The sequence below is a fragment of the Proteus sp. LHD240705 genome (assembly GCF_047921555.1).
Lineage (GTDB): Bacteria > Pseudomonadota > Gammaproteobacteria > Enterobacterales > Enterobacteriaceae > Proteus.
In genome coordinates, this window is the sequence record NZ_JBLRMI010000012.1 from 1 (window position 1) to 57671 (window position 57671).

The window sequence follows — 57671 nt, forward strand, 5'->3', positions numbered from 1 at the left end:
AATTATGATAATTTTGTAAAAATAGTGAGTAGTACTATGAATACTTTATTAGAAATGGCAAAAGGTTTTTTACGATTTTAATTATATTTAGAGTATCATCATGGAAAGTAAAGTTATTTTAGGGATGAAAAGAGAGCTGATATTAAAATAAATATCAGCTCTTAAATTTATAGAAAATAAATTAGAATTTATATTCAATACCTAACCAGTAATTACGGCCGTCTTCCATATAGCCTTGTGTATACTCGTAAGACTTATCGAATAAGTTATTGACAGAGGCATTAGCAGAAACACCATAACCAAAGTCATAATCTAAACGTAGATCGGTTTTTGCATAGCCTGCGAGTTTGTCATCTTCATCAATACGGTTATATGTCCAACCTTGCGCTTCTTCCATAACAGTAAAGCGAACGTGTTCTACTGGAATAAACGTTATCCACATATAGGCTTTATGTTTTGGTAAGCCTTCAATATGTTCGATTTTTTTCGGGTCACTGTGAATATAGCTATAGTTTACACCAAGTTCTAACCAATCAGTGACGTTGCCTTTCGTGCCTAAATCAAGACCTACATAGTCGATGCGTCCACTATTTTGGTTTTGGAAAAATGCTTTGCCATCACGATAAACTGTGTGTGCCATAATTGCATCACTGACACGGTTGTAGTAAATGCTGGTTTGGTAACCCCATTTATCAGTAATGTGCCCTTCATAGGTTAAGTCGAACGATAATGCACGTTCTGGATCTAAATCTGGGTTAATAATCCCTTTTGAGCCATCTTTGGGTTTTTCAGTAGTGTAACGTTCTTTTTGCGTCGGGAAGCGACTACGATCAGATACGGAGAAGCGGACTGCATCATCATTGGCTAAAGAATATTTCGCCATCATTTCCCAGTTAAAAGCCGTTTGCTTGTTGTCATCAGCCCCTTTATCGGTATCAACACTATCACGCCAGTCATAGCTAATGGCACCCACTAAATCGAGATCATTGGTGACAACCCATTGGTATTCTGTGGCTAAAGACCATGTTCTGTCTTTATAACGCATCCAATTGCCACCTTTCTCTTTTTGAGCGCGGTGAACGTCATCTTTCCAATGTGCGGCAAAAGAGAGTAGGTCACTGTCTCGAGTATCAATACCTAATTGCAATGCAGCGCCTGTGCTGTAGTCGTCATAGTGGCTATAGTCAGGTGTGTCACCTTTTTTCGGATACATATAGAGGGTATTTTCGAATTTATCGTGATAAGCACGGCTTTGTAGATTAATACTGTCTGTGATTTGTGTTACGCCGCTATAGTAATAGCTCTCTTTGTTGTAATCCGGCCATGCCCAATATTTAAATTTACCTTTACCTAATGTTGACGGCGGGCTATTTTTTTCACCGTCTTGTTTTACATAAGTCAGGGTATATTCGTCAGAAGCGCGTGGCGTCCAACCCACTTTGATCATGCCACGTTTATCATCTGTTGCCGAATTATCACGGCGTCCATGTGTACCGGCTGCTTGATTATTTTCATCAGCGCCTGGAATTGGGGTAAAGCGTTGCTTTAATTGGCTACCACTGATTTGAATAAAACCTAAATCATTACGTGCGCCTAAACGTGCGCTCATGTTATGTGCATAATCGGCACCGCGTGCAAAACCTTGTGAGTAAGCAATACTCCCTTCTAAAGGTTTTTTCGGTGATGCGGTAGTGATATTGATAGCGCCACCCATTAAGTTAGGGCCTTGTAGTAATGAGGTATAGCCTTTGTTGACTTCAATACTTGCTAGATCATTGGTGGTAAAGCGGGCTAAGTCTAAGTTGCCATCATAAGGAACATACGTTGGAATACCATCAAAGAAGACTGGCACTTGGCGGCTATCAAAGCCTCGCACTTTAATGGTGTATTCATTGCGGTTGCCCGATTTTTGCATCACAACACCGGGTAATGTAGCAATAGCTTGTGCCGCATTGACTTTATTTTGTTCAAGCATCTGCTCTTGTGTTAACACATCTGGATTGGCTGCAATCGGGCTACTCCAAACGGTTAATAGATCAGGGGTTGATTGCCCATAAGTGGTGTCGGCGATTGCAATACTTGGTAATAGAGCAAAAGATAAACAGTAGCATAGAGGTTTTAATTTCATCATTCCAATCTCAATTTGTAATCTATATATAAATTTTTATATAACGAATTACGTAAAAATAAATGGATAAAATGAGTGCTGACAATATGTTAGCACTCGGTTTTGTTTATTATTGATTAAATATGTAAATACTTACTTATAAGTTATTATTTTTATTTAATCTTTTGGGTAAAGACGAACTTTAATATCTGTCGGTGGAGCATAATAAGGCGCAGACGTTACCATTAAATGGATACCTGTTTGTGCGTATTTTTCAATTGTGTTCAGGTTAATTCCGCCAGCTAACGAAAGATGGCATTGAGGCGCAACTTGAGGCGCTTCATATTGAAGCCGAGCAATATCTTCAACGGAGAATTTATCAAGCTGTAAAATATCTGGTTGGGCTTTTAACGCTTCTCTTGCTTGTTCAATATCATCAGCTTCTACCACGATACATTTTTCAGGTGCCGCTTGGCGTAACTGTTTAACATGCTGTGCCCAATTATCTGGCTCTGATAAAAATCGACGATGATTAGCAAAGAGTAAAATTGTTTCAGAACAACCTTGGCGATGAATAACACCACCGCCTGCAAGTATCGCTTGAGTTGCTAATAGTTTGGTATTCGGGATATTTTTACGTGTACACGCAATTTGCCCTTTAGGTTGATAGCGATGATAGATTTCTAGCATTCTTGCCATATAGTCACTAACACCACAACTCCACTCCAGCACATTTTGCACTACTTTCCAGCCTTGATGTAGCGCATCAGCTCGACCTTCCGCGGTGATTAAGCAATCACCTTTATCGGCAAAATCACCATCTTGTCGATGCGCTTTTACCTCTAACCCTAACTTTTCCAATAAACGGCAACCTAGCGTGATCCCACTAACACAACCCGCTTCACGGCGTGTAAATGTCATCGTACCTAATTGATCACTGATATTCAGGGCGCGACTTGTTAAATCACCATACTGAATATCTTCCATCAATAAATTATCAAGAAAGGCATCAGGGTAATAAATCATAGTGTTAACTCACTTTCTGGCACGATATCCCAAGAAACCATCGCCCAATCACGCGTAGGCGAAATCAGTGAAACGCCATTTTTAATGCTGTCATGATAGTAGTTCGTTAAATGTGTTATTTCATCTTCACTTAAAGGTCCTACGGAGAAGTTGATCCCCTCAATAAATTGCTCAAGGCTATTGAAATTGCTTTGACAATTACGGCTACGGATATAATCCACTTTAGGGTGAATGCCCATTTGGTTAAGCATATTTACAGCATAAATGTAGGTTGGTAGCGTAGGAACATCTCGACCCAGTAAGCGAATAATGCGTTGATCAACAAAAGTTGGGGATACGGTGTGTGTCGTATAAACACGTAATTTAGCTTGGCGATTAAGCTTTAATAGCGCGGCTTTTAAATCCATCACGAGCGTTGAGCGTGAAGCGACCGCAATATCACAACGAGGAAGTGCATCCCAGCTATCTTCCCATGAGCAAGTGATAAAGTCGGCGTGATTGATGCCTGCTTGTTCTGCTCTACGTTTAGCCACTGTGAGCATGCCTGTACTGTAATCAATACCAATGACTTTTTTGAATTTATCCGCAACATGAATGCTGATAGAGCCAGGGCCACAACCCACATCTAGTAAGGTTTCAGCACCCGTAAAATCCATCATTTCACGAAACTTGATTAAATAAGGATCGTTAGGATTGGCACAGGTTTCTGCCATTTTTTCAGCACGTTTATCCCAATGTTCTGGCTCTTTTTTGGTTCTTTCAGCCTGTACCATGTGGTTTTTATAAAGTTCAGCAAAATCCGTGGTTTCAATGGTGTTCATATTCTTGCCTATATTCATTGTTATTACCCGAGTAGGCGTGAAAATGCGCCTGAATATCTGTGGGTTTTACACCATAAAGGTGCGCTAAATTGTTGGGTGTTAGCAAAATTTCAGGACTATTTTGCAAAACAGGAGTATGAGGTGTCAGTAAAATGACTTCATCAGCCAATGAAGCGGCATGTTGTGGATGGTGTGTTGACATAAAAACACTGATCCCTAACGCTTTTAGTGCCTTAACTTGGGTAAGCAGCTTTATTTGATTACCAAAATCAAGGCTGGCCGCGGGTTCATCCATAATCAGTAATTTGGGCTGTTGTACTAAAGCACGAGCAATCAAGACCATCTGCTTTTCACCACCACTTAAGGTATCAAAAGTTCGGTGAGCAAGATGAGAAAGCGAGAGCATTTCTAATGTTTCCATTGCCATTGTTTTATCTTGAGAACTTGGCATTGAGAAAAAGGATAAATGTGCGCCTCGTCCCATCACAACCATATCGATAACATTGAAAGAAAAGGGGATATGCGTTGCTTGAGGAACATAAGCCACCACTTTGGCAAGTTCTGTTGGTGACCACTCACTTAGTTTTTTCCCCGCAACATTAATCTCACCTTCAATACAAGGTATTAGTCCTAACAACGTTCGCATCAGTGTGGTTTTTCCACAACCATTTGCGCCTAATAAGCAGATGATTTGCCCTTGTTCGATGTGGAATGAGAGATCTTTAATTAAGGTTTTGCCTTTATAGCCAATGGCGAGCTTTTTTGCATTAGCAATGATCATGCGTCTTTCCTTGTTCTAAGTAACAACATTAGGAAGAATGGCGCACCAATGGCGGAGGTTAAAATACCCAATGGAAGTTCGATATTGGCAATAGTGCGAGCTAATGTGTCAGTGATTAACAGCATAATGGCGCCCACAAGCAAAGAAACAGGCAGTTGTTGGCTAAAGTTAGCGCCCACTAACAATCTTGCAATATGAGGCACTATTAAGCCTAGCCAGCCAATAATGCCCGCAATAGAAACGGCACTTGCGGTTATCAATGTTGCTGACAAAATAAAAACTAGCCGCGTCACTTCGACATTTAAACCTAATGCTCTGGCTTCTTCATCAGATAAACTGAGGATATTCATACGCCAGCGCAGTAAAATCAGTGGAATAAAGCCAATCAACATTAAAGGGGCGACAGAAATTAAATCAGAAGCCGTAATGGTCGAAAGCCCCCCTAAAAGCCAAAAGGTAATTGAGGGCAATTGCGTATAAGGATCAGCGAGAATTTTCATTAATGAAATTGCTGAGCCACATAATGCACTAATCGCAATACCAACCAAGACAAGCGAAAGAACAGGATCGTGTTGTTTAGCAAGTCTTGCAATAAAATAGACTAAGGCAACCGTTGCCAAACCGCCTGCAAAGGCAAATAGCTGAATAGACAACATCGATTGCCCAAGGAAAATACCTAAAACCGCACCCACGCCCGCACCCGATGAAACGCCAAGAATATCAGGAGAAACCAAGGGGTTACGGAACATACCTTGATAAGCTGCTCCTGCAATAGCGAGTCCTCCACCAATTAAGATTGCCGCAAGAACACGGGGAAATCTGATTTGCCAAAAGACGGTTTCAGTTCTGCTGTATTCCACATTGCCTATTAATTTATTACTTACCAGTGTCCACAGTTCATTAGCAGTAAGTGAATACTTACCACTAGTGATTGCAATTAAAGCAACGATGGAAAATACCGCAAATAAAAGCGTGATACGTACTGATTGACTCATGAATACCCCAGCAATTGCTGACATTGTTCAGCACTTAATTGCGTGTGGTAAAAATGAGCAAAGTAATTTTGTAGATCTTGAGTGGTTTGTTTTTCTATTCGAACGTCAAAATGACTTTGTAAGCGACGCATCCCCATTAAACGGTTGATACCCGGAGGACCATCTAACCAACCAAATGGTAATCCTTTAAACAGTAACACTTTGTTGTTTTTAACGGCTTGAATGCTATTCCATACAGAACTTTGAGTGATTTGCTGATAGGCATTTTCATCTTGTGTGATGATAATTTCAGGGTTCCACATTAACAGTTGTTCAGGGGAAACATCAGTCAAACCAGTAAAATCAGGAACATCAACCACGTTTTCAAAACCTAAGGCTTCAATGGCTTCTGTGTGAATAGAGCCTCTTGCACCCGTTTGCAATCCTTTAGCACCCCGAGCAAGGTAAAAACGTGGACTCTCTTTTTGTTCAGATACAAAAAGCGCAGCATCACTAAGATATTGCTCTGCAATCTGCGCTAATGTTTCTGCTCTTTCAGCAACACCTAATAAAGCCCCTGTTTGACGTAACTGAGCTGGGCTATCTTTTAATGTGCCATCAATTAACACATAAGGTACACCCGTTTGATCAGAGACACGCTTCGCCAATGAACGGTAGGTTTCATCCACATTACCACTATCAATAATGATATCGGGTTCTAACGTCAGTAAAGCTTCTAAAGAGAGTGTACTTCCTCGCCCTGATAAACGTCCTAAACGGGGTAATTTGCGTAGTTCATCTGAAAATAAAGGACTTTTTTCTAAATTAAGTGAGGAAAAACCCAATAATTTTTCAGGCGCTAATGCGAGTAACAATTGATCAGTAGGAGGCCCCGCACTAATCACACGATGGATTGTGGTTGATGCAGGAATATGACCAAATTGTGCTGCAATACGCGAGGTTATTGCGGCTCTTACCGAATGTGGAAGTGCCGATAATGTCGCAATAGTTGCGAGGTAAGTTAGAAATTGTCGTCTGTGGATCGCCATAGGTTCACGCTGTTTATTGTTTTATATTGATATCGTTATTTCATTTATTATACAGCGAAGAATACTATCTTTCCTTTGGCTTAAGTCAAGGGATCATCAGTCAAAATCAAATCTAGGCACACATCTGAAAAACTTTATTCGAAATAGTGTATAACCTAGGGCTATAATCAGCATTCTTGGAAAATTAAAGCGCGTATTAATACGAGTGTTTTTGGATAGTTGCGATATAAAATGAAGAAAAAACGCCCCTCATTACAGGATGTAGCTTCGCGAGTTGGTGTTACCAAAATGACCGTGAGTCGTTTTTTGCGTAACCCCGAACAAGTCTCTGAAGCTTTACGAGAAAAAATTGCGCGTGAATTAGAGAGCCTTAATTATATTCCTAATCGCGCTCCTGATATTTTATCTAATTCGACCAGTCATGCGATTGGGGTATTACTACCTTCTTTAACTAACCAAGTTTTTGCCGAAGTTATTCGTGGCATTGAATCAGTGACCGATAAATACGGTTATCAAACTATGTTAGCGCACTATGGATATCGTGCTGAAAAAGAAGAAGAGCGCCTGCTTTCATTACTCTCTTATAATATCGATGGGCTTATTCTTGCTGAAAGAACGCACACACCAAAAACAATGAAAATGTTAGAAACCGCGGGTATTCCTGTGGTAGAGATCATGGATAGCGTTTCGCCTTGTTTTGATTCGGCGGTAGGATTAGATAACGTTGAAGCCTCACAACAGATGGTCAATGAGATGATCAAACGTGGATGCAAACGTGTTATCTACCTTGGCGCAAGACAGGATGAACGAACCTTAATGCGTTTAAACGGTTATGAAAAAGCAATGCAAAATGCGGGTTTACCTGTTGGTAATGTGATGACGCCAAAAAGCTCATCTTATTCATTAGGGGCTGAATTATTACATGCTGCACGTAAGCAATATCCTGATTTAGACGGACTTTATTGCACCAATGACGATATTGCGATTGGTGCTGTTTTTGAGTGTCAACGTTTAGGTATTTCCGTGCCAGAGGATATTGCAATATCGGGTTTCCACGGACATGATGTTGGACAAGTGATGACGCCTCGTCTGGCGAGTATCTTTACCCCTCGTGATGAAATGGGGCAACAAGCAGCTGATTTATTGCTTAAACGAATGAAAGGTAAAATTGCGCGAGGCCAAGTGATTGATGTTGGTTTCCGCATTATTACTGGTGAAAGTATTTAAATATTTAACTTATTGATATTGAAATGAATTAATAATTTTACTAACCCTATTGTTATATGATTAACAGTAGGGTTTTTTATTGAGATACCTTCTCTCTTTCAACGTTATTACTCCCCTATTTTGCGGCGAATAAAAGGAAGCTGATCAGATGTTTTGTTGTCAGTTTGTAGATCATCTTACTTTCATTTGAGAGTCGCTTCACATTTTCGCTCCTTAGTTGATCTTCGTTGTTGTATTCACCTTACCACTTCGGATATGTTACCCGTAACAGTTACGGGTAACATTACAAAAAAGACTTAATATCTGCCTTAAAGGAGCATTCTATGAACGATACCCAATCCCTACACCATGTTTTTATCTTAATGGGGGTATCAGGCAGCGGTAAATCTGCGGTCGCAAGTGGTGTGGCACAACGTACAGGTGCGGCATTTTTAGACGGTGATTTCCTGCACCCTCGCTCAAATATTACTAAAATGGCATCAGGGCACGCTTTAAATGATGAAGATCGTAAGCCTTGGTTACAAGCATTAAATGATGCAGCATTTGCGATGCAAAGAACCAATGAAGTTTCGTTAATTGTTTGTTCTGCATTGAAAAAACAGTATCGCGATATGTTAAGAGAGGGCAATCAATGTCTACACTTTTTATATTTAAAAGGTGACTATGAGCTAATTGAAAGCCGCTTAAAAGCACGTAAAGGGCACTTCTTTAAACCTCAAATGTTAGTGACTCAATTTGAAACCCTAGAAGAGCCAACAAAAGCTGAAAATGATGTATATGAAATTGATATTTCAGTGCCACTTGATGACGTGATTGAAAGTGCAATTAAGACAATAAATTCAGTCACTCAAAAGACTTTTGAAGGGGAAACGGTATGAGTACATTAACACTGGTGCTAACCGCAGTTGGCTCGGTTTTATTATTGCTCTTTTTTGTGATGTACGCGCGTTTACACGCTTTTATAGCGTTAATGATTGTCGCTATTGGTGCCGGTATTTTCTCTGGTATGCCTTTAGAGAAGATCACACAAACCATGCAAAACGGGATGGGGGGGACGTTAGGTTTCCTCTCAATCGTCGTCGCGCTAGGGGCAATGTTTGGTAAGGTGCTACATGAAACAGGGGCATTAGATCAAATTGCAGTGCGATTATTAAAATACTTTGGTGAGAAACGGGCTAACTACGCATTAGGTATTGCAGGTTTAATCTGTGCTTTACCTCTGTTTTTTGATGTTGCCGTTGTCTTGTTAATTGGTGTTGTATTTGCTGTTGCTCGTCGTACTGGTGGCAATGTGGTGAAAATGGCCATCCCTCTCTTTGCGGGTGTCGCAGGTGCAGCCGCCTTCTTATTGCCAGGGCCAACACCAATGCTGTTAGCTGACCAAATGAATGCTGATTTTGGTTGGATGATTTTAATTGGTTTATGTGCGGCTATTCCTGGGATGTTATTAGCAGGTCCTATTTTCGGTAACTTTATTAGCCGTTACGTCACATTAGAATTACCAAAAGATTTGTCAGAACCGAGTTTAGGTCAAAACAAAATGCCTTCTTTTGGTTTTAGTCTTGCACTTGTGTTATTACCGCTAGTTTTAGTGGGCTTTAAAACCATTGGTGCGCGTTTCGTTGAGAAAGAGACTGAGCTATACAATATTCTTGAGTTTGTAGGTCATCCTTTTATCGCTATTCTTGTTGCTTGTTTAGTGGCTATTTACGGCTTAGCTATTCGCCGTGGTATGAGCAAAGAAAAAGTGATGGAGATTTGCTCCGCAGCAATTCAACCTGCTGGGATCATTTTATTGGTCACTGGTGCGGGTGGTGTCTTTAAACAAGTGTTAGTTGATTCTGGCGTTGGTCCTGCATTAGGTAATGCGTTAATTGGCGCGGGTATGCCAATTGCAATTGCGTGCTTTATTCTTGCAGGTGCTGTGCGTGTGATCCAAGGTTCTGCGACCGTTGCATGTTTAACCGCTGTTGGCTTAGTTTTACCGGTTATCAATGAGCTGGGCTACAGTGGCGCTCAAATGGCGGCATTATCAATCTGTATTGCGGGTGGCTCTATTATTCTTAGCCACGTTAATGATTCGGGTTTCTGGTTATTCGGTAAATTTACTGGAGCAACAGAAGCGCAAACATTAAAAACATGGTCATTGATGGAAACTATTCTCGGCACAACAGGTGCTGTCGTAGGTATGATTTTCTTCGCTTTTTTATAAAATTGAATCTTTATTTTCTTGTAATTAGCGCGTCTTTTGACGCGCTTTTTTTCATTGCTATAAATGACTATGAAATGTGACAGAAAATATCCCGTTTCTCATTAATCTATAGGTTTATTTATTAAGTGGGCAAACTAGGGCTGTTATTTTATGGTTGACTATAATTCGCTTTTTATTAAACACACGGATTGTAATATCCACACCATCACGCTAATTCGAGATTCGATTTTAGCATCAAGTAATAAATTACAAGATAAGCTCAATTTACTTGATGAAATGGAACATCTCTTTAGCAAGATGTTGGATAATTCGCAGTCATTGACTCAATTTCTAAATGAAGTGGATACGCATTTTACACATAGCCGAGAAGAGATAGAAGATTTCTCAAGTTGGTTGAAAAAAATTAAAGATAGCGCCAGCAATATTGATAGGCTTTCCAGTCAGGCGAATATTTTATCCATTAACTCAGCAATTGAGGCCGGACATATTGGGCGTGAAGGGGCGGGATTTGCAGTCTTAGCTCAAGAGATGAAAAAGTTGTCATTAGAGATCCAAAAACAAGCTTCTTCTATTGCTAGCATTAATAATAATTTAGGTGCTCGCTTTATTTCCGTTAAAGAAACCACAGAAAAAAACCAACAGCAAGTTCAACAAGTTAAAACACTGGTTGAAGAAGGGCATCAAAATTTAACGTCATTGTCAGAACAAGCCAATGAGCTTAAACATATTTTTACCTTTCTTTCGATGCAGCAATTTTTTAATACGGTCAAACTCGACCATGTTTTATGGAAAGAGGCGATTTATATTCACTTATTAAATAATGATGATGAACACTGTGTTAATCAGCATACAGAGTGCCGTTTAGGGAAATGGTATTATCAAGGTGATGGTAAAAAATTTGCAAAAACTGACGCCTTTCGTCGCTTAGAAGAACCCCATAAATTAGTGCATGAATGTGGTCGTTTAGCATTAAAGGCCAATATAGAAGATAATCAAGAAGCGGTTGCACACTATATAGAGAAAATGGAACAAGCCAGCGTTGATGTTATTAAATATGTCGATGTTTTATTAAATTCAGATAATTACTAACCTGATGAATAAAATGAGAAAAATAAAAAGGAGCGAAAGCTCCTTTTTATTTGTTAAACAGAGTGGGTCAGCCTTTGTTTATTAAGGTATTCAATTGGCTATAAAGTGTATTGGCACTGCTTTCATAACCTTCACGAGAAAGATGAACACCATCAGGTCTTGCCAAATCATACAGCGCCCATGCTTTTATCGAACATTCGCCACCCATATAATCACGCCAATCCCAAAAGAGCGTCTTCTCTTGTTGAGCCACTTCTTTTTGAATTCTGATAATATCGCTTAGCCATTGAGGCTGTTGTGAGCGACAATCAAGTGCTTCTTTATTTTTGATTGAGTCAGAAGGCCCAATTAATAAAATGGCGCTATTAGGAGCTTGCTGTCGAATTTGGCGAATTTTATCCGTAAGCTGTTGGCGATAGGTGTTCAAATCGAAAGTGTCATTAAACGCTTCATTTGTGCCATACGCTAAAATCACCATATCAGGGTTTAATTGACCAAGTGTTTCAGTCCATTGTGTTCCCCATTTATCCATCATATTGATAGTGGCACCATTAATGCCTAATGAGGATAACATTACGCCAGGCTGTTGATTAGTGATCAACCAACCGCCTAATTTAACTGGTTGATTTTTGCTGATGGTAATACTAACAGGGAATGTCATGGCTGTTGGGTTTGAAAACTGCCATTTACCTTGCGTTTGCGATAATGAAAGCACTTTATTTGTTGACGATTGTACATTCATTTGTGCTGTTGTTGGGGCTTTATAGAGCGCTTGCAATTGATAACGTTGCTGAGTGACTGGATTTTCAGATAACTGTAATTTTGCCCATTTCGCTTGAGGCTCACTAATAAAGCCACCTAATGGAAAATCAGGATCGCTATCTTTTCTGCTCGAAAGCAGTGTCCACGCTTTTTTATCACTCTGATATTGTACGTTTGCAATACGTTGACCCGCGATATTAGTCGGGGGAATAAAACCAATGCCGCCATTGCCATAGTCTGCTTGAAAACGCTCACGCAACTTACCACTGAAAAAGTCAGCCGCAGTATGGGAATCACCTAACTGAACGATATGCACAGTTTGGCGGCCTTGTTGTAATTTCTTAACAAAACCCGCAAAGTGAGGATCGTGATAGTTGTAAAGTTGTCTTGAACCATCAGCAGGTAATACTGTGGGTGTCGGCAACTTCACCGTTTTTTCAGTGTCTTGGTTACAAGCGACTAAGAGTGAAACCAAGGCCAGTATGATTGAACTACTGACTAAGGTTTTACGCTTAAGGACGTGCGTTAGTTGTTTCATTTACAATGACCGTGTTTTTATCTTTTACATCATCAACTGCATTATCTTCTTTCGTTTCTTCTTGAAGATGAATACGTGAGAATACGTGTTGAGCAATAATTTGCTGACCTTTTAAGCTAAAATGAATGCCATCACCGGCTCTTAACTTAACACGACTACTACCATCACCCATATAATCAGAATAAATATCTTTCTCATATTTAAACATATCATTGACGGAAAGGTAAATTTCGCCCATTTTCTCTGCTTCTTCACGGTAAAGTTTATCAAGATATGCCATCCCTTCGGACAACTTCTGCTTGCGCATATTGGGTGGTCCAACCCAAATAACCGTGACATTATTCTGTCTGGCATTTTCTATAATGCTTGCAATTCGCGCTCGGTAGGCTGATTCCCATGCTTCGCTTGCAAATTTTAAGTAGCGTCCTCCACCATCTGGAGGCATATCCCAAGGATCGTTAGGGCCTAAAAAGACCACTAATAATTTAATGGAGTCGTCACTGGCTAATCGCGTTGCAATCGTTTGAGGCCAATTGAAAAAGCGAGGATAAGCCAGCCCTGTACTTTGCTTACTTAAATCAATACTACTGATGTTGTAGTCCGTTTGAAGTTGGCGTTTAAGTAAAGGAGCAACACCCTGCATCATTGAGTCGCCTGCAAATAAGACTTTATCTTTAGGTGATAAAATAATTTCTGTTTTTTGTACGATAGGTTTTAAGGCTTCTAAGGCCGCATCAGACACATCCGTGACCGAATGGTAAGGTAATCCTCCCATTGCTTGCTTACGTTGCAGTAATTGCGGGAAGCGTTGCGTCAATTGAGATGCAGGTCGTGTATAACCATTAAAGAAATGCAATCCCACCGCAAAGCCTTCTGGAAGTTGCTCCGATGTTGAGATTTGTTCTATTGGCTTTGCCTGATTATCAGGATGATTAACCTGTAGATAATCTCCATAGCTTTCTACCGCAACAAATACGCCATCACGCAGTTGTCCTCCCACTTGCCAAGCATAATAGTGAGAAAGCCCAGACCAAGGCGCAGGACGATGATATTGCTGTTGCCAAAAGCGCTCTAGTGATGTTTGGTTTAGCCAAATCAGCAAGAGGGTACTAAATAGCACCATTAAAGCGACTTTTGCTGTCTTTTTTAAGTTTGAGCAGAAATCAAAAGCTGGCATAAATAAATCCTGGCACCCCATCTGGAGACAACATAAAAATAATCGTGAGGATCAACGCAAGTGGTAGAGGATAAACATACCACGGCACTCTTTTCTCAAGACGAGCCACAATATCCCTTAAGGTGACAAAGCAAGGGTAAAGTAAGAAAAGTCCCCAGAACATAAAGAGCGTTAAGCCTTCAGCTTGTAATGAAGCCCAAGCACCTACACTAAAGAGTTGTTGTATCAGAACAAGAGCATCTCCGATTGTTTGGCTGCGGAAAAAGATCCACGCAAAACAAACAAAGTGGAACGTGATAATCCATGACAACAACATATTTAACGAAGATAGCGCAGTGGGTGGCGCATTTTTCCTCACAGGAAACAGGCGGTGTTTAATATTTAATAACACCACGCCAATTCCATGAATTGCGCCCCAAATAATAAAGGTCATTGCTGCGCCATGCCACAATCCTGAAATGACCATTGCTGCAAAGGCATTAAAGTTCTGTCTGATAACGCCTTTACGATTGCCCCCTAAAGGAATATAGACGTAATCGCGAATAAAGGTAGATAGACTGATATGCCAACGACGCCAGAAATCAGCGAGGTTGATTGCTAAATACGGCGCATTAAAGTTACGAGGCACGACAAAGCCGAGTAATAAAGCAATACCTGTCACTAGATTGGTATAACCCGAGAAGTTGAAATAGATATGCCATGCGTAGGCATAGATAGCCGTTAAGACTTGCCCACTTTGCGCTAAATCGGGGGCATTAAAAACAGGATCAACATAGTTTGTTGAGAACCAACCACTTAACCAAAAGAGTTTTGCGATAGCTAAAACAATCAGCATGATCGCCCCTTTATAATCAATGATTTTTCGTGTTGGTGCCTGAATTTGAGGGAGAAATTCTTTGGCGCGATTAATTGGCCCGGCCACAATGCTTGGGAAAAAGCATAAATAAAGAACGACATCTAAAAAAGGCGCTTTGGGGATCTCTTTTCGACAAACGGAAACCACATAACTGACTGAGTGAAAAATATAGAAAGAAAGTCCTAATGGTGCCAGTAATTCAATAAGAGGAAGCTCAATACTGAGTCCCCATTGCTGGAATGCCTGTGTCAGTGATTCTTGGAAAAACGAGTAGTATTTAAAGGCAGTAAAATAAACAGCAACCAATAATCCCAATAGCCAATAGATGACTTTAGAAGAAGTGTACTTAGTTAATATATTTGCCAGTAAATAAATAAAGAGTGTATAGCTTAATAAGATAATCGCAGGACGATAATCCGCATAAAAGAGAAAAGCGTAACTGACTGTAATCAGTAGAATATTTTGGATCTTAATCTGCTTTTGAAAGAGCCAGTATAGAATAAAAAAGCTAACAAAGGCTCCGAGAAACTCGAATGAAAAAAAATTCATAAATGGCTCTAAGGGTGTGATTTAAAAGTCATACCAAACGTATTACCACATATATTATGAATTCTAAGCCGGCTTTCAATCAAAAGATTGTCTTGTGATAAATAAAAGCCACTTTTCTCTAGAAAGAAAAGTGGCTTTTTACACTATGAAAGCCTGCTAAGGCCTAACTTTCTTGTTTCGACTGCAACTGAACTTGGGTGATCAGTTTTTTATTTGAGTCGAACATTTCGGTCAGATAATCGTTATAACTTGAGCCCATTTCTGAGTAACCTTTCAAGTCAGTGATTAACTGGCGAGAGTCGAGTTGCTGTTGCGTCATTCTTTGCTGTGCTCTTGAGGAGCGCAATGAATTGTAGGCGCGGTGCGTATTGAGATTACGCATATAAGCAATCACAGAGCCTTCAATATCAGGGTAGGCTGCATAGCCTTTGGTTTTCCCTGGTACATTATTGCAAGACTGACTCCCACATCGCATACCGAATAAGTTATTGTTTTGCTGTGCCAACTTCGATGTGCCCCAACCTGATTCTGTAGCGGCTTGCGTTGCGACAAAGTGTGTCGGAATAATGTCAACGCGAGTCAATAACGAATCCCAATTTACTTTTTTGGGGCTGGTACATGTAACGCCATAGTATTGACAGATCTCACGCAGTTTTTTTAACTCTGCGCTGCCCCAGTGCTGGGCTTTACGTTGAGCGAGTAACCACTCACGATCTCTCAAAATCTTATTATTAACATTGTCAATAATAGGAACTATGACATTTAAAAACGCTTTCTTACGCTGCGTTCCCGATGGGTATTTTTTCAAATCTGGCAACGGTGTTGACGTGCTTTTGAAAGAATACGCCTGCAGCATTTGGGAACTGCCGGTACTGGTTGAAGCAAAGCTTACACCAGTAAAGAGTAGTGAAATCAAGAAAGCGAAGACGGCACTTGTCCTCATCAATTGAGAGGGCATTGCTTCTCCTCGTTTAACTGGATAAAAATCGAACGAATACTAACAAATTACTTTTTTCATAGCTACAAAATATCGCCTCACATTAGGATAACTACGAGTGGTTTGTTAAATAAATGTATAAGGTTTACTGGAAAGCCTCGTTTTATAATCGATTTTTTCCTTTAACAAAAAGTGCTTTTTTTGCGAAAACTTTAATTTATCTTATATAAAAAGGTGTGACTTAACCAAAATTTAGCAAAATTAAGGGTTTTTAATGTGTCAATTTTGTTTGTTATTTAGTCAATTTTTGTTGTTTTTGGTCTAGTTTTATTATCAATTTCGCGTGCTTTTTCTGTTAAATCAGTAAAATCCGCTTCACGCCAATAGGTTTTTGGGCGAGGTAAATCTTCCATTTGATTTGTTGGCCAAAGCTGAAATTCTGCTAATTGTTCTAGAATGTAACCGGAATAAGCACTAGGTAATGTGAGGTAATGAGGCGACGCCATTTCCTCAAAAGGTAAGACCGGATAGCGTTTATCAGAAATGTGATAATCACGCATTAAAACTAAAAATTTATCAGGTACACGTTGCTGACTATCCCACCATTGCCCATCAATCACATCAAACCATTGCTGAGTTAATTGACGAGGTTGAGCCTCTAATTGATAAAGCGCAGAAGGAATAATACCTTGCATCGATTGATTATATTGCTCAAGGCTGGTGGCGTGACCATTAAGGATCAAGGTGAGCGAAAGGCGAGCGCCAATCAAGTTAGAGTAGAGATCTTCGGGTGAAAATGCGGATATTCCTTCTGGAAATCCGGGCACCGAACGTAAACCATACCACTGTGCAATCTCATGCCATATTGCAAGGCGATAACCTAATCGAGCAGCAAGATAGGCACTTAAGGTATAACGCTGTGCTTCATTTTTAGGTGGTGTAAAGGCGTTAAAGTGTATTTTACGTTGTGCCAACTCATTACTTAGCGTTAACGTCCACTCTTGCCCTAATTTTGGATAGATATGACTAAAGAGATAATAAGTATAATCTGCGGTGTCACGAATATGGGCAATATCAAGAAACCCACCCTTATGAGAGTAAATTAAACCCGATTTTTCGCTGCCAATCCCTAATACTGCCGCGGTGCCGAGCCAAAAACTGTCGTTATAGCGATGATTGCCCAATGCAGAGGCTTCAACAACATTATCAATACGATAAAACGGGATAGGAATTTCGAGCGCTTTGACTTTTAAGTCATAGCCAAAAGCACAGCAAGGTCTTAATCCATTAGGCGCGGTAAGAGGAGGTGGTGTTTGCCAAGCTTGTGACGCTTCTTCATGAGTGACACTTTCAAGATTGGCATGAATGGGATTAACAGGTGTGACTTGAGTGCAACCTGCAATAAATAAGAAGAAGGCAATGGTGTTAATAAAAAGAAAACGCTTGAACATCAAAATGCTTCACCTACTTGAAAATAGAATCCTGTACTTTCTTTACCTATACCAAAATCGAGACGCACATTCATGCGTGGCTTAAATTCAAATCGATAACCCACACCAACACTAGGTAGCCAATGACCTTGACCTAAATCACGGGCTTGATCGCTTAACGTACCACCACCAATCCAAAGTGCGATGCCATGGCGCCAATTGAGTTTTTGGCGGTATTCTAATTGCGTAGAAAAGACGTGATTATCTTGATATCGCCCTTCGTAATAACCGCGCATCTGGTGCCCATTACTTAACTTAGAAAGTTGGCTCCAAGGTACATCGCCTGATGTGAAGCGGGCATAATTATCAAAAGCTAAAACCGAACTGTCACTTAAAGGATAATAGTAGTTATATTGCATCTGTGTCGCATTAAAGCGGTTATTACTGCCTGTATCAGGAGAATAGTGAGTATAACTAATATCAAATGCCTGCCCTTGACTCGCATTAGGTAAAAAATCACGGCTGTCGTAAGTAAAGCGGAGACTTAACCCAGAGCTTGTGGAGCGCAAAGGTAAATTGTGTTTATCCATATACGCTTTGAAGGGAGCGTCTGGGGCTGCGGCTTGTAAATTTGAATAGTCCCATCCTAATCCGATATAGGTGTTTTGGGCGATTTGACGCAATAAAGTCGGTGTTAAGTGCAATTCTTGAGAGCGGTATTCACCAAAATGATCTTTTACACGGCCTTCATGATAACCCTCTCCCCAATAATTGGTTGGCACATTGTTTAACGAGCCAGTGAGATAAAAGCGCCAAGTATCATCCGCGAGATAAGTGTAGTTGCTAAAGGTCATCCCAAAAGCACCCGTTGATGAACCAAAGCCACTTAAAGAGAGTGACGAGATTTTGCTATCAGGGCGACTATCTGCTTGATAAAGACCAACAAGCGCAATACCTACACCAAACTCTAATTCTGGTGTATAGAAAGGTCCAGGCAAAACTCCCCAATCAATGGTTTTACTGCGGTCGAAACTATTTTCTCCTCCTAAGCCAACTAACCATTGGTCTATTTGTTGTCTATCTGGGAAGAGTTGTGCTTGTGCTGTGTGTGAAATAAAGAGGCTGGCAAATGCCAGCCCCAAAATAAAAGGGTATTTAACCATTAAAAACGGAACTCACCAGAAACAAAGAAGCTATTACGATTATTAAAGCCAAATTCGGTTATCACGTTAAAATTACGCGTTAATTCTAAACGGGCACCTAAAGTTTGGCTCCATTTATGGGCAAGATGCTGTTCAACATCGAATTTCATGCCAGGATCATCTAATGCTTGGATTAAGCCTGCAAATGCTGGTGGAAGGTTTAACTTATTAATATCCCCTTTAAAACGTTGGGTAATATCTTTTTGGTATTTCCTTGTCCAGCAATGAACGGTGAAAAGACAAATTCATAACCCACGCGAGGTGAAATCACTAATGCTTTAATATCACCATCTAAGATATCAAGGTTAGTTTTGGTGTAGTTTAAATCGAAAGTAGCGAAATATTGGTTATATCCTCCCGCCAAAGTAAAACCACCACCATAAGTATCACCTTTAAAATCAAGATCAAAAGGCATACCTTCTATAAACGGTAAAGGAAAACCAGCAAAACTACCTCCATTCAGGATTGTTTTTGATGTACCTTTAGTTCGACCATATAAGCCATAAATGTTCATAAAAGGGAATACCCAGCTATCGAGTTTTAGCATATGGGTTTCACTTTTTTCACGCGTATGACCCGCATCTATTTTTAACGCGTCTGCTGTTTCTGGATTTTTAGGCATGATAAAACCAATTTTATCTACGATGATATCTTGGCGTAGATTCATATAGCTGTAGCTGGCACCAAAAGGCTCTGGTAAATCATAACCACGGGCGCGGGCTTCATCGCCCCAAATAGGTAAAACGCGAGATTGGCTTGCTGGGGTGCGAGTATCTAACGAACCTTCGCTATTTAAGGCAGTACCGCCGGATTGGCTCACACTTAAAGAGAGCAGGGGGCGATCGCTATCAGCATAAGAAAAGCCAGTAGCAAGAAGAGAGGCAGTTAACACCACCTTATTTAAATTGGAAAAGTTCATACATAACCCACAGAAAATGTTTAAAAAGAAAGTAGTAAGTAAAAGAGTAGCCGGAAATTTTAATCTTTTTCTTTTTAATGGTCACCAGCTATAAGTGCGATATACAGTAAGAGATGCTTATATTCTGTATTATTATAGGATTATTAAGGGTTTATTAAGGGAAAAACGCGATATTTTCTAAGTTAATCTTAATAAAAGTAGAAGATCTTTTTATAAAGAAGAATGATAACGTTTCTTTTAATTATTCTTATTTTGTTATTTTTCTTTTTATTGACTAAATAAACATCGAAATAAGATATTCGTGTGATAAACGGTTATGATAATAATCATCTAGTATGGATTATTTTTATAAAGGAACGTTATGACCTATCAAGAGCTTTATCAGTACGCTATTTTTATGCTCTCTCGCCGTGATTACGGCACAGTAGAGCTACAACGTCGCCTAGCGCGAAGAATAAGAGAAAGCGATCGAGAAGCACAAACTGTCACTGATGAAACCTGCTTACCTCAAGTGATGGAACATTTATTAGAAAATCATTATCTTGATGATAATCGTACTGTTTATGCTTTCTTTCGCAGTTATTTAAATAAATCTTATGGTCCTTTGCGTATTCGTCAAGAATTACGCGTAAAAGGTTTCCCCGGTGAAATTATTGAACGTCTCTTCGAAGAAGATGAAACAGATTGGTATACTCTTTGCCAAGAGGTTCATGAAAAAAAATTTGGTGGTAGTAAACCCAAAGATTTTAAAGAGAAAGCGAAACACATTCGTTATCTACAATACCGAGGGTTTACCTCTGACACGATTAATGCCCTGTTTTAAATCATTAACGTAGTGTCATTGCGATATCATCTAATTTCTTATTATTCTCTTTTTTAAAATAGACTTTTTGATGTAAGAAAATATCAAAAGGAAAAGGAGAACGAATAAACTGTACTTCATCGTTTGTAATGGTTGAAATATAATGAATATTTTCAGGCATAAAGCAGTAACCCGCCCCTTCATCAACGCAGTGCAAAACATCCGCCATTTCTGTTAAACCTAAAGTATGGTATTGATAACCTTGATTTTTTAGCTTATCTAAAATCGTTGAAAATATGGGGTTTTGCAAAGTACTGCTTCTTTGTATCAAGGTTTCTTTGGCAAAAAATGTTTTGGTATTGGGATATTGTTCAAAGAGTTTTTTGCTCACCAATAATCCGACTTTTTGTGTGCATAAATTAATTGCATTGATATTTTTTTGTGGATAGTCAAACTCAAGAGAAGAAATCACAAGATCAAACTCTTTATCAAAAAGTTCCTCTTTAATATCATCAATATAACCATCTTCTAAAGATAGGCTATATTGACTGTTTTTTTGGCGGATCTCCAACAGTTTTGTTTTTAGATCAGGGTAATAAAGACCATCTAATTTAATGGAGAGCGAGGTTTTATCATCATTGGAATTCATTATCTGATTTTCAATTTTTCTAATTTTTTCATAATAGGGATATAAACGTTCATAGAGTGTTTTCCCCGCAGGGGTTAGATCCATTCCGTTTTTGGAGCGTTTAATCAGTGACTTACCTATTTGGCTTTCAAGTTCATTAATACCGTGGCGCAGTGCAGATGGGGTAACATTGATTTGTTCCGCTGCTTTTACTAGGCTTTGACAAGTCGCAACGGCAAAGAACTGATTTATTTTTCGTGAGAAAAACATGCAGACGTTCTCCATATTTATTTGTATATATATTTAAAATGAATAATCCTCTTGAATAAAATTTTTATATTGATATTTATCAATAATCATTTTAGCGCGACTAAAAATAAAAAAAGCACAACGAATAATTTAAAAAATAACATTACCGACTAAAATTGATAATAAATCAGAATGTTTTTGATAAAAATAAAATCAAATGATTGATTGTATTATGTTGTCATATTTTGTTTGTTATTTACATCTCTTTTCTTGTTTTTTTTTCTTATTTAGAATCGCATTTAGCCGACAAAGAATAAAAAAACTCAATAACAGATTATAAAAAATTCAATTTTCAATTTTTATTTTCTTGATATTTTAATTTTCGAGATGAAACGATGATTCCATTCTCTTAATTTTAAATTAACTTATATTAGGAAAATATTTAATGAAAAACATTAATACACTTTTAACGAAAATGAACTCTTCTACTTCAGAAGTGATTACATTAAAAGAATTAGCACCATTGTCACTTCATGAAATTCGTGCATTAAGCGAAGAGAAATTAAGTTGGCATGAGGCAAAAATATTATATACACACGCACAAGAAGCAACAAAAATTAATAAGCTTAATGAAGCTCATCATTTAGCACGTAATAACCCACAAGTGCAAAATGCCGTGGCGTTAGGTATTCAACAACAATCAGCACAAAGCCGTGCATTAGGTGATTGGATCCCAAATAGAGACAACCATTATGTCGATTCTAAATCTGTTGCATCAATGTTTTCACCCGCTGGTTATTTGACCGAGCTTTATCGTGAAGCAAAAGCCTTACATGCAGAAAATTCAATTTATCACTTGGATAAACGTCGTCCTGATTTAGCGCAATTAGTGTTATCTCAAGACAATATGGATAAAGAAGTTTCTACCCTTTCTTTATCAAATCAAATTTTAACCACAGTATTACAGAGTAAATTAGGTAGTAGCAAAGATCTATTTCGTGAATTAGCCACCAACCGTTTAACCGGTGGTACACCTTATCACCAACCTTATGAAACCATTCGCCAAGCTATTTTACTGCAAGATAAAAACCTTGAAGGATTAATGTCAGCCACTGATATCACTAAAACCTTCGACTCAGCAATACTAGCCTCTATTCAAGCCGATATTTCCCCTGAGCTTTATAATATTTTAACTGAAAATATTGATAAAGATACGAATGCACTTTTTGAGAAAAACTTTGGTAATATTAACGAAAAATTATTGAATAACTCTCACTTTATCGCTGAATATTATGATATTGATATTAAAGATGCTCAATCTGTTATCAAAGCATTTAATAAAAGAGAAACACTGTCAAATAAAGAGCTATTAAATTTAAATAAAATTATTCGATTATATAAAGCCACAGGAATGCCACTACTATCTGTGCTTACCGCCATTAAATCTAAAAATACTCTGTTTAATATTGATAAAGAAACGTTAAGTAGTTTTTTCCACTTGCAAGTAATAATGAAAAATTACCCTATTACCGTGGAACAAGCGATTGTGCTTAATGGAGGATTAATTTCAAAAATATCTTTTGATAATACACCATCTCAATTTGATCAATTATTTAATCATCCACTACTTAATGATACTTTTTTTATTGATGACAATCATTCTCTTGATTTAGTTAATGCAACATCTTCTACCGATATTACTCGTTTAAATACCTTAAAGCGTGCTTTTAATGTCAATAATATTGAACTGGTGATGTTATGGCAATTAGCATCGGATAATGCTAACTTTGCGTGTTCATTAGCGAATCTTTCTTTACTTTATCGTACCCATTTATTGGCTCAAATTTATGGCTTATCCGTTAATGAATTAATATTGCTTATTAATATTTTGCCATCACCTTTTAATAAACAGATTGTGAAACATGAAACTTCTGATGATATGGGTCATTTAATTCATACTATTAATGATGTAGTGCAATTTGCCAAAAAAGAAAAATGGACAATTAGTGAACTATTTTTAATTTGTACGCAACAATATGAGTCTGAATTTAGTTCTGAACTTGAAGTGTTAATTAATACTTTAAAAGTCATATTAAAAAATACACTGACAGATTATGAAGCACAATTCTCAGCTGTTGCATCATTTATTGCCTCTGAGATGGGTGTTGATTCTATTGAAAAAGCAAATTCGATATTACAATGGGTTGACCTAGAAGTGGGTAATAAATATCTAAAAGATGTATTGCCAATAATTATTAAAGATACTCTAACTCAACAAGACAAAGTAGATATTGCACAATTCTTTAACAGGCTTAAAAAAATTACCTTGGTTTCCAATAAAGTGGGATTGAATAAGTATGAGTTGGAATTTATTAGTACTAAATTGAATTATCTTTATTCTAAAGAAGATTATATTTTAACAATTGATAAAATAAAATATGTCACTCAATTCCATCATTTTATTTCACAATGTGGCGATAGAGCGAATGATTTCTTAAATGGCCTTGAAAATAAATCACTAACCGCGAAAAAACTGGCATCTATTTTAAATATCGATGAAACAACGCTTACTCAAGCTTTGGCATTAACGCCAACCAATGCATTAAATGATTTTCAAAATATTACTGTTCTTATTCAATATCTTGAATTATCTAAGATGCTGGGTATTTCACCGAAAGATTTTGAATTATTCATTGAGTTAAAATACACCGAAAATAATAATGTTGCTGCTACATATGATAGTTGGGATAAACTTAGCCAAATTATTCAGGCAGGTTTAAGTCGTGAAAAAACAGCACAACTTGTTCAATTAATGGATGAGAAAAAAGCAACAGTATTAACTCACTATTATGCCAATCAAAGTAACAACCTATCGTTAACGGGTCGTGATGATGTTTATCACCACTTATTAATTGATAATCAAGTTTCTTCTGAGATTATGACAACGCCGATTGCACAGGCAATTGCCAATATTCAGTTTTATATTAATAACTGCTTATCGGGTGATGAAAAGGATGTTGATAAGAATGTGAAAGGCCGTACTTTCTTTGTGCAATGGAATGAGTTTAATAAACGTTATAGCACATGGGCAGGTGTCTCTAAATTAGTTTATTATCCTGAAAACTATGTTGACCCAACCATGCGTATTGGGCAAACCAAAATGATGGATACCCTATTACAATCCATTAGCCAAAATAGTGTGAACCGCGATACGGTAGAAGATGCCTTTAAAACCTATTTAACTTCATTTGAGCAAATCGCCAATTTAGAAGTATTAAGTGGATACCATGATAGTGTGACATTAAATGATGGTATAACCTATTTTATTGGACGTAACCCTGCTGACCAAATGAGTTATTACTGGCGCAGTGCTAATCATAGCAAAATTAAAGGTGATAAATTAGCCGCTAATGCTTGGACTGAGTGGACTAAAATTGAAAATGGTTTAAATCCGTATAATGATTTAATTCGTCCAGTTATTTTTAATAGCCGTTTATATATTGCTTGGATTGAAAGAACAGAAGTTGCTAAAGATAAAGCATCACAATCTATTGAAAAAGAAATTAAATATAGTTTAAAGCTATCTCATATTCGTTATGACGGTTCTTGGAGTGCGCCGGTTAGTTTTGAATTACAGGATGAAATGATTAAGGATAATAAAGGAAGTTTTCATTTAACTTATAATGAAGAGTTAGATGAGCTATTTGTTTTTTTATATAAAATGAAATCATCATATGATAGTGATAATAGTGATTATCATCTTTACTCTATTAATAATGAAATGAATATTTCGTCAATTTATGATTCAGGAAGTCCAGGTGAAAATATAAAAATAATATATAGTAGTGTAAAAAGTGAGTTTGATAAATTTAATGATGGTATTCAAAGAATTGTCAATAATAAATATACAAGAAGAGATAAAACAAATTATAATATATCAAAAGATGCAGTAAATATTAAAAATGTAAGTGATAGTACTGATGCGTCATTATATGGATCTATATTAAATAATGCGAGTATAACTTATACGGGGGGGGATAAAATAACAAGTCACCTATCTGCATCTATACAATGTGGAATAAAAGAGACTCTATCAGCTTCTTATAAAATAAACGAAATTATTAGTTCTATATTACAAGATTTAAATGATAATAGTGAACTGGAAGATATTTTTTACTGCTCTTTTCCTTTTTATTTACAGAAATATTATCAGGGAGGTGTAGCAATAACAAATTACGAAGCTTATTATTGTTTTAGTATTAAGACTAATAATGTTTTATTTTTTATTTTTGATAAAGAAAATGAAGAATGGGTAACTGATATTCCTCATGGAATTAATAACTCCAATCCTACATCTGACTATATGGCTGAAGCTTATTTTGTTTATTATGATTCATTTTATTTTAAATTAAAGGATAATTATGGTTATTATTCTTTAACTGATTATAAAGTAAGTGATTTAATAAATTCTAAAATAATGTATAATGCTTTTTTTAGTGGTGGTGAAGAAATACTTCATGTGTTAGATACTGCTATTCCTGCAGAGGATGTTCCGTGCAATAAGCTCAATCAACTTTACAATAATTATGCTGATCATATAAAAGATATTAAAATTTCATTATCAGCAAATTCAAGAGTGAGTAATTATTCAATAAGCGATTGGAGTGATGATTATAATGGATTTTATGAAGATGTAAATTCTCATACTAGTAAAGATGATATTCTAAAGCTTGATATTCCAATTAGTGATTTTGGTGCTAGTGGTGTTATTACATTAAATGCAAATATCTCTGTTATTAATAAAAAAGATCAAGTTTTATCAGAAAAAATATTTGAATTTACGATAAAAAAAATCATCTATAATGAAACTGAAAATGTAATTAGCTTAAATCGTAATACTAAAGGTGCCCAATATCTCTCTATGAAACTGGCAGATAAAACCATGTTAGTGCGTTTAAATACTTTATTTGCGCGCCAATTGGTTAAACTCGCCAATAACGGTATTGATAGCATTTTAACTTTGGATACTCAGCGTTTACCGGAACCCGCATTAGAAGGTAATACTGATAAAACCATGGACTTTAATGGTGCTAATGCACTCTATTTTTGGGAGCTGTTCTATTACACCCCAATGATGGTCGCCAATGTGATGCTAGAAGGTCAAAACTATGATGAAGCGGGTCGTTGGTTGCGTTATGTGTTTAGTCCTAATGGTTATATTGACGTCGGTCAACATACTGATATCGTTTGGAATTCACAACCGCTCTTAACCGATACTGAGTGGGATAAAGAACAACTGGATTCAACCGACCCAGATGCCGTGGCACAAACTGACCCAATACATTATAAGTTAGCCACCTTTATGAAGTGCCTCGATATTCTTATGGAGCGTGGTGACAGTGCTTACCGTGTTTTAGAGCGCGATACCTTAAATGAAGCCAAAATGTGGTATATGCAGGCGCTGAAATTACTGGGTGATGAAACAGAACTACTAGGTGACAACGTTTGGTTAGCACCTAAATTAACCGAAGCGGCATCAAAAACAAAACAACCAACACGTGCTATCAATGAAGAAAGCGAAGAAACCGCATCACCGCGTACCGCTAATTCATTAACGTCGCTGTTTTTGCCACAAATTAATGAGAAGTTAGCACAGTACCATGACACGTTAAAAGTGCGTTTATTTAATTTACGTCACAATTTATCGATTGATGGGCAACCGCTATCACTGCCTATTTATGCAACACCAGCGGATCCTAAGGCGTTGCAAAATGCAGCCGTTAATCAATCACAAGGTGGCAGTGCATTGCCAAATGCGGTGATGCCGACACAGCGCTTTCCTGTGATATTAAACAGTGCAAAATCTGTAGTAAATCAGTTAATGCAGTTTGGTAGCTCGTTGTCTAGCATTACCGAACGTCAAGATGCCCAAGCATTGTCAGAATTACTCACTACGCAAGGTAGTGAAATTATTCTGCAAAATATGAAGTATCAAGTGAAGAGCATTGAAGAGTTAACTTATAACGAGAAAGCGTTAAAAGCGTTACGAGAGGGTGCACAAAAACGCGTTGAGCACTATAGCAAATTGTATGATGAAAATATCAGTACCTCAGAACAACAAGCGATGGATCTCTATCTTGCCTCTTCGGTACTCAATACTGCCAGCCAAGGTCTGAATATCGCTGGTGCAGCTGCCGATTTAGTGCCGAATATTTACGGTTTAGCTGTCGGTGGCTCGCGTCTAGGCGCTATCTTTAATGCTACATCGATTGGTCTACAATTGTCTGGCTCTGCAACCCGTATTGCGGCAGATAGATTAAGTCAGTCAGAGTTTTATCGCCGTCGCCGTGATGAGTGGGCGTTATCTCGTGATAATGCAAAAGTGGGATTAAAACAAATCGATGCGCAAATTGACGCCCTGAAAATACGTAAAGAAGCGGCAAATCTGCAACTAGATAGTTTGAAGTTACAACAGCAACAGACACAAGAACACTTAACTTTCTTGCAAAATAAATTTACCAATAAAGCCCTGTATAATTGGTTACGCGGTAAATTGATGGCGATTTATAAACCGTTCTACGACTTAACTGTTTCTCGTTGTCGTATGGCAGAATTAGCTTATCAATATGATTTAGGTGAAACACAAACCTTTATTCGCCCTGGTGCATGGCAAGGTAACTATTCCGGTTTGATGGCAGGTGAAAGCCTAATGCATAACCTGACTCAAATGGAAAACAGTTACCTTGAAAAAGATAAACGTGCGTTGGAAATTACAAAAATTGTGTCGTTGAATGATGTATATCAAGGCTTAAGTAGCAATCAGTTTGGTTTTGAACAAGTCGCTGATGTGATTAATAAATCAAAAACACAGTTAGGTACGGCAGAAAACGGTGTTACGTTGAAAAATGGCCAATTACAAGCCTCTGTAAAACTCTCTGGTTTAGCTATCGACAAAGATTACCCTGCTGATTTAGGTCAATTACGTCGTGTTAAACAGATTAGTGTGACATTACCTGCGTTAACTGGCGCTTATCAGAATATCAGAGCGGTGTTGAGTTATGGCGGTAGTGCAGTGAAACCTCGTGGTTGTAATGCGATTGCGATTTCTCATGGCATGAATGACAGTGGTCAGTTCCAACTGAATTTCAATGATGATCGTTATCTGCCATTTGAAGGTTTACCAGTGAATGACACCAGTACACTGACTTTAAGCTTCCCTGATGCGACAGATAAGCAAAAAGAGATGTTACTGACACTGAGCGATATCATTCTCCACATTAATTACACCATTCGTTAATTATCCAAATCTTAATTAATTACAGGCTCCTTAGGGAGCCTGTCAGGAGTTCTACATGCAAAATTCAGAGAAATTGACCTTTGATGCGCCAAATTTACCCAAAGGGGGTGGTGCAGTCACTGGATTAACCGGCAATATGGGCGCCGTTGGCCCTGATGGTGCAGCCACTTTTAGCTTGCCGTTGCCCATTAGCCAAGGCCGTGGTTATGCCCCTTCTTTAGGCTTAACGTATCAAAATCAGGCCGGTAATGGCACGTTTGGTTTTGGTTGGTCTGTGGGTGTGATGTCGATTCGCCGTCGTACGACAAAAGGTGTACCAACTTATACTCAATTAGATGAGTTTGTTGGCGCTGATGGCGAAGTTATTGTGCCGATGATTAATAAAAAAGGTGAAATTGAAGCAACACAACACAATGAATTATTAGGCGTAAAATTAGCCCATCAATATCAAGTGACGACGTATCGTTCTCGTATTGAAAAAAGCTTTAGTCGTTTCGAATATTGGTCACTCAATGACAGCAAAGCACCAGCGAATACACCAACCCAATTTTGGGTAATGTATAGCGCAAATGGGGATGCACATTTATTTGGTTATGAAACCACAGCACAGATTGTAGATAGCCAAAACAGTGCGCATATCGCCCAATGGAACCTAAATGCTTCAGTTTCAGCAACCGGTGAACAGATCGAATATCACTATCGCTCTGAAGATGAACAAGGTTGTGATAAACATGAAATTCAATCACATACCAATGCCAATACACAACGTTATTTAGACAAAGTGTATTACGGTAATTCTATCGGTGAGCGTGCTTTTTCATGTACGAAAACGGATAACACCTTACCTAACAATGCGTTATTTACGTTGGTGTTTGATTACGGTGAGCGCAGTAGTGCATTAGCAACTTATCCTCAGTGGCAGAGCAATTCAACATGGGCATTGCGTAAAGACTGCTTTTCACTTTTCCATTACGGTTTTGAAGTTCGTACGCGTCGTTTATGTCGCCAAGTGCTGATGTATCACCGTATTGAAAGTTTAGAAAAACAAACCGCACTAGCAGAAACTCCAGAATTGGTTGCCAGATTAACGCTCACTTACGATGAGTCAACATCAGGTACTGTTTTAGTTTCAGCACAACAATCAGCGTTTAATGACAATAAAGACACTCAATCGTTAGTGACATTACCGCCAGTAAAATTTGATTGGCAGAGGGTCGGTGCGACTCAACAAGCACAGTGGCAATCACTTGAGGAACTTGCATCATTTACGCCACAACAACCTTATCAATATGTCGATCTATTTGGCGAAGGGCTTGCGGGAGTACTTTATCAAGATAGCGGTGCTTGGTGGTATCGCGCACCGATTAGAAAAGAAGATAAGCAAAATCCTAATGCCATAACATGGGATAAAGCGAAAAAACTTCCTGTTATTCCGTCATTGCGAAATTCAGCCATGCTGACCGATGTCACGGGTGATGGAAAACTGGAATGGTTAGTCACACAAGGTGAGGTAAATGGCTATTACACCCAAGATGAAACAAAGGCAGAAAATTGGCTCAACTTTGTGCCACTTGATGCACTACCGATAGAATATTTTCATCCTAACGCTGAAATTACTTCATTAACAGGCAGTGGTTTTGCTGATTTAGCTTTAATTGGTCCTCGCAGTATTCGTCTTTATGCAGGCTCTGCGCAAGGCTGGAAAAAAAGCAAAGAGGTGATGCAAACAGAAGGGGTGACGTTGCCGATTAAATACGTTAATCGACGTACCTTAGTGGCATTTAGTGACGTGTTGGGTTCAGGTCAACAACATCTAATTAAAGTGGATTATCAAGGTGTAACCTGTTGGGTGCATTTAGGTGAGGGTAAATTTAGTTCACCTATTACTATTCCTGGTTTTTCTGCGGATCGTCTCAAATTTAATCCTAATCAACTCTATTTAGCGGATTTAGATGGTAGTGGCACAACGGATATTATTTACGCCCAATCGACCCACTTAGAAGTGTATTTTAACCAAAGTGGCAATCAATTTGTACGTGGTGATGATATCGCATTACCTAAAGATGTGCGTTTTGATAATCATTGCCAACTGCAAGTGGCGGATATGCAAGGTCTTGGTGTGGCCAGTATTTTATTGACGAAATTGTATCCTGTACCACAGCATTGGGTGCTTTCGTTACAAAATAAAAAGCCGTGGTTATTAACGTCCATTAATAACAATATGGGGCTTATTCAGAATTTGCATTACCGTAGTTCGGCGCAATATTGGTTAGATGAAAAATCAACTCGCCAACAACAAAATGAAGCTAAAGCGGTTAGCCACTTACCTTTCGCGTTGCATACGCTTTGGAAAACTGAAACGGTGGATGAAATTACCCAAAGCCGTTTCACACAGACTCTAAATTATCGTCATGGTGTTTGGGATGGTAAAGAAAAAGAGTTTCGTGGTTTTGGCTGTGTTGAAGCCACTAATGCCGAGTTATTTAAAAGTGAAGAAAACACCACGGATAAAACGCCAAGTGTGTTAACGCGTCAGTGGTTTTTAACGGGTAAATCCTTAGTTGATAACCAGTTTTTTAATGAGTTTTGGCAAGGCGATAATGTGGCATTTCCTCACTTCTCACCACGCTTTACCCAAGATGAAGGGAGCGACGAAAAGGCGTGTGATAACACAGTGCGTCAAGAACACGCCTATTGGCTTGAGCGTGGACTGCAAGGTCAACTGTTCAGAAAAGAGGTCTATGGATTAGACAATATCGTTGTATCTGGTGTGCCTTATACCGTTACGGAACAACGCCCGCAAGTGCGTTTAATTGAAGCGCAAGGGCGCTCACCCGTGGTGATGCCTTCAGTGGTGGAAAGTCGTACATACCATTATGAACGAATTGCAGCTGATCCGTCTTGTCATCAACAAATCACATTAGAGCAAGACGCCTATGGTGTTGTGACCAAAGCGGTTGCAATTGATTATCCAAGACGCGCTAAAGGTGCAAAAAATCCTTATCAGCATTATGAAAGCTTGCCTGAAACGTTATGGGCATCAAGTTATGATGAGCAACAACATACATTGCGTTTAGGTTTATCGCGTCAGACTTGCCATCATATTGTTCATCCTGAAAAACAGGTTTATCAGCTCGCGATCACCAACGCCAGTCGCCAAGATCGTTGGACATTCGGTGCGGAAAAACAGCCGAAAGAAGGCCTGAATGTCGAAGCCTTATTAGCGAGTAATAATTTGCTCACGCAAAAATCAGCTTCGGTATTTGCTGGGCAACAACAGCTTGCTTATCTGGATGCGAGTGGTAATGCGACATTAGCAGAACCCGATTTCCCTGTGCGTTTAGCGTATAGCGAAACCGCAGAATTAGACGAAGAAACCGCCAAAATCATTTCACAACCTTATCCAGATTTAAAACTGGATGAAGTGATGAAAAATGCGGGTTATCAGCAAAAAGATTACTTATTTGCAGACACATCAGAAAAAGGCAAAAAACTGTGGGTAAAACCGTTATTAGGTATCAAAGCCTATGGTTCATTAGCACAATTTTATAAGCCTTTAGTGTATAAAAAATCTGAGCTTTCTTGCGATTATATACTGTTATGGGATAAGCAATTCTGTGTGTTAATGGGGAAAGAGTCACCTTTAAATACACAAGATTTCCATCTTACTTATGATTGGCGTTTTTTATCACCTAACTCTATTACTGATGAAAACAAAAATATTCATCAGGTGACCTTTGATGGTTTTGGACGAGTCACTACAACCCGTTTTTCAGGCACTGAAAACGGTAAACAAAGTGGTTATAGCGATAAATCTTTTGTGATGCCAACGAATGTTGATGAAGCGTTAGCATTGACATCAACACTGCCTATTGCTTCTGGTTCTGTGTATGTGACTGACAGTTGGATGTCAGCATCCTCAAAAATACCACCTCACGCGCTGCAAATCATGACAGACCGTTATGACAGCGATCCACAACAGCAAATTCGCCAACAAATCGCCTTTAGCGATGGTTTGGGACGCCTACTGCAAACTTCTGTCAGAGTGGAAGCGGGTGAGTCCTTTTTGCGTAGTGAAAAAGGTGAGTTAGTGGTTGATCGTGCACAACAGGCACAACAAAAAAGTACCACAACACGTTGGGCAAATTCAGGTGAAACCGAATATGACAACAAAGGGAATGTAAAGCGCGTTTATCAGCCTTATTTTCTGAATGATTGGCGTTATGTTTCGGAAAGTTCATCTCAACCTAATCGTTTTGCGGATACCCATTATTACGATGCAATAGGTCGTTTATATCAAGTGATTACTGCAAAACAATATCGCCGTCATACGATAATGACGCCGTGGTTTGTGGTTCAGGAAGATGAAAATGACACCTTAGTGTAGGTTATTTATTACGCGGATTAATGAACAATGTCGTTTAATCCGCTCTATTTAGGAATTTTATTATGCTGGTAGCAATCCCATCTGAAAGCGATGCGCTGGCTTGGATGATTATCGGTGGATTTTCAGCCTGGGGAGGTATCGTGAGGTATTTAATGGAAATTAGACAAAAACAAATTAAGTGGTCTTGGTGTGGCATTGGTAGCCAGATCGTGATTTCAGTGTTTACAGGATTATTAGGCGGATTATTAAGTTTTGAAAGTGGTGCAAGTCGCTATATGTCTTACATGATTGCAGGGCTTTTTGGATCAATGGGGAGCACGACATTGATTTGGCTATGGAATCGTATTTTTGGCATGAACAATCTTAAGGAGCCTAAATGAATACCTATACATTAAGTCAACGTAGCCAAAACAACCTAAACGACGTACATCAAGATTTAGTACGTATTGTTTATTTGGCACTGACATTCAGTGAATATGATTTTGTTGTTATTGAAGGTGTGCGTTCATTGATTCGACAAAAAGAGTTGATGAAAGAAGGTAAAAGCAAAACCCTCAATAGTCGTCATTTAACGGGTCATGCCGTGGATATTGTCCCGTTAGTGAATGGTGTTATTCCTTGGCAAGATTGGTCAGCGTTTGAATCAGTATCAAAAGCGATGAAGAAAGCCGCACATCAATTGGGCGTTTCGATAAATTGGGGAGGCGATTGGGTTTCTTTTCGTGATGGCCCTCATTACGAATTATGTCGCGGAGCATATCCATGAATATGAGTGCTTTTTTACGTTTAGGTATTAAAGGGGGGATAGCGATCATGATTGTTGTTGCTTTATTAGTACTTCGCTATCAATACAACCAAATTAATCGACTTTCAGAGCAAAATAGTCAGCTTGAATATCAACAACGTACATTGCAATCACAATTAATTCAATGGCACGAGCAAGCAGAAAAAGTCTCTGAAACACTCACGCACCAACAAGAGGAACAACGTTATTTAGAGGAAGAAAATCATGCTATACGCCAAGAGTTACGGTTACTTCTGGCTCAAACGCCTTGTGCTAATGAGCCTGTGCCTGACGCTGTTATCCAGTTGCAGCAAAACGCCTTCAATCATCGTTAAAGTACCTGAGAAATATGTGCCTTCACACCTGTTACAGCCTTGCTCAGCACCGTTTTTTAATGTGCAAGTGTGGGGAGATTACCCTGATTATGTGGCACGTTTAATATTGGTTTTAGAAAAATGCAATACTGATAAAAAGGCGATAGAAACATTATTATCATCAACAAGTTAATAAATTGACAAAACAATTTAAGGAAAGATTTATGAATAAATCAAATCAACAATTACATACACAAACGCCAACGGTGGTGGTTCGTGATAATCGCGGATCAACAATCCGTGAAATTAGCTATTGCCGTCATCCTGATGCAATTAACCAAACGGATGAGCGTATTACGCGCCACCATTATCACGCGCGTGGTTATTTAGAGCAAAGTATTGATGCAAGATTGTATGAAACACAACAATCAAATTCAGCAATACAACCGAATATTCAACAAATAGTGAGTTTAGGTGGGGCATTATCTTTCTCAAAAGGCATTGATAATGGTAGTCACGTTAATCTCAATGATATTGAAGGCACTGTTGCACAACAGATTAATGGCAAAGGTACTGTTACAACTTATGAATATTCAGATCAACGCTTTGAGCGCTATTTAGAACAAGTCAAAGAAGGAACACTGGGTGAAAGCAGTATTGCCGTAGTACAAAAATTTAAATGGGGACAAGGATTAGATGAAGGCATCGTACAAAATCAGGTAGGAAAATGTATTGAACATTATGATACCGCAGGAAAAAAAACAGTCGATAGCTTTTCATTATTAGGAGCCGTGTTATCCGAAACGCAACAATTATATTACGGTAGTTATATTAACTGGGATTCAGATAATGAAGATGATAGTATTGAGCGAGCTGAAAAATTTATCACTCAATATACTTATGATGCAACAGGCGCGGTATTAGAAGAGACGGATGCAAAGGGGAATAAACGCCGTATCGCCTATGATATTGCAGGATTTGTAAAACAAACTTGGTTGACCTTAAAAGGGCAATCTGAACAAACTATTTTGCGTTCACTTTCTTATTCAGCAGCGGGGCAAAAACTGCGTGAAGAGAATGGTAATGGATTAGTTACCACTTATGAATACGAGCCTGAAACCCAACGTTTGTTGCATGTCAAAACCCAGCGTCCTCAAGGGCATGTTTTGGGTGCGAAGATTATGCAAGATCTGCGTTATGAGTACGATCCTGTCGGCAATATTATTTGTCTGAAAAATGATGCTGAAGCGACTCGCTACTGGCGTAATCAGAAAATCGTGCCTGAAAATCGTTATGTGTATGACTCTCTGTATCAATTAGTGAGTGCAACAGGTCGTGAATCTGCCAATCAGCAAACACCCGCATCTATGCAATCTCAAACTATTACCACGTTAGTGAAAGATGCACAAAGCTATACCAATTATACCCGTTTATACGCTTATGACAGAGGTGGTAATTTAACGCAAATTCGCCATAACTCTCCTATTGCGCAACAAAATTTTACCCAAGATATTACCGTATCTAATAAAACTAATCGCGCCTTATTAAAGTCACAGTGTTCAGAACCTCAAAACGTAGATAGCTATTTTGATGAGAGTGGTAATTTAATCAAGCTGTTAAATGGCGATGCCATTATTTGGGATAGCCGTAATCATCTGAAAGAGACAAATGATATCAGTGAAGGTGGACACTTTTATGAAAGGGAAACCTATCAATATAACAGTGCGAGCCAACGTGTGACGAAAATACGCGGGCGTAAAACTGCTAACGGTCATTTAGAAAGAGTCACTACTCACTATTTACCGCATATTGAAATATGGGAAGTGAATGATAATCCTGTGACGGAAAAATATGCGGTAGTGAGCGTTAAGACGGGTACTAGTGCAAAAGTCAGAGCATTGTGTTGGGAGATTGGTACACCGAAAGGAATTGAAAATAATTCACTGCGTTATAGCTATGATGACGGTGTGGGTAACTGTGGATTAGAAACCGATGGTCAAGGGCAATTAGTCAGTTATGAGGAGTATTACCCTTATGGGGGAACTGCGATTTGGTCTAGCGAAAATGCAGTGGAGGCTGATTACAAAACCATTCGTTATTCAGGTAAAGAAAAAGACTCTACAGGCATGTATTACTACGGTTATCGTTATTATCAGCCGTGGATTGGCCGTTGGTTAAGTGCTGATCCCGCAGGTACGATTGATGGGCTTAATTTATACCGCATGGTGAAAGGGAATCCGGTATCGTATATTGATGACAATGGCTTGATGTTCAAAAGATTAAATGCAATTAGAGCTGGTGGAAGAGAGCGCAATTCCTCAAACGATATATCCACCGTTAGTGGTACTTTTGGCGCATCTGAATCAGGCAGGCAATCCCAGTTGAATGTTTCTAATTCCAAAAACGAACTAATTATTAACACTATTGAACGTCTGGTAGGAATTGTTGAAACAGGGAGAGGTGGAATGCGTACGTTACAAGGAGAACAGTTTAATGAAACGATGACTAAATTAGCCGCTTTGTATATTGACTTACAGCCTGAAGGCGTTCTATCCGGTGGAAGCAATATCATGCGTAAATCAAAAGGTTTCAGGCGACCACCTAAAGATTTAGTTAATCAGAACAAAGAACGAGGAAATTTATATGATTTTATGACTCCTTACCTTACCAGAGATTTAGATTCTGAAAATTTTTGCCTCCAAAATGTAACTTCAGACTTATATAAATGGACTGAACATATTATCGATAAACAACAGAAGCGTCTTCCGACAGGAAAAGCAGAAGAGTTACTTATGAGGATGAATAAGGCTGCAAACCCAGAAATTACTCAAGCAGAGTTCACAAAAAATCCTACGTCACGTCCTCCTGAGGATCAAGAGGAGGCAATACAGTTTATATATTATATGGCTGGCCAATTTGAAAGTGAAAGTGAATGGAAAGATTTTGCCCGTGATATGTATTCGGATGAATATCCTCAGCTAAAAAATGTAACTTATGAAAGAGCTAAGAGGGTTTTCAATAAAAACAAATCCTTATCGGTATATAAAGTTGATTAAGGCACCATCATTTTTTACTCAGCTCATGGGATATGAGTGATTAGATAATAATGTCTACTTAAAGTAGACCCAAAAAAGGCAGTCCAGTGAGACAGTTTTCCTGTCTCATTTGGGTTGTTTTTATCTTATGTTGATGATTTTAGTTTTATTAATAAAATATAAAATAAAGTATTAAAAATAATTAAATTTATTATTTTTATGATTGATAGTTATCTAATAAATATTAAATAACAGTGTTAGTTCCATTTTAATATTAAATTAAATCGCGATATTGCTCACAGTTCTTAATAAATGGATATTCAATTATCTATTTTCGACTAATATCTAATGTGATTGATGCAATCATTATATTTAAAAACATTTATTAATAATTATTGAGGCTTTATTATGAAGAAAAATAAACTTATGGTATTTACTGCAACATTATTATTATCATCAGCGGGTTTTATCTCAACGGCATTAGCCGATGTGACGCTAAAACATGGTTATATAGATAAGCCACCTAGCAGAGCTTTTCTTTGTTCATCCAAAGGCAACAACTTAAATAAAAACTGTGGCGATATACAATATGAGCCACAATCTGTTGAAGGCCCTAAGGGATTTCCTGAGACGGGGCCTAAAGATGGCGAAATTGCGAGTGGAGGAAAAGCTAAATTTTCTCAATTAAATCAACAAAGTGCCGACCGTTGGCATAAAGTTGATATAAAAAGCGGAGAATATACCTTTAAATGGACATTAACAGCCCCACATAGTACCGCTTCATGGCGGTTTTTTATTACTAAACCGGAGTGGGATGTCAATAAACCGCTTACTCGAGATGATTTTGATTTAACCCCTTTTTGTCAGCGATTTGATAATGGAACAGTACCAATGAAAACAGTAGAATTAAACTGCAATATACCAAAAAGAACGGGGTATCAAGTTATTTTAGGAGTTTGGGATATTGCAGATACAGGGAATGCATTTTATCAAGTGATTGATGCTGAATTTAAAGAGTAATCAATTTAACTTAATGTAAATAATTATTTAATATCAATAATAGTATTATTTTTAATACTGTTTATTTTCAAATATAAATAAATTCTCAATCTAAATTTTAAATTTAGATTAGAGCTCATATTTTTTATTAAATAAAAAACAACTATTTATTATCGTTATTCAATTAATAGTGCCTTAACATGGGCGCTATTTTCATTAAATCGACTAGAAATCCACCGCTCACAATGTTATTTTCTATGTTATATCTATAATTATTTAGCTTAAAACCAACATCATTAAGGTGCGATTATGGAAATCTATTTAGATACAGCGGATATCGACGAAGTCAGAAAACTCTCTCAAGTTCTTCCTATTGCGGGTGTGACCACAAATCCTTCCATTATTGCTAAATCCGCACAAAATATTGAAACCCTATTACCTGAATTAAAAGCCGCTATGGGCGGTAAAGGTCGTCTATTTGCGCAGGTTATTGCCAGTGATGTGGACACCATGATTGAAGAAGCATTGCATCTTGGGAATATTGCCGATAATACCGTGATTAAAATACCGGTTACTGAAGCAGGTTTAGTTGCCATTAAACAATTAAAACAAAAAAATATGCTGGTATTAGGCACGGCGATTTACAGTGTTTCTCAAGGTTTAATGGCGGCATTAGCAGGCGCTGACTATATTGCGCCTTATGTACATCGAATGGATAGACAAGGTTCTGATGGGGTCAGAGTGGTAAAGGAATTACAAACGCTGATTACCATGCATAATTTACCCACAAAAATCCTAGCCGCGAGTTTTAAAACACCACGTCAAGTGGTCGATTGTTTATTAGCAGGGGCTTCTTCGGTGACATTACCGATTGAGCTTGCTTACTCAATTATCCGTTCACCTGTGGTTGACGATGCTGTGAATAGATTTGCTGACGATTGGCAAACTGCATTTGATCGTCGTTCTTTATAATCAAATTAATAATATGAGATTAAGTGCTATATCGCTATATGGCACTTAATTTATCGATTTTTGCGTATGTAGATATTTATCTTCACTTTTACTAATGTATTAATAACTAGGTTAATATAGCTTAAAATAAACGATTATTGATTTATATCTAATAATAAGCCACCTTTCTGGCAATCTAAATTTAGATCTATTACTATAATGTTAGTCTATAAATGGATTATTAATATAATCTATTTATTTTTTGTTTTGTTGTTAAAAATATCTTTTATATCAATAAGTTATTTTTGATTGCTTGAGGTGTTTTTTATATTTTAATATTTAATTAATTTTTTGTTTTTACTCGGTTTAATTGTTATTACTTTTGCTTTAATAACAAAATAATAAATTGTGACGGGCGTGTTAATTAAAGAGTTTGGTTGTTAAAAAATAAACTAATATTATATTGATGGGGTAGTTAACTTACCTATATTAACAGGGAAAACCGATACTCCGCGGTGCAATGATAATTAACATATTCAGTTATTATCTTTATTTAGCGATAAATAAAACTTTATTTGTGATACTGGAGTAAATATGTGTGAAGAATACATGAATAAACCACTCTATCTGTCAATTGCTGATTGGGTTCAAGAGCAAGAGCGCTGGGTAAGTGCAAAAGAGATTGCGAAAAAATTCGATATTCCTCAATGCAATGCGATTAATATCGTTTCTTACATTCTTTCTGATGTAAAAGAAATTGAATGTGAAACAAAAAGCGTGCCTAATCAGCTTGAAGGCAGAGGTTGCCAATGCCAACGTATGATCAAAGTGAGTCATATCGATCCTCAGCTTTATTCTCGCATAAAAGGACATATTCAAGGCAAAAGCAGTCAAAGTTCACCTGAAAAATTGGCAACGATGATCCCTCATGGATTAAATCATGAGCAAAAATGGCAATGGATGTTGTCGAAATCGCAACGACGCTAATCTGAGAAATTAAGTTTTACTCAAAAAATCGAATAAATTCGACAGGCGTTAATGACGCCTGTCGTCATTTATTACTGACCTTTAGGTTTAACGTTTGTTGTGCCACGTAAACGTGGGCGATTAGGTTCAGGCGCCGTTAAAGGTGTTGTTTCTACCAAGCTTTGGCGACAACGTACCGCTAAATCTTGGTATTCATGGGTGTTCATCCGTTTCCACTCCATATCTTGATCAGTAATATCACGCACATGTTTTGCAGGGCTTCCTATTAACATTTGTCGCGGTTGTCCTTTAAAACCCGCTTTTACAAAGCTCATGGCGGCAACAATGCTTTCCTCACCAATGACGGCACCATCCATAATCACGCTATTCATACCGACTAAACTGTCACGCCCGATAATACAACTGTGAAGGATTGCACCATGCCCAATGTGTCCATTTTCTCTCACAATGGTGTCCATATCGGTATAACCGTGCATGATACAACCGTCTTGAAGGTTTGCGCCTGCTTCAACAATCAAGCGTCCATAGTCTCCCCTTAGTGAAGCTAGAGGGCCGATATAAACGCCAGCACCAATAATCACATCACCAATTAATACAGCAGATGGATGAACATAAGCTGTTGGATGAACCACAGGAACAAGACCTTCAAACGCGTAGATACTCATCAGTTTTCCTCATTGTTGTATTATCGAGATTAACAATAATTACCGTCCTTTCCATTCAGGTGTGCGTTTTTCAGCAAAGGCAAGAGGCCCTTCTGTGGCATCTTCTGAATGTAAAACACTTGGGTAATGTTTTAATACGCCACTGCGCATTAATTTGTAGCCCTCTTCAATAGAAAGCTCGCTGGTGGCACGATAAATCTCTTTTAAAGCTGCTACAGCCAATGGGGCGCTATTAGCGATTTGATCGGCGAGTTCGCGTGCGCTATCCATTAATTCAGCAGAACTGACAACACGGTTTGCAATACCCCAACGAAGTGCTTCATCTGCATTCATACGACGACCTGTCATTAGCATTTCGTTGACGATAGCAGGCGGTAAACGTTTTGGTAAACGCAGGACTCCACCACTATCAGGGACAATGCCCAATTGCGCTTCTGGTAAGGCAAAAGAAGCATTGTCTGAACAAACCATCATGTCAGCGGCGAGCGCTAATTCAAAGCCACCACCAAAAGCATAGCCGTTAACGGCCGCAATGACGGGTTTATTGAGATCAAAAAGCTCGGTTAAACCCGCAAAACCTCCCGCACCAAAGTCTGCATCAGGCGCTTCACCTTCTGCGGCGGCTTTTAAATCCCAACCTGCGGAGAAAAAGCGTTCGCCCGCGCCCGTAATAATGGCAACACGTAAGCTTGGATCATCTCGAAAACGCAGAAAAACTTCACCCATTTCATGGCTGGTTTTTGCATCAATAGCGTTTGCTTTTGGTCTATCTAATACAATTTCAAGTACTGAACCACGCGTTGTTAGGTGTAATGATTGGCTCATGTTGTATTCCTTTTCGTCATCAAAAATAAGCATTTATGATTGAGGTTATTGGGTGATTGTTAAAACCGACCTATGGCTTATTTCAAATGCTTTTTGATCACCTTTCCTGAGCAATTACGCGGCAAACCCTCTTTAAACTCAACCGCGGAGGGAACTTTAAATTTCGCCATATTTTGCTCACAGAAATGGAAGAATTCTTCTTCACTCAAGGTTTCACCTTCAACGAGCACCACAAAAGCTTTAATGGCTTCATCACGAATATCATCAGGTACACCAATAACCGCCACATCTTGAATTTTGGGATGTGAACTAATGATGTTTTCAATCTCAACACAAGAGACGTTTTCGCCTCCACGTTTGATCATGTTGCAACTGCGATCAACGAAATAGAAAAAACCTTCATCGTCTCGGTAACCATAATCACCAGTATGTAACCAACCTTCAGGCTCTAATGCTTTAGCTGTAGCATCAGGTCGGTTGTAATACTCTTTGAATAAGGTTTTCCCTGGTTCGCCTTTTACGCAGATCTCACCCACAACGCCATCAGGCACTTCGTTGTTTTGTTTGTCTCTGATTTGAGCTTGATAGCAAAAACCAGGTCTACCGATTGACGGCCAGCGACGTTTATCGCCAGGTCTATCACCGATTAAACCAACAATAGTTTCTGTCATGCCGTAAGAGGTGAGTAATCGCACGTTAAAGCGTTCAATAAAGGCGTCTTTCTCTTCATCTGCGAGATTGAGATAGAACATCACTTCGCGTAATTTGTGTTGCTTTTCTTCTGATGAAACGGGCTGTGCCATTAAGGTTCTCATCATCATTGGAATGCACTCTGTTACTGTTGCTTGATACTTAAGGATCTGCTTCCAAAAGGCTCTTGCACTGTATTTTTCGAGTAAAACAAAGGTGGCACCCACAGAAAAAGCAGGGAGTGATGCCGTGCATTGGCAATCAATATGAAATGCTGGCATCACGGTAAGATAAATATCGTCTTCCCGTAATGCGTTTTGCCATGATGAGTAATAACCCGCAAAGCGTAAGTTATAGTGCGTGATAACCACACCTTTAGGTTGCGATGTGGTGCCCGATGTGAAAAGAATTTCAGCAGTATCATCCACACTTAATGGGGTGTGATGATTAAGCGTAACAGGATGTTTGGCTTTTTCTTTTAAAAAATCTACAACCCCTTTTTCAGTAGATATCGCATTTTCAGAAATTAAAAACAGCTGCGTTAAAGGGTTTTGTTCATCCTGCAACATAGGTTGGTAAATCGGATAGAAATGATCACGAGTGACCACGTAATGGGCTTGGCAGTGATTGATTATCCATGCGCTCTCTTCATACATAAAGCGCGCATTAATGGGCACCATTACAGCACCAATTTTTGCCAGCCCAAACCAGCAAAAGAAAAATTCAGGGCAGTTATCAAGATGTAAGGCAACATGGTCGCCTTTTTTTATGCCACCAGCATGGAAAAGATTTGCGGTTCTATTGATCTCTTCATTTAATTCACTGTAGCTAAATTGTCTCACGAGTCCTTGTGCGGATTCAAAAATTAGCGCTGTTTTTGTGCCATAAACCTCTGCCAAATCATCCCACATTTGACGTAAGTTTTGTTTGCCAATCACATCCATTAAACTGTTATCCCATACTTTTGCCGTGAATTCAGACACGATTTGAAAGGAGTGCTGTGTCTGAATTTACGGTGTTACTTTACGATTTTAGCCAGCCCTTTATCGACCAGCCCCCTGATTTGTTCGTCGCTATAACCGATGTTTTTCAAGATAGCGTCAGTGTCCATGCCGTGAGATGGCATACCACGCCAGATTTTTCCCGGATTATTTTTGAATTTCGGCATCACATTTGGCCCTTTGCAGGTTTCGCCATTCATGGTTTGCCATTGGGTTATAGACTCACGTGCGACATATTGCGGGTTGTCTTCAAGCTCAGGAATAGTCAGCACTTTAGCGCTGGCAATATTGAGTTCAGACAGGCGTTGCAGCACGTCAGTAATCGGTTGTTTTGCCAACCATTCATCTAACTTATCTTCGAATAATTGACCATGAGGGCAATTAATACGGTGAATAAGTTGAGTGCCTTCTGGAACTTCTGGTGTACCCAGTAGATGAGCAAGGCCGATATCTTTGAAGATCTCTTCAATTTGAGTAATACCCACCACTTCCATCACGATAAAACCATCTTGGCAACGGTAAAGCCCACAGCCTGCGTAGTACGGATCTTTCCCTTTGGTCATACGAGGACAGATTTCGCCACCATTGAAATAATCCATCATGAAGTATTGCCCCATACGCAACATGACTTCATACATGGCGATATCAATACTTTCGCCTTTGCCTGTTTGTTGAACTTTATACAGTGCCGCTAAAGCGGAAGTGGTTGCGGTCATTCCTGAGAAATAATCTGCGGTATAAGGGAAAGCAGGCATTGGCTGATCTTTGTCACCGTTTTGGATCAAGTAGCCACTGAATGCCTGAGCAATAGTGTTATAAGCGGGTAAGTTGGTGTATTGCGGATCGCCATATTGGCCAAAGCCCGATAAATGCGCGATAACTAATTTAGGATTATGCTCCCATAAAACTTCATCGGTAATACCACGACGTGCAAAGGCAGGGCCTTTACTGGCTTCAATAAAGATGTCGGTGGTTTCCATTAATTTTAGGAATGCATCACGACCTTCGTCTTTAAAGATATTTAACGATAGTGCATGTAAATTACGGCGAGAAAGTTGAGGGTAGTGAGGTTGAACGCGAATGGTATCAGCCCATGCAACGTTTTCAATCCAAATCACTTCAGCTCCCCATTCTGCGAACATTTGTCCTGCGAATGGCCCTGCAATTTCAATTCCTGAAAACACAACACGAACCCCTGAAAGTGGGCCGAATTGTGGCATTGGTAAATGTTCTGTCATAGCGTCACCTCGTAAGTGGTCTGAGTGAAAACTCTCTCACCGAGTGATGAGAGAGTTATTCGTGATTAATTAGCGATACTGTTTAAGTACTGAACGTCCTAATGTCAGGATCTGCATTTCATCAGAACCCCCAGACACACGATCAACACGAAGGTCACGCCAGAAACGAGAAATACGGTGCTCGCCAGCAATACCAACACCACCAAGCACTTGCATTGCGCTATCAACCACTTCAAATGCCGCATTTGCGCAGAAGTATTTACACATTGCAGCATCACCAGAAGTGATTAAGTTGTTGTCACTCTTCCATGCAGTTTCATATAACATGTTGCGCATTGAATTGAGTTTGATCGCCATATGAGCGAATTTTTCTTGAATAAGTTGGAAACGACCGATAGCTTCACCAAATTGCACACGTTGGTTGGCATAACGAGCGGCATCTTCAAATGCACACATTGCTGTACCGTAGTTAGTGAGTGCCACTAAGAAACGCTCGTGATCGAACTCTTCTTTAACACGGTTAAAGCCGTTACCTTCGCGGCCAAACATATCTTTTTCTTCAAGCTCAACGTTATCAAACGTGATTTCACAGCAGCTATCCATACGTAAACCCAGTTTTTCCAACTTGTTTACTTTGATACCCGGCTTACTCATATCCACAAACCATTCGGTGAAGATAGGTTTATCAGGTGATGCTGCGTCACGGCTCATCACGACAACATAAGGGGTGTATGCACTACTGGTGATAAAGCATTTGCTACCATTAAGGTAAACTTTGCCATCTTTACGGGTATAAGTCGTTTGTAAGCTACCGACATCTGAACCTGCGCCCGGCTCTGTAATTGCAGAGTTCCACATCTGTTTACCTGTACCGCGGAACGCCATAATTTTATCGATTTGCTCTTGTGTGCCTTCACGCAATACAGTGTTAAAACCACCTGGTAATTGATAAAGCACGTAAGTTGGCGCACCTAAACGACCTAACTCCATCCAAATAGCCGCAACAGTGACAAAACCCGCATTTAATCCACCGTGCTCTTCAGGGATAAGCAGATTGTCGATTTCCATATCCGCTAAGGCTTTGACAAAACGCTCTGGGTATTTACTTTCGCGATCACACTCGGCGAAATAAGCTTCCCAGTTTTCACTGGCCATTAATTCGCGGACACCGTCAACAAACAGTTCCTGCTCATCATTCAATCTAAAATCCATGTTAATAACCTCTTAATGTGTCATTCTTTGCGTATAGCGGATCAGTCTTTCCAATGTACTTTGGCATCTTTAATAAAGGACAAGGTGACCATGATATTGACGAAAAATAGTGGGCATCCTCCAGCAATAATGGCGGTTTGAATTGGTTTTAAACCACCAAGTGCTAATAGAATGATGCCGATAACACCAACCAGCACAGACCAGCCGATGCGTACTAATAAAGGTGGCTCAGAGCCTTCTTTCATTGAGCGGCAAGTGGACATTGCCAGTGTGTAAGAACAGGCGTTAATTAAGGTGACAGTGGCAATAAAGCAGAGGATAAAGAAGCCCCACATTGTCGCTGTGCTTAGTGGTAATGCTGCCCATGTTTCGATAATGGCGCGTGGAACACCGTATTGTTCAATCAGTTGTGGAATGTTGAGAATGTTTTGGTCAATCAGTTGTAAGGTGTTACCACCAAGGATTGTCCAAATTAACCAAGTCCCTGCGGTTAAACCGGAAACCATCCCTAAACACAATTCACGAACAGTACGACCTTTAGAAATACGGGCTAAGAAGATACTCATTTGAATGGCGTAGATAACCCACCAAGCCCAATAGAAAACGGTCCAGCCTTGAGGGAATCCGCCTTTGCCGATAGGGTCTGTATAGAACAGCATCCGAGGCATATACATCATCAATGTACCGACAGAATCGGTGAAGTAATTGACGATAAAGCTCGCACCACCGACGATAAACACCCAACCCAACATTAAGAAGCTCAGGTAAGTACGAATATCACTAGCGATTTTCACCCCTTTTTGCAGACCGAATGCCACGCAAATTGCATTTAATAAGATCCAGCAAGAGATAATAATGGCGTCTAATTGCAAGGTATGAGGAATACCAAATAAGTATTGAATACATTCAGTAACTAACGGTGTTGCTAAACCAAGGCTAGTACCCATTGCCAGAATTAACGCAACGAGATAGAAGTTATCAATGATAGTACCCACAATACCATTAACGTGTTTTTCACCGATTAATGGCGTTAAGGTACTACTTGGGCGGATAACCTCCATTTTGCGAACAAAGAAGAAGTAAGCGAAAGCGACAGATAAGAAGCTATAAGTTGCCCAAGGTAAAGGACCCCAGTGGAACAAACTATAGGCTAGACCAATTTCTTTTGCTTGAGTTGAGTAAGCTTCCATTCCAAAAGGAGGGCTTGAAATGTAGTAGTATATTTCAATCGAACCCCAGAAGAGGACGGCTGCGGATGTACAAGACGCAAACATCATAAAGATCCAGCTTGCGGTACTAAATTCTGGCTTATCTTCCCCAAGACGTTTATTGGCATAACGTCCAAAGACTAACCAAAACCAACCCCCGAACATAATGACCATATACCATTCGAAGGCCCAACCCCAGACATTGGTAACATAGCTGAATACGGCGTTAATCACTTCATTTGAAGCGTCAAGATCACGTACCGTTAACCAACATAAAATACCAACAATGATTAATGGCGGAAAAAAAACCTTCGGTTCTATTCCAGCCTTTTTATTATCTTTGCTCATAGGTAAATTTTCCAAATATATTTAGCGCAGAAGTTTAAGTAGTGTTAATTCCTAATATCTAATAAAGCATTTGAGTTTAATTCTATCTATTTCGTCTATTGAGTTTTCATCATAATAGAAAAATAAAGTGATTGGCTAATCCATAAATCCATTAATGATAAAGAATGATGGATATTATAAGAAATCTATTCTGTTATTCACTTCACACTATTCTTTTTGTCGATTTTATGTTACGTTTTATAACGTTTTATTTTCATTGTAACTTATTGATAGTTATCGCTATCAGCTGGTATGTAATAGGGTTGTTATATTCTGTCTTTCAATATTGTTGATCTCGGTGGCAATATTGAACGTTAAATAACGTTATGCTTATTACCTTCAATATTGTTGATCAAAGTAGCAATATTGAAAGTTATTCACTTCAATTAAAACTAATTTCAATATTGGTGATGTATTTGGCAATATTGAAACCTATCGATTCATTATTTAATAATGTTCAATATTGGTGACCTAGGTTTAATTTTTTAAACACTTAATTGTGTTAATTCTATATTACATTGCCAGAGCAAATGACATTATTTATTAATTTCAGGAGATGTAATGAATATTATTACATGTTACAAGAGTGTTCCCGATGAGCAGGATATTACGGTAAATAGCGCAGACAGTTCGCTGGATTTTTCTCGTGCTAACACCAAAATCAGCCAATATGATTTAAATGCGATTGAAGCCGCTAATCAGCTTAAAACTCAACTTGAGGGCATTCAAATCACGGCAATGAGTGTTGGTGGTAAATCACTGACAAATGCGAAAGCACGCAAAGACGTTCTTTCTCGTGGTGCTGACGATTTAGTGGTTGTAGTTGATGACCAATTTGAAGCCTCTCTGCCTTATCAAACGGCGGTTGCACTGGCTGCGGCTGCGACTAAAAAAGGTTATGACTTAATTCTTTGTGGTGATGGATCTGCGGATCTAAGTTCACAACAAGTTAGCTTGCTGGTGGGTGAAATCCTAAATATTCCAGCAATAAATGGTATTAACAAAATTGTTTCTCTTTCTAATGATTCAATTACGGTTGAGCGTGAATTAGAAAATGAAATCGAAACACTGACAATTCCATTACCTGCTGTTATTGCGGTATCTACCGATATTAACACTCCTCAAATTCCTTCGATGAAAGCCATTCTTGGCGCCGCCAAGAAACCTGTTCAGCAATGGAGTGTTGCCGATCTTGGTCTGGGTGCGATTACTGCACGTTCAGAACAAAAAGTGGCTGCGCCAAAACAGAAAGTTCGTCAACGCATCATTATTGAAGGTGATGGCGATGAGCAGATTGCTGAGTTGGCAGAACATTTACGTAAAATTCTTAAGTAATAGGGGGAGTTATGAGCCAGTTTTCAACTGTTTGGGTATTTAGTGATGCACTTTCCCGTTTACCAGAATTAATGGGTGGCGCTTCTTCATTAGGACAATCTATCAATGTATTTACATTGAATGATGAGCAAAGCGTTGCTGCCTTTAAATTAGGTGCAACAGCCGTTTTCCAATTAGAAGGCAAACCTGACGATCGCATTATTGAAGACTATGCACAAAGCATGGTTGAAACCATCAAACAGAAAGGCGATACAGGTTTAGTGCTACTGCCTAACACGCGCCGTGGCAAATTATTAGCCGCTCGCTTAGGTCATCGCTTAGAGGCGGTTGTGTCTAATGATGCACAATCTTTAAAAGCAGACGGTGATTCTCTTGTGACAAAACATATGGTTTACGGTGGTCTTGCCTTTGGTGATGAAACCCTGAAAACCCCTTACTGTGTTGTAACTGCAAGCGTGGGTGCTTTTGATGTTGCACCCGAAACTGACGCTACAGGTGATGCACAAAAAGTCGCATGGATTGCCCCAGCTCAAACCATCGTTCGCAATTCAGTTCAACCACGCGCAATCAATGCCGTTGATTTAGACAAAGCGCGTTTTGTTGTCAGCGTGGGTCGCGGTATCGGCAGCAAAGAAAATATCGCTATTGCAGAAGAACTCGCTAAAGCCATTGGTGCTGAAATCGCCTGTTCTCGTCCTGTTGCTGAAAATGAGAAGTGGATGGAACACGAGCGTTATGTCGGTATTTCCAATCTGATGCTGAAACCTGAACTCTATTTAGCTGTGGGTATTTCAGGGCAAATTCAACATATGGTCGGCGCTAATGGCGCTCAAATCATTGTTGCTATTAATAAAGACAAAAATGCACCTATCTTCCAATTCGCTGACTACGGTATTGTCGGTGACTTAATGAAGGTTCTACCTGCATTAACTCGTCAATTATCTAACTGATTTATTTAAGCAGGGAAGGGAACTTCTCTGCTGTTTATCGCAAATTCTGGAGATGTTATGTCCGATTCCGAAGATATTTTCGATGCCATTATTGTTGGCGCAGGATTAGCAGGATCTGTGGCGGCTCTTGTTTTAGCAAGAGAAGGCGCACAAGTATTGCTAATAGAAAGAGGTAACTACGCTGGCGGGAAAAATGTAACCGGTGGTCGTATGTATGCACATACCCTTGAGCGCATCATTCCTGAGTTTGCGCAAGAAGCGCCTGTTGAACGCGTGATCACTCATGAAAAATTGTCATTTATGACGCAAACAGGCGCAATGACGATTGATTACCAAAATGCTGAAGGGAATAACCCAAAAACGGCCTCTTGGTCTGTATTACGGGGTGAGTTTGACCAATGGCTAATGGAGCAAGCCGAAAACGCGGGTGCGCAATGTATCACAGGCATTCGTGTTGATAAGTTAGTCGAGCGTGATGGCAAAATTGTTGGCGTTGAAGCCGATGGTGATGTGTTAGAAGCCAAAGCAGTGATCCTTGCTGATGGTGTGAATTCCATCTTGGCTGAACAACTAGGCATGACCAAACGTGTTGCGGCCGAAAATGTCGCGGTAGGCGTAAAAGAGATTATCGAACTCCCTGAAAGTGTGATTAAAGATCGCTTCAACCTAAAAGATAATGAAGGTGCAGCTTGGTTATTTGCGGGTTCGCCTACCGATGGATTAATGGGGGGCGGTTTTTTATATACCAATAAAACCACGCTTTCTTTAGGTCTGGTGTGTGGGCTTCACCATATTAAAGACGCTAAAAAGTCGGTACCACAAATGCTAGAAGATTTTAAACAGCATCCCGTTGTCGCACCGCTGATTGAAGGCGGAAAAATGGTGGAATACGGTGCGCACGTTGTTCCTGAAGCTGGGTTAAGAATGCAACACGAATTAGTACGTGATGGCGTATTGATTGCTGGTGATGCAGCAGGGATGTGTATGAACCTTGGCTTTACTATTCGTGGCATGGATTTAGCGATGGCCTCCGGCGAAGCTGCTGCAAAAACCGTGCTATCGGCAATGGAGAAAAATGATTTTAGCAAACAAACGCTAAATGAATATCTCAAGCATTTAGAAGATGGTCCTTTACGCGATATGAAAGCTTATCAGCGTATGCCTGATTTACTTGATAACCCTCGTATGTTCACCGCTTATCCTGAAATGGTCGTTGGTATTGCCAAAGATCTCTTTACTGTTACGGGTGAAGCGCCAGTACCTATGCGTAAAACCCTAATGCGTCATACCAAAAAGGTCGGCTGGATGAACCTAATCAAAGATGGGATCAAAGGAGCAAAAGCAATATGAGTTCTCCCGTAAATGTCGATGTCAAATTAGGCATCAATAAATTTAATGTCGATGAGGAAAATCCACATATCGTCGTCAAAGAGCAACCCGATATGCAGGTGCTAGAAACCTTAGTTAAAGCCTGCCCTGCGGGTCTTTATAAAAAACAAGAAGATGGCACTATCAGTTTTGATTATGCTGGTTGTTTAGAATGTGGAACTTGTCGAATTCTCGGTTTAGATAGTGCGCTTGAAAAATGGGAATATCCACGCGGTACATTTGGCGTGGAATATCGTTACGGATGACGGCTCGCTACTTTTCTCCCAGTGCTGTCTCCGGCCTGGGAGCTTTTCTTTCTTTGTTTTATTTAGAAAAAATACCAGGACGCAGTCATGCAACCCAGAAACTTTGATGATATTCGTTTTACCTCTGTGCATCGTCGAGTGATGTTATGGGGCAGTGGCGGCCCTTTTCTTGACGGCTATGTATTAGTGATTATCGGTGTGGCATTAGAGCAACTCACACCGTTATTACAACTTGATACACGATGGATTGGTCTGCTTGGTGCAGCGACATTAGCAGGGCTTTTTATTGGCACATCACTCTTTGGTTATATTTGTGACAAAGTGGGTCGCCGTAAAATGTTCCTTGTGGATATTGTGGCTATTGCCATTATTTCTATCGCGACGATGTTTGTTTCAACCCCAGTGGGTTTGTTGGTGATGCGATTCCTTATTGGGATTGTGATTGGTGCTGACTATCCTATCGCAACGTCAATGATCACCGAATTTTCCAATAAAAAACAACGCGCTTTTGCGGTCGGATTTATTGCCGCTATGTGGTATATCGGGGCGACTTGCGCCAATTTGGTCGGTTATCTTTTATATGATATTGAGGATGGTTGGCGTTGGATGCTTGGTAGTGCCTTTATTCCTTGCGTTATTATTTTAATTGGTCGTTTTGATCTCCCTGAATCACCCCTTTGGTTAATACGTAAAGGGCGTATTCAAGAGTGCAATGAAATGATGATCAAGCTCTTTGGTGAGCCTGTGGTTTTTGAAGCGGAAGATGCCAAAACAACACGTTTTATCGAGTTATTTAATAAGCGTCACTTTTCTTTCGTGCTCTTTGTTGCGGTGATTTGGACTTGCCAAGTGATCCCGATGTTTGCCATTTATACCTTTGGGCCTCAAATTGTCGGTTTATTAGGATGGGATGCGGGAAGGAGTGCGGCGCTGGGTAACGTAGTCATTAGTCTATTCTTTATGTTTGGTTGTATTCCTGCCATGTTTTGGTTAAACCAAACAGGGCGACGTCCGTTATTAATTGGTAGTTTTGCCATGATGACGTTGGCATTATTAGTGCTCGGCGTTTTTCCTGATCTACCTATCTTATTTGTTATCTTAGCCTTTGCGACTTACGCGTTCTTTTCTGGTGGCCCCGGAATTTTACAATGGCTCTATCCTAACGAATTGTTTCCGACAGATATTCGGGCATCAGCAGTGGGCATCATTATGTCAATAAGCCGTATTGGTACAGTTATCTCAACGTGTGCTCTTCCTGCCTTTATTGCCACTTATGGCATTAACACCACCATGCTGGTGGGAGCCGCAATTTCACTGTTTGGTATGATAATTTCAGTCTTGTTTGCACCAGAAACTAAAGGATTAACGCTTAATCAGACTTCAACCATGCCGATGAAACGAGGTAAAAAACATATTTAGCTGATTTGCCCAAAATTAAAACCCAATGAATTTCATTATTTTTTCTGATAAAACTAAAAGATATTATTTATTAAGCTTTCTGGAAATATTTTATTAACATGTTATAAAAGTTAATAATTGTTTATTATTTTAATTTAAATTACATCTTTTATTTATTGATAAGATTTATTCATAGCTTAAAATAAGTAGAGTATAGTTTTATTAAAAAGAGAGTGATTTTATTTTCTTTATTTAAATAAAATAGCTCTCTTTTTTATTTTTAATAATAACACATTTATAACGCATCAGTTTCAAATCTATTTCATTCCAATTAATTAATCTTTAATTAGTAAATATATTTAACTCGCTAAATCTAGACGCCAATCACAAATCTCACTCGTACTATTCAAATGACGAAAAACAGTTCGTTATTTACCAAGAATGAATAATTTCCCCTACTCAGAATAAGGTCATTACAGACGTAAACACCAGCAAAGAAGCGGTTGAGTAGGTATTTATGACCTTATTAGAAACGACAGTTAAAGAATGTCTAAACAGTGTAGTGAAGCAATATTCTTCACAAATAGCCTTGATTGAGAATCAAAGTAAAAAAACACTCACTTGGCAACAATTACAACAAGAAGTGGATCAAGTTGCCCGTGGTTTTTTATCTATTGGTTTAAAAAAGGGGGATCGTTTAGGTATTTGGTCTGCTAATAGTGTGGAATGGATAATCTGTTTTCTTGCCGCCGCTCAAATTGGTGTGCCCGTCGTTTGTATTAACTTTCATTTTAAAAAAAGAGAGTTATTAGATTTATGTCGATTAACTGGAATTAAAGCGCTCTGTTTTTCTGATGGTTTTAAAAGCAATCATTTTATTGAGGTTATTAATTGTCTTTCTAAAAAAGCATCCGAAAATAACGATGTATTACCTCAATTATTTATTAGCATGGGAAATGAACATGCAGAAAAAAGTGTCTCTTTATCTCAATTAAAAGAAAAAGCAATACACGTATCCGACGCTGTTTATCAGCATGCTGTTGAACAAGTTAGTGCAAAAGATTTGCTGACTATTCAAATGACCTCTGGCAGTACAGCGATGCCTAAAGGTGTCATGTTAAGCCAATATAATGTCATCAATAACGCCATGTTATCAGCACAGCGCTTAGGTGTGACTCATGACGATGTAATTTGTCTTGCGGTTCCTCTGTTCCACTGCTTTGGACTCTCTTCCTGCCTCTTTTTTGCATTAACAACAGGATGCCAATTAGTTCTGTTAGATAACTACTGTGCTGAAGATGTTTTAAAAGTCGTTCAAGACTATCGTTGCACTATTATGCATGGCGTTCCGACAATTTTTAGTCGCTTAATGAAGCATGAGCAATTTTCTCACTATGATTTATCTAGTCTTGATAAAGGCATTATTGCAGGAGCGAGTTTTCCTCCCGCATTAATCGATGACATCGAAAATATCCTCGGCATGAAAGGCATCACCGTCTCTTATGGTCAAACAGAAGCCTCACCTTGTTGTACCCAAACATTACCTAACGATCCTTTAACAATAAAACGTGGATCTATTGGTAAGCCTTTACCTTTTGTTGAAATGAAAATTATCAATCCGAAAACAGGTAAATCTGTGCCAGTAGGTATTTTAGGTGAAATTTGTACGCGTGGTTTCCATGTGATGATGGGCTATGACAATGCCCCTGATAAAACTAAAGAAGCGTTAGACGAAGAGGGTTGGTTACACACGGGTGATATCGGCTGTATCGATGAACAAGGAAATTATCACTATGCCTATCGCATGAAAGAGATTGTGGTGCGCGGTGGTGAAAATATCAGCCTTTGTGAAATAGAAGAAGCTATTGCTGAATATGCTGGTGTTGATGCGACAAAAGCATTTGGCATTCCGTCTGCTGATTTAGGTGAAGAAGTGATTGCCACCATTTGTGTGCAAAAAGGCCACAGCATTGGTGAAAGTGAATTACGTGAATTTCTACAAGAGCGACTGGCTCGCTACAAAATCCCCAAAGAACTCCATTTCTTTACAGAATTTCCTCATACCCCTTGCGGAAAAATTGATGTGCAAGCGCTGAAATTGCAACTGGGTTATAGCGTTTCAATCAAGGATGAAAAAAACAAAGTAGCGAGTTAAGTGACAACGGATTTATCCACATTCTGACAACAGCAGTATGAAGTCTAAAAATAATTAGGAGAAGAAATGACAAGTCATAAAGCACTGGAAGGCGTCACCGTAGTTGAGTTGGCGACCTTTATCGCGGTACCGGCAGCGGGTCGTATTTTAGCTGATATGGGTGCGAACGTAATCAAAATCGAATCTCCAAGTGGTGATAACTTACGCTATACAGCACCAACAGAAGGCCGTCCATTAGATCAACATGAAAACACCAGTTTTGATTTAGAAAACGCCAATAAACGTGGGATTGTGTTAAATACGAAAACAGAAGCAGGGAAAAAAATCCTGTTTGAACTGTTAGAAAAAGCAGACATTTTCTTAACTAACTGGCGCCCTGGAGCAAGAGAGCGTGCGGGTTTAGATTATGAAACGTTAAAACAGCGCTTTCCAAAATTAGTTTACGCCAGCGTGACGGGGTATGGCGATGAAGGCCCAGATAAAGACTTACCAGGATTTGACTACACAGCATTCTTTGCGCGTGGCGGTATTTTAGGCTCTCTGTACCAAAAAGGCACAGTACCTATGAACGTGATCCCTGGCCTTGGCGATCACCAGTGTGCATTAGGTTTGGTTTCAGGTGTGTTAGCTGCTTATATTCGTGCTCAAAATATCGGTCAAGGCGAGTATGTTTCAACTAACTTGTTGCATACTTCTATTTACACTCAAGCCATCATGATCCAAGCGGCACAATACCCAGATTATGGTCAGCCTTATCCTATCGATCGCCGCAATACCACCAGCCCATTTATTTTGGCTTATAAAACGAAAGATGATCGTTTTATTCAAGTCTGTATGCCTGTTTACGATGCTTATTACCCAACCTTTATTTCCTGTATTGGTCGCCCAGATTTAGCAGAAGACGCCCGTTATACACGTCTACAAGAAGTGGCGAAAAATAATCGTTCCCCAGAATTATATGACCTGATTTGGCAGCAAGTTGAGCAAAAAACAGCGTCAGAGTGGGCAGATATTTTCACCAAAAACGATATCCCATTCAGCATTGCGCAAACTTGGGAAGAAGTGTTGGAAGATAAACAAGCTTGGGCAATCAACACCTTCTACAACATGAAATATAAAAATGGCAGTGAAAAAGCCTTAGTTCGTCCACCGATTGATTTCTTAGAAAGTGGTTTACCTGAATATCGCCGTGGCCCTTTGTTAGGTGAAGACACACCGTCTGTATTAGCTGAATTAGGGTATAGCGCTGAAGAGATAGCAAACCTTGAAGCCAATAAAGACGTGATGACGTGGAAAGAATAATCCACTTACTTTTTTAATTTTCAGGAGAGCAAAGGCATGCAACAAGACATTTTCACAATGGGCGTTGATATCGGATCGTCAGCCTCGAAATGCATCATCATGAAAAATGGTGATGCGATTGTCGCGAAATCATTGGCATCTGTTGGCGCTGGTACATCTGGGCCTGAAAAAGCGATCAATGAAGTATTGCGTCAATTTGGCGGCGATCTCAGTCAGATCAGCTGGATTTGCGCAACAGGCTATGGCCGTAATTCATTGAAAGAAGCCAACAAAGAAGTGAGTGAACTTAGCTGCCATGCGAAAGGTGCGCACTTTCTTTTTCCGGGTGTGAAAACAGTGATTGATATCGGCGGTCAAGACGTTAAAGCACTTCATATGGATGGTGCAGGCCGTTTATTGAACTTTGTGATGAATGACAAGTGCGCTGCGGGTACAGGACGCTTTTTAGATGTGATGTCGCGAGTATTAGAAACCAAGATTTCCGATCTCGCTCAAGAGGGCGCTAAGTCCACGAAGAAAGTCACGATTAGCTCCACCTGTACCGTGTTCTCTGAATCGGAAGTTATTTCTCATCTCGCGAATAACGAAACAATACCCGACGTCATTAATGGTATTCACCGCTCTGTGGCTAGCCGTATTGCAGGTCTTGCAAAACGAGTCGGTGTTGAAGCCCCTGTTGTCATGACAGGCGGTGTTGCCAGTAATTTTGAAGTTGTTCGTTATGTTAGCGAAGAGCTGAACGCGCCTATCGCCACCTCACCATTATCACAATATAACGGGGCGATAGGTGCCGCCATTTATGCCTTTGAAGCGTACCGCCATCAACTGGAAGACGATGCGTTAACAATAGGAACATCAAAATGAGCAATGTAGATATGAATGCGCCGGATTATATTCCTGCGAAAAAACGACTGCAAAAAATTGCCGCTGATGCTTATCAGCGTGCGTGGGATGCCAAAAACAGCGGTGAAAAAATAGGGTGGTGCGCCTCAAACTTCCCGCAAGAAATCGCTGAAACACTGGGTTTATGTGTGGTTTATCCTGAAAACCAAGCCGCTGCGATTGCCGCAAAAGGTGCGGGTTTAAAAATGTGTGAGCACGCAGAAAGCATGGGTTATTCCAATGATATCTGTGCTTATGCACGCATTAGCCTTTCTTACATGGATATTAAGCAGTGTGAAGAGATGGATATGCCACAGCCTGACTTCTTGCTGTGCTGTAACAACATCTGTAACTGCATGATCAAATGGTATGAAAATATCGCTTATGAGCTGAATATCCCGATGATCCTTATCGATATTCCTTATAAAAATGACTATGACACCGATGATGTAACGGTGAAATATGTTCAAGCGCAATTTGATGATGCCATCAAACAACTCGAAAAAGTCACAGGCAAAGTGTTCTCAGAAGAGAAATTTAAAGAAGTCTGTGAAATTTCGCAACGTACAGGACGTGCATGGTTAAAAGCGGCGGAATATTGCCAATATGAACCTTCGCCAATGAATGGTTTTGATCTCTTTAATCACATGGCTGTTGCTGTTTGTGCTCGCGGTAAATTAGAAGCCGCACTGGCTTTTGA

The 57671-nt window shown here is 39.2% G+C and carries 42 protein-coding genes and 1 pseudogene (1 of these 43 running past the window's edge); 23 read left to right on the forward strand and 20 right to left on the reverse strand.

Features of this window, described 5'->3' with window-relative positions; all coding sequences use genetic code 11:
• Positions 1-181: 181 nt before the first annotated feature.
• From ACNART_RS16750 to ACNART_RS16775, 6 genes are all read right to left on the reverse strand, one after another.
• Positions 182-2128 carry a TonB-dependent receptor plug domain-containing protein gene (locus ACNART_RS16750; RefSeq protein ID WP_368927915.1) on the reverse strand — a complete coding sequence of 649 codons (1947 nt, stop codon included), beginning with the start codon at positions 2126-2128 and terminating at the stop codon, positions 182-184.
• Between the two features lie 156 nt (positions 2129-2284).
• The gene (gene modD / locus ACNART_RS16755; RefSeq protein ID WP_198620568.1) at positions 2285-3133 is read right to left on the reverse strand and encodes a ModD protein; all 849 of its coding nucleotides are present in this window, start codon (positions 3131-3133) and stop codon (positions 2285-2287) included.
• Positions 3130-3954, reverse strand: coding sequence for a class I SAM-dependent methyltransferase (locus ACNART_RS16760; RefSeq protein ID WP_368927914.1), 825 nt, complete (start codon positions 3952-3954; stop codon positions 3130-3132). Before ACNART_RS16760 ends, modD begins: the two co-directional genes overlap by 4 nt.
• Entirely contained in the window at positions 3941-4735 is a 795-nt protein-coding gene (locus ACNART_RS16765; RefSeq protein WP_198626468.1) for an ABC transporter ATP-binding protein, read from the reverse strand. The genes ACNART_RS16760 and ACNART_RS16765 overlap by 14 nt, the downstream gene beginning before the upstream one ends.
• On the reverse strand, positions 4732-5730 hold the full coding sequence (locus tag ACNART_RS16770; protein ID WP_198620566.1) for a FecCD family ABC transporter permease: 999 nt from the start codon (positions 5728-5730) through the stop codon (positions 4732-4734). The genes ACNART_RS16765 and ACNART_RS16770 overlap by 4 nt, the downstream gene beginning before the upstream one ends.
• Positions 5727-6758: an iron ABC transporter substrate-binding protein gene (locus tag ACNART_RS16775; RefSeq protein WP_198632571.1), complete on the reverse strand. Its 1032-nt coding sequence runs from the start codon at positions 6756-6758 to the stop codon at positions 5727-5729. Before ACNART_RS16775 ends, ACNART_RS16770 begins: the two co-directional genes overlap by 4 nt.
• A 231-nt stretch (positions 6759-6989) precedes the next feature.
• Here ACNART_RS16775 and gntR point away from each other — a divergent pair, with 231 nt between their 5' ends.
• From gntR to ACNART_RS16795, 4 genes are all read left to right on the forward strand, one after another.
• Positions 6990-7985, forward strand: coding sequence for a gluconate operon transcriptional repressor GntR (gntR, locus tag ACNART_RS16780; protein ID WP_198620564.1), 996 nt, complete (start codon positions 6990-6992; stop codon positions 7983-7985).
• Positions 7986-8308: 323 nt separating this feature from the next.
• Complete coding sequence (gene gntK / locus ACNART_RS16785) at positions 8309-8863, forward strand: gluconokinase (protein WP_198626466.1); 555 nt, start codon at positions 8309-8311, stop codon at positions 8861-8863.
• Entirely contained in the window at positions 8860-10197 is a 1338-nt protein-coding gene (gene gntU, locus ACNART_RS16790; protein ID WP_198620562.1) for a gluconate transporter, read from the forward strand. Before gntK ends, gntU begins: the two co-directional genes overlap by 4 nt.
• A 150-nt stretch (positions 10198-10347) precedes the next feature.
• Complete coding sequence (locus ACNART_RS16795) at positions 10348-11286, forward strand: methyl-accepting chemotaxis protein (protein ID WP_198620561.1); 939 nt, start codon at positions 10348-10350, stop codon at positions 11284-11286.
• Between the two features lie 67 nt (positions 11287-11353).
• On the opposite strand, the gene ACNART_RS16800 is transcribed toward ACNART_RS16795, so the two are convergent.
• The 7 genes and pseudogenes from ACNART_RS16800 to ACNART_RS16830 form a co-directional block, all read right to left on the reverse strand.
• Positions 11354-12586 (reverse strand): SGNH/GDSL hydrolase family protein, encoded by a 1233-nt coding sequence (locus ACNART_RS16800; RefSeq protein ID WP_349442913.1) that lies wholly within the window; start codon positions 12584-12586, stop codon positions 11354-11356.
• Positions 12561-13763: an SGNH family hydrolase gene (locus ACNART_RS16805; RefSeq protein ID WP_349442912.1), complete on the reverse strand. Its 1203-nt coding sequence runs from the start codon at positions 13761-13763 to the stop codon at positions 12561-12563. Before ACNART_RS16805 ends, ACNART_RS16800 begins: the two co-directional genes overlap by 26 nt.
• The gene (locus ACNART_RS16810) at positions 13750-15168 is read right to left on the reverse strand and encodes an MBOAT family O-acyltransferase (protein ID WP_198626463.1); all 1419 of its coding nucleotides are present in this window, start codon (positions 15166-15168) and stop codon (positions 13750-13752) included. The genes ACNART_RS16805 and ACNART_RS16810 overlap by 14 nt, the downstream gene beginning before the upstream one ends.
• A 163-nt stretch (positions 15169-15331) precedes the next feature.
• A complete protein-coding gene (locus ACNART_RS16815; RefSeq protein WP_160230737.1) occupies positions 15332-16126 on the reverse strand; it encodes a protein bax in 795 nt (264 codons plus the stop codon).
• 275 nt (positions 16127-16401) lie between these two features.
• Positions 16402-17556 (reverse strand): DUF4056 domain-containing protein, encoded by a 1155-nt coding sequence (locus ACNART_RS16820; protein WP_109373272.1) that lies wholly within the window; start codon positions 17554-17556, stop codon positions 16402-16404.
• Positions 17556-18698, reverse strand: coding sequence for a BamA/TamA family outer membrane protein (locus ACNART_RS16825; protein ID WP_198632570.1), 1143 nt, complete (start codon positions 18696-18698; stop codon positions 17556-17558). Before ACNART_RS16825 ends, ACNART_RS16820 begins: the two co-directional genes overlap by 1 nt.
• Positions 18698-19656, reverse strand: a pseudogene (locus tag ACNART_RS16830) (hypothetical protein). Before ACNART_RS16830 ends, ACNART_RS16825 begins: the two are co-directional and overlap by 1 nt.
• A 361-nt stretch (positions 19657-20017) precedes the next feature.
• Here ACNART_RS16830 and ACNART_RS16835 point away from each other — a divergent pair.
• Positions 20018-20479 carry a regulatory protein RecX gene (locus ACNART_RS16835; RefSeq protein WP_198620555.1) on the forward strand — a complete coding sequence of 154 codons (462 nt, stop codon included), beginning with the start codon at positions 20018-20020 and terminating at the stop codon, positions 20477-20479.
• A gap of 4 nt (positions 20480-20483) precedes the next feature.
• On the opposite strand, the gene ACNART_RS16840 is transcribed toward ACNART_RS16835, so the two are convergent.
• On the reverse strand, positions 20484-21356 hold the full coding sequence (locus tag ACNART_RS16840; protein WP_198626462.1) for a LysR family transcriptional regulator: 873 nt from the start codon (positions 21354-21356) through the stop codon (positions 20484-20486).
• Positions 21357-21780: 424 nt separating this feature from the next.
• On the opposite strand from ACNART_RS16840, the gene ACNART_RS16845 reads away from it, so the two are divergent.
• The 9 genes from ACNART_RS16845 (at position 21781) to caiF (ending at position 40089) form a co-directional block, all read left to right on the forward strand.
• Positions 21781-28632 (forward strand): neuraminidase-like domain-containing protein, encoded by a 6852-nt coding sequence (locus tag ACNART_RS16845; RefSeq protein WP_416303653.1) that lies wholly within the window; start codon positions 21781-21783, stop codon positions 28630-28632.
• 55 nt (positions 28633-28687) lie between these two features.
• Positions 28688-33019: a SpvB/TcaC N-terminal domain-containing protein gene (locus ACNART_RS16850; protein ID WP_368927910.1), complete on the forward strand. Its 4332-nt coding sequence runs from the start codon at positions 28688-28690 to the stop codon at positions 33017-33019.
• A gap of 62 nt (positions 33020-33081) precedes the next feature.
• Complete coding sequence (locus tag ACNART_RS16855; RefSeq protein WP_109373279.1) at positions 33082-33399, forward strand: phage holin family protein; 318 nt, start codon at positions 33082-33084, stop codon at positions 33397-33399.
• Entirely contained in the window at positions 33396-33785 is a 390-nt protein-coding gene (locus ACNART_RS16860; protein ID WP_198626459.1) for a M15 family metallopeptidase, read from the forward strand. Before ACNART_RS16855 ends, ACNART_RS16860 begins: the two co-directional genes overlap by 4 nt.
• Complete coding sequence (locus tag ACNART_RS16865; RefSeq protein ID WP_198626458.1) at positions 33782-34138, forward strand: hypothetical protein; 357 nt, start codon at positions 33782-33784, stop codon at positions 34136-34138. Before ACNART_RS16860 ends, ACNART_RS16865 begins: the two co-directional genes overlap by 4 nt.
• Positions 34139-34341: 203 nt before the next feature.
• Complete coding sequence (locus ACNART_RS16870; protein WP_416303654.1) at positions 34342-37173, forward strand: RHS repeat domain-containing protein; 2832 nt, start codon at positions 34342-34344, stop codon at positions 37171-37173.
• Positions 37174-37560: 387 nt separating this feature from the next.
• Positions 37561-38172 (forward strand): lytic polysaccharide monooxygenase, encoded by a 612-nt coding sequence (locus ACNART_RS16875; protein WP_198632564.1) that lies wholly within the window; start codon positions 37561-37563, stop codon positions 38170-38172.
• 288 nt (positions 38173-38460) lie between these two features.
• Entirely contained in the window at positions 38461-39123 is a 663-nt protein-coding gene (gene fsa, locus ACNART_RS16880) for a fructose-6-phosphate aldolase (protein ID WP_109373285.1), read from the forward strand.
• 573 nt (positions 39124-39696) lie between these two features.
• Complete coding sequence (gene caiF, locus ACNART_RS16885; protein WP_100158920.1) at positions 39697-40089, forward strand: carnitine metabolism transcriptional regulator CaiF; 393 nt, start codon at positions 39697-39699, stop codon at positions 40087-40089.
• A 71-nt stretch (positions 40090-40160) separates the two neighbouring features.
• Here the strand turns inward: caiF and caiE are convergent, their stop codons facing one another.
• From caiE to caiT, 6 genes are all read right to left on the reverse strand, one after another.
• Positions 40161-40754, reverse strand: a complete 594-nt coding sequence (gene caiE / locus ACNART_RS16890) for a carnitine operon protein CaiE (RefSeq protein WP_368927907.1) — start codon at positions 40752-40754, stop codon at positions 40161-40163.
• A 39-nt stretch (positions 40755-40793) separates the two neighbouring features.
• On the reverse strand, positions 40794-41579 hold the full coding sequence (caiD, locus tag ACNART_RS16895) for a crotonobetainyl-CoA hydratase (RefSeq protein WP_198620545.1): 786 nt from the start codon (positions 41577-41579) through the stop codon (positions 40794-40796).
• Positions 41580-41656: 77 nt separating this feature from the next.
• A complete protein-coding gene (gene caiC, locus ACNART_RS16900; RefSeq protein WP_198620625.1) occupies positions 41657-43213 on the reverse strand; it encodes a crotonobetaine/carnitine-CoA ligase in 1557 nt (518 codons plus the stop codon).
• Between the two features lie 74 nt (positions 43214-43287).
• Positions 43288-44508, reverse strand: a complete 1221-nt coding sequence (gene caiB, locus ACNART_RS16905) for an L-carnitine CoA-transferase (protein ID WP_198620544.1) — start codon at positions 44506-44508, stop codon at positions 43288-43290.
• Between the two features lie 69 nt (positions 44509-44577).
• A complete protein-coding gene (caiA, locus tag ACNART_RS16910) occupies positions 44578-45720 on the reverse strand; it encodes a crotonobetainyl-CoA dehydrogenase (protein WP_099074590.1) in 1143 nt (380 codons plus the stop codon).
• A gap of 41 nt (positions 45721-45761) precedes the next feature.
• The gene (gene caiT / locus ACNART_RS16915; protein WP_088494513.1) at positions 45762-47276 is read right to left on the reverse strand and encodes an L-carnitine/gamma-butyrobetaine antiporter; all 1515 of its coding nucleotides are present in this window, start codon (positions 47274-47276) and stop codon (positions 45762-45764) included.
• Between the two features lie 600 nt (positions 47277-47876).
• Between caiT and fixA the strand changes: the two genes are divergently transcribed.
• From fixA to ACNART_RS16960, 9 genes are all read left to right on the forward strand, one after another.
• Positions 47877-48650, forward strand: a complete 774-nt coding sequence (fixA, locus tag ACNART_RS16920; protein ID WP_368927906.1) for a putative electron transfer flavoprotein FixA — start codon at positions 47877-47879, stop codon at positions 48648-48650.
• Between the two features lie 11 nt (positions 48651-48661).
• A complete protein-coding gene (locus ACNART_RS16925; RefSeq protein WP_368927905.1) occupies positions 48662-49600 on the forward strand; it encodes an FAD-binding protein in 939 nt (312 codons plus the stop codon).
• A 57-nt stretch (positions 49601-49657) separates the two neighbouring features.
• The gene (gene fixC / locus ACNART_RS16930) at positions 49658-50950 is read left to right on the forward strand and encodes an FAD-dependent oxidoreductase FixC (RefSeq protein WP_198620541.1); all 1293 of its coding nucleotides are present in this window, start codon (positions 49658-49660) and stop codon (positions 50948-50950) included.
• Positions 50947-51234 carry a ferredoxin-like protein FixX gene (fixX, locus tag ACNART_RS16935; RefSeq protein ID WP_023582978.1) on the forward strand — a complete coding sequence of 96 codons (288 nt, stop codon included), beginning with the start codon at positions 50947-50949 and terminating at the stop codon, positions 51232-51234. The genes fixC and fixX overlap by 4 nt, the downstream gene beginning before the upstream one ends.
• 87 nt (positions 51235-51321) lie before the next feature.
• Positions 51322-52653, forward strand: a complete 1332-nt coding sequence (locus ACNART_RS16940) for an MFS transporter (RefSeq protein WP_198626451.1) — start codon at positions 51322-51324, stop codon at positions 52651-52653.
• A 496-nt stretch (positions 52654-53149) separates the two neighbouring features.
• The gene (locus tag ACNART_RS16945; RefSeq protein ID WP_198620539.1) at positions 53150-54787 is read left to right on the forward strand and encodes an AMP-binding protein; all 1638 of its coding nucleotides are present in this window, start codon (positions 53150-53152) and stop codon (positions 54785-54787) included.
• 66 nt (positions 54788-54853) lie between these two features.
• A complete protein-coding gene (locus tag ACNART_RS16950) occupies positions 54854-56089 on the forward strand; it encodes a CaiB/BaiF CoA transferase family protein (protein WP_098941845.1) in 1236 nt (411 codons plus the stop codon).
• Between the two features lie 36 nt (positions 56090-56125).
• Positions 56126-56953, forward strand: coding sequence for an acyl-CoA dehydratase activase (locus ACNART_RS16955; RefSeq protein WP_151436161.1), 828 nt, complete (start codon positions 56126-56128; stop codon positions 56951-56953).
• On the forward strand, positions 56950-57671 hold the 5' portion of the coding sequence (locus tag ACNART_RS16960) for a 2-hydroxyacyl-CoA dehydratase subunit D (protein WP_069369783.1). It continues 520 nt past the right edge of the window; 722 of the gene's 1242 nt are visible here — the first part of the coding sequence; the start codon lies at positions 56950-56952; its stop codon lies beyond the right edge, outside the window. The genes ACNART_RS16955 and ACNART_RS16960 overlap by 4 nt, the downstream gene beginning before the upstream one ends.

Excerpts from the sequence above, each read along its gene's own strand:
- ACNART_RS16750 (WP_368927915.1), bottom strand. The coding sequence starts at position 2,128 with ATGAAATTAAAACCTCTATGCTACTGTTTATCTTTTGCTCTATTACCA.
- modD (WP_198620568.1), bottom strand. The coding sequence starts at position 3,133 with ATGATTTATTACCCTGATGCCTTTCTTGATAATTTATTGATGGAAGAT.
- ACNART_RS16760 (WP_368927914.1), bottom strand. The coding sequence starts at position 3,954 with ATGAACACCATTGAAACCACGGATTTTGCTGAACTTTATAAAAACCAC.
- ACNART_RS16765 (WP_198626468.1), bottom strand. The coding sequence starts at position 4,735 with ATGATCATTGCTAATGCAAAAAAGCTCGCCATTGGCTATAAAGGCAAA.
- ACNART_RS16770 (WP_198620566.1), bottom strand. The coding sequence starts at position 5,730 with ATGAGTCAATCAGTACGTATCACGCTTTTATTTGCGGTATTTTCCATC.
- ACNART_RS16775 (WP_198632571.1), bottom strand. The coding sequence starts at position 6,758 with ATGGCGATCCACAGACGACAATTTCTAACTTACCTCGCAACTATTGCG.
- gntR (WP_198620564.1), top strand. The coding sequence starts at position 6,990 with ATGAAGAAAAAACGCCCCTCATTACAGGATGTAGCTTCGCGAGTTGGT.
- gntK (WP_198626466.1), top strand. The coding sequence starts at position 8,309 with ATGAACGATACCCAATCCCTACACCATGTTTTTATCTTAATGGGGGTA.
- gntU (WP_198620562.1), top strand. The coding sequence starts at position 8,860 with ATGAGTACATTAACACTGGTGCTAACCGCAGTTGGCTCGGTTTTATTA.
- ACNART_RS16795 (WP_198620561.1), top strand. The coding sequence starts at position 10,348 with ATGGTTGACTATAATTCGCTTTTTATTAAACACACGGATTGTAATATC.
- ACNART_RS16800 (WP_349442913.1), bottom strand. The coding sequence starts at position 12,586 with ATGAAACAACTAACGCACGTCCTTAAGCGTAAAACCTTAGTCAGTAGT.
- ACNART_RS16805 (WP_349442912.1), bottom strand. The coding sequence starts at position 13,763 with ATGCCAGCTTTTGATTTCTGCTCAAACTTAAAAAAGACAGCAAAAGTC.
- ACNART_RS16810 (WP_198626463.1), bottom strand. The coding sequence starts at position 15,168 with ATGAATTTTTTTTCATTCGAGTTTCTCGGAGCCTTTGTTAGCTTTTTT.
- ACNART_RS16815 (WP_160230737.1), bottom strand. The coding sequence starts at position 16,126 with ATGCCCTCTCAATTGATGAGGACAAGTGCCGTCTTCGCTTTCTTGATT.
- ACNART_RS16820 (WP_109373272.1), bottom strand. The coding sequence starts at position 17,556 with ATGTTCAAGCGTTTTCTTTTTATTAACACCATTGCCTTCTTCTTATTT.
- ACNART_RS16825 (WP_198632570.1), bottom strand. The coding sequence starts at position 18,698 with ATGGTTAAATACCCTTTTATTTTGGGGCTGGCATTTGCCAGCCTCTTT.
- ACNART_RS16835 (WP_198620555.1), top strand. The coding sequence starts at position 20,018 with ATGACCTATCAAGAGCTTTATCAGTACGCTATTTTTATGCTCTCTCGC.
- ACNART_RS16840 (WP_198626462.1), bottom strand. The coding sequence starts at position 21,356 with ATGTTTTTCTCACGAAAAATAAATCAGTTCTTTGCCGTTGCGACTTGT.
- ACNART_RS16845 (WP_416303653.1), top strand. The coding sequence starts at position 21,781 with ATGAAAAACATTAATACACTTTTAACGAAAATGAACTCTTCTACTTCA.
- ACNART_RS16850 (WP_368927910.1), top strand. The coding sequence starts at position 28,688 with ATGCAAAATTCAGAGAAATTGACCTTTGATGCGCCAAATTTACCCAAA.
- ACNART_RS16855 (WP_109373279.1), top strand. The coding sequence starts at position 33,082 with ATGCTGGTAGCAATCCCATCTGAAAGCGATGCGCTGGCTTGGATGATT.
- ACNART_RS16860 (WP_198626459.1), top strand. The coding sequence starts at position 33,396 with ATGAATACCTATACATTAAGTCAACGTAGCCAAAACAACCTAAACGAC.
- ACNART_RS16865 (WP_198626458.1), top strand. The coding sequence starts at position 33,782 with ATGAATATGAGTGCTTTTTTACGTTTAGGTATTAAAGGGGGGATAGCG.
- ACNART_RS16870 (WP_416303654.1), top strand. The coding sequence starts at position 34,342 with ATGAATAAATCAAATCAACAATTACATACACAAACGCCAACGGTGGTG.
- ACNART_RS16875 (WP_198632564.1), top strand. The coding sequence starts at position 37,561 with ATGAAGAAAAATAAACTTATGGTATTTACTGCAACATTATTATTATCA.
- fsa (WP_109373285.1), top strand. The coding sequence starts at position 38,461 with ATGGAAATCTATTTAGATACAGCGGATATCGACGAAGTCAGAAAACTC.
- caiF (WP_100158920.1), top strand. The coding sequence starts at position 39,697 with ATGTGTGAAGAATACATGAATAAACCACTCTATCTGTCAATTGCTGAT.
- caiE (WP_368927907.1), bottom strand. The coding sequence starts at position 40,754 with ATGAGTATCTACGCGTTTGAAGGTCTTGTTCCTGTGGTTCATCCAACA.
- caiD (WP_198620545.1), bottom strand. The coding sequence starts at position 41,579 with ATGAGCCAATCATTACACCTAACAACGCGTGGTTCAGTACTTGAAATT.
- caiC (WP_198620625.1), bottom strand. The coding sequence starts at position 43,213 with ATGGATGTGATTGGCAAACAAAACTTACGTCAAATGTGGGATGATTTG.
- caiB (WP_198620544.1), bottom strand. The coding sequence starts at position 44,508 with ATGACAGAACATTTACCAATGCCACAATTCGGCCCACTTTCAGGGGTT.
- caiA (WP_099074590.1), bottom strand. The coding sequence starts at position 45,720 with ATGGATTTTAGATTGAATGATGAGCAGGAACTGTTTGTTGACGGTGTC.
- caiT (WP_088494513.1), bottom strand. The coding sequence starts at position 47,276 with ATGAGCAAAGATAATAAAAAGGCTGGAATAGAACCGAAGGTTTTTTTT.
- fixA (WP_368927906.1), top strand. The coding sequence starts at position 47,877 with ATGAATATTATTACATGTTACAAGAGTGTTCCCGATGAGCAGGATATT.
- ACNART_RS16925 (WP_368927905.1), top strand. The coding sequence starts at position 48,662 with ATGAGCCAGTTTTCAACTGTTTGGGTATTTAGTGATGCACTTTCCCGT.
- fixC (WP_198620541.1), top strand. The coding sequence starts at position 49,658 with ATGTCCGATTCCGAAGATATTTTCGATGCCATTATTGTTGGCGCAGGA.
- fixX (WP_023582978.1), top strand. The coding sequence starts at position 50,947 with ATGAGTTCTCCCGTAAATGTCGATGTCAAATTAGGCATCAATAAATTT.
- ACNART_RS16940 (WP_198626451.1), top strand. The coding sequence starts at position 51,322 with ATGCAACCCAGAAACTTTGATGATATTCGTTTTACCTCTGTGCATCGT.
- ACNART_RS16945 (WP_198620539.1), top strand. The coding sequence starts at position 53,150 with ATGACCTTATTAGAAACGACAGTTAAAGAATGTCTAAACAGTGTAGTG.
- ACNART_RS16950 (WP_098941845.1), top strand. The coding sequence starts at position 54,854 with ATGACAAGTCATAAAGCACTGGAAGGCGTCACCGTAGTTGAGTTGGCG.
- ACNART_RS16955 (WP_151436161.1), top strand. The coding sequence starts at position 56,126 with ATGCAACAAGACATTTTCACAATGGGCGTTGATATCGGATCGTCAGCC.